47 protein-coding genes, 2 tRNA genes and 2 pseudogenes are annotated in these 51,290 nt (G+C 34.4%); 33 read left to right on the forward strand and 18 right to left on the reverse strand.

Annotated features, from left to right (window positions below; genetic code table 11):
* Positions 1–798 precede the first annotated feature (798 nt).
* From B3P17_RS14165 to B3P17_RS14175, 3 genes and pseudogenes are all read right to left on the reverse strand, one after another.
* Positions 799–981 (reverse strand): hypothetical protein, encoded by a 183-nt coding sequence (locus B3P17_RS14165; protein WP_252639334.1) that lies wholly within the window; start codon positions 979–981, stop codon positions 799–801.
* A 66-nt stretch (positions 982–1,047) separates the two neighbouring features.
* Complete coding sequence (locus B3P17_RS14170; protein ID WP_252639372.1) at positions 1,048–1,266, reverse strand: DNA translocase FtsK; 219 nt, start codon at positions 1,264–1,266, stop codon at positions 1,048–1,050.
* An 18-nt stretch (positions 1,267–1,284) separates the two neighbouring features.
* Positions 1,285–1,659 (reverse strand): annotated as a pseudogene (locus B3P17_RS14175) (DUF4494 domain-containing protein); the annotation flags it as partial.
* Positions 1,660–2,066: 407 nt separating this feature from the next.
* Between B3P17_RS14175 and B3P17_RS14180 the strand changes: the two are divergent.
* The gene (locus B3P17_RS14180) at positions 2,067–2,555 is read left to right on the forward strand and encodes a hypothetical protein (RefSeq protein WP_252639335.1); all 489 of its coding nucleotides are present in this window, start codon (positions 2,067–2,069) and stop codon (positions 2,553–2,555) included.
* A gap of 46 nt (positions 2,556–2,601) precedes the next feature.
* Here the strand turns inward: B3P17_RS14180 and B3P17_RS14185 are convergent, their stop codons facing one another.
* The 3 genes from B3P17_RS14185 to B3P17_RS14195 all read right to left on the reverse strand — a co-directional run bounded on the left by B3P17_RS14185 (position 2,602) and on the right by B3P17_RS14195 (position 3,966).
* Positions 2,602–3,003 (reverse strand): hypothetical protein, encoded by a 402-nt coding sequence (locus B3P17_RS14185; protein ID WP_252639336.1) that lies wholly within the window; start codon positions 3,001–3,003, stop codon positions 2,602–2,604.
* A gap of 337 nt (positions 3,004–3,340) precedes the next feature.
* Positions 3,341–3,514 (reverse strand): hypothetical protein, encoded by a 174-nt coding sequence (locus B3P17_RS14190; protein ID WP_252639337.1) that lies wholly within the window; start codon positions 3,512–3,514, stop codon positions 3,341–3,343.
* Positions 3,515–3,579: 65 nt separating this feature from the next.
* On the reverse strand, positions 3,580–3,966 hold the full coding sequence (locus tag B3P17_RS14195; RefSeq protein WP_252639338.1) for a group III truncated hemoglobin: 387 nt from the start codon (positions 3,964–3,966) through the stop codon (positions 3,580–3,582).
* 376 nt (positions 3,967–4,342) lie between these two features.
* On the opposite strand from B3P17_RS14195, the gene B3P17_RS14200 reads away from it, so the two are divergent.
* The 13 genes from B3P17_RS14200 to B3P17_RS14260 all read left to right on the forward strand — a co-directional run bounded on the left by B3P17_RS14200 (position 4,343) and on the right by B3P17_RS14260 (position 14,199).
* A complete protein-coding gene (locus B3P17_RS14200) occupies positions 4,343–4,603 on the forward strand; it encodes a hypothetical protein (protein WP_252639339.1) in 261 nt (86 codons plus the stop codon).
* Positions 4,570–4,986: a hypothetical protein gene (locus B3P17_RS14205; RefSeq protein ID WP_252639340.1), complete on the forward strand. Its 417-nt coding sequence runs from the start codon at positions 4,570–4,572 to the stop codon at positions 4,984–4,986. The genes B3P17_RS14200 and B3P17_RS14205 overlap by 34 nt, the downstream gene beginning before the upstream one ends.
* Before the next feature lie 6 nt (positions 4,987–4,992).
* Positions 4,993–5,451 (forward strand): hypothetical protein, encoded by a 459-nt coding sequence (locus tag B3P17_RS14210; RefSeq protein ID WP_252639341.1) that lies wholly within the window; start codon positions 4,993–4,995, stop codon positions 5,449–5,451.
* 461 nt (positions 5,452–5,912) lie between these two features.
* Positions 5,913–6,242, forward strand: a complete 330-nt coding sequence (locus tag B3P17_RS14215; RefSeq protein WP_252639342.1) for a hypothetical protein — start codon at positions 5,913–5,915, stop codon at positions 6,240–6,242.
* A 250-nt stretch (positions 6,243–6,492) separates the two neighbouring features.
* On the forward strand, positions 6,493–7,236 hold the full coding sequence (locus B3P17_RS14220) for an MlaE family ABC transporter permease (protein WP_414647343.1): 744 nt from the start codon (positions 6,493–6,495) through the stop codon (positions 7,234–7,236).
* Positions 7,233–8,006 (forward strand): ABC transporter ATP-binding protein, encoded by a 774-nt coding sequence (locus B3P17_RS14225; RefSeq protein WP_135107193.1) that lies wholly within the window; start codon positions 7,233–7,235, stop codon positions 8,004–8,006. Before B3P17_RS14220 ends, B3P17_RS14225 begins: the two co-directional genes overlap by 4 nt.
* A gap of 14 nt (positions 8,007–8,020) precedes the next feature.
* The gene (locus B3P17_RS14230; RefSeq protein WP_252639343.1) at positions 8,021–8,785 is read left to right on the forward strand and encodes an exodeoxyribonuclease III; all 765 of its coding nucleotides are present in this window, start codon (positions 8,021–8,023) and stop codon (positions 8,783–8,785) included.
* A gap of 241 nt (positions 8,786–9,026) precedes the next feature.
* The gene (sufC, locus tag B3P17_RS14235; RefSeq protein WP_252639344.1) at positions 9,027–9,788 is read left to right on the forward strand and encodes a Fe-S cluster assembly ATPase SufC; all 762 of its coding nucleotides are present in this window, start codon (positions 9,027–9,029) and stop codon (positions 9,786–9,788) included.
* A complete protein-coding gene (gene sufD, locus B3P17_RS14240; RefSeq protein ID WP_252639345.1) occupies positions 9,785–11,125 on the forward strand; it encodes a Fe-S cluster assembly protein SufD in 1,341 nt (446 codons plus the stop codon). Before sufC ends, sufD begins: the two co-directional genes overlap by 4 nt.
* Positions 11,126–11,195: 70 nt before the next feature.
* Complete coding sequence (locus B3P17_RS14245) at positions 11,196–12,410, forward strand: aminotransferase class V-fold PLP-dependent enzyme (RefSeq protein ID WP_252639346.1); 1,215 nt, start codon at positions 11,196–11,198, stop codon at positions 12,408–12,410.
* 93 nt (positions 12,411–12,503) lie between these two features.
* On the forward strand, positions 12,504–13,358 hold the full coding sequence (locus B3P17_RS14250; protein ID WP_252639347.1) for an outer membrane protein assembly factor BamD: 855 nt from the start codon (positions 12,504–12,506) through the stop codon (positions 13,356–13,358).
* A gap of 40 nt (positions 13,359–13,398) precedes the next feature.
* On the forward strand, positions 13,399–13,731 hold the full coding sequence (locus B3P17_RS14255; RefSeq protein WP_006844092.1) for a DNA-directed RNA polymerase subunit omega: 333 nt from the start codon (positions 13,399–13,401) through the stop codon (positions 13,729–13,731).
* 6 nt (positions 13,732–13,737) lie between these two features.
* Positions 13,738–14,199 carry a DUF4293 domain-containing protein gene (locus B3P17_RS14260; protein ID WP_252639348.1) on the forward strand — a complete coding sequence of 154 codons (462 nt, stop codon included), beginning with the start codon at positions 13,738–13,740 and terminating at the stop codon, positions 14,197–14,199.
* Between the two features lie 171 nt (positions 14,200–14,370).
* Here the strand turns inward: B3P17_RS14260 and B3P17_RS14265 are convergent, their stop codons facing one another.
* On the reverse strand, positions 14,371–15,027 hold the full coding sequence (locus tag B3P17_RS14265) for a carbonic anhydrase (protein WP_006844090.1): 657 nt from the start codon (positions 15,025–15,027) through the stop codon (positions 14,371–14,373).
* Positions 15,028–15,491: 464 nt separating this feature from the next.
* Between B3P17_RS14265 and B3P17_RS14270 the strand changes: the two genes are divergently transcribed.
* From B3P17_RS14270 to B3P17_RS14320, 11 genes are all read left to right on the forward strand, one after another.
* A complete protein-coding gene (locus B3P17_RS14270) occupies positions 15,492–16,286 on the forward strand; it encodes a hypothetical protein (RefSeq protein ID WP_252639349.1) in 795 nt (264 codons plus the stop codon).
* An 89-nt stretch (positions 16,287–16,375) separates the two neighbouring features.
* The gene (locus B3P17_RS14275; RefSeq protein WP_252639350.1) at positions 16,376–17,668 is read left to right on the forward strand and encodes a M6 family metalloprotease domain-containing protein; all 1,293 of its coding nucleotides are present in this window, start codon (positions 16,376–16,378) and stop codon (positions 17,666–17,668) included.
* Between the two features lie 64 nt (positions 17,669–17,732).
* Positions 17,733–18,806 (forward strand): hypothetical protein, encoded by a 1,074-nt coding sequence (locus B3P17_RS14280; protein ID WP_252639351.1) that lies wholly within the window; start codon positions 17,733–17,735, stop codon positions 18,804–18,806.
* 502 nt (positions 18,807–19,308) lie between these two features.
* Positions 19,309–19,665, forward strand: a complete 357-nt coding sequence (locus B3P17_RS14285) for a LytR/AlgR family response regulator transcription factor (protein ID WP_291105974.1) — start codon at positions 19,309–19,311, stop codon at positions 19,663–19,665.
* 311 nt (positions 19,666–19,976) lie between these two features.
* Positions 19,977–20,843 (forward strand): KAP family NTPase, encoded by an 867-nt coding sequence (locus B3P17_RS14290; RefSeq protein WP_252639353.1) that lies wholly within the window; start codon positions 19,977–19,979, stop codon positions 20,841–20,843.
* A 48-nt stretch (positions 20,844–20,891) separates the two neighbouring features.
* Complete coding sequence (locus B3P17_RS14295) at positions 20,892–21,839, forward strand: hypothetical protein (RefSeq protein ID WP_252639354.1); 948 nt, start codon at positions 20,892–20,894, stop codon at positions 21,837–21,839.
* Between the two features lie 547 nt (positions 21,840–22,386).
* Positions 22,387–23,292 carry a hypothetical protein gene (locus B3P17_RS14300; RefSeq protein ID WP_291105976.1) on the forward strand — a complete coding sequence of 302 codons (906 nt, stop codon included), beginning with the start codon at positions 22,387–22,389 and terminating at the stop codon, positions 23,290–23,292.
* The gene (locus B3P17_RS14305) at positions 23,286–24,788 is read left to right on the forward strand and encodes an Eco57I restriction-modification methylase domain-containing protein (RefSeq protein WP_291105978.1); all 1,503 of its coding nucleotides are present in this window, start codon (positions 23,286–23,288) and stop codon (positions 24,786–24,788) included. Before B3P17_RS14300 ends, B3P17_RS14305 begins: the two co-directional genes overlap by 7 nt.
* A gap of 91 nt (positions 24,789–24,879) precedes the next feature.
* Positions 24,880–26,058, forward strand: coding sequence for a site-specific integrase (locus tag B3P17_RS14310; RefSeq protein ID WP_291105980.1), 1,179 nt, complete (start codon positions 24,880–24,882; stop codon positions 26,056–26,058).
* Between the two features lie 52 nt (positions 26,059–26,110).
* Complete coding sequence (locus B3P17_RS14315) at positions 26,111–27,397, forward strand: tyrosine-type recombinase/integrase (RefSeq protein ID WP_291105982.1); 1,287 nt, start codon at positions 26,111–26,113, stop codon at positions 27,395–27,397.
* 7 nt (positions 27,398–27,404) lie between these two features.
* Positions 27,405–27,665, forward strand: a complete 261-nt coding sequence (locus B3P17_RS14320) for a hypothetical protein (protein WP_291105984.1) — start codon at positions 27,405–27,407, stop codon at positions 27,663–27,665.
* A 3-nt stretch (positions 27,666–27,668) separates the two neighbouring features.
* On the opposite strand, the gene B3P17_RS14325 is transcribed toward B3P17_RS14320, so the two are convergent.
* Positions 27,669–27,911, reverse strand: a complete 243-nt coding sequence (locus B3P17_RS14325; protein ID WP_291105986.1) for a helix-turn-helix domain-containing protein — start codon at positions 27,909–27,911, stop codon at positions 27,669–27,671.
* A gap of 139 nt (positions 27,912–28,050) precedes the next feature.
* Here B3P17_RS14325 and B3P17_RS14330 point away from each other — a divergent pair, with 139 nt between their 5' ends.
* The 4 genes from B3P17_RS14330 (at position 28,051) to B3P17_RS14345 (ending at position 33,052) form a co-directional block, all read left to right on the forward strand.
* On the forward strand, positions 28,051–29,715 hold the full coding sequence (locus B3P17_RS14330; RefSeq protein WP_291105988.1) for a hypothetical protein: 1,665 nt from the start codon (positions 28,051–28,053) through the stop codon (positions 29,713–29,715).
* Between the two features lie 34 nt (positions 29,716–29,749).
* The gene (locus B3P17_RS14335) at positions 29,750–30,829 is read left to right on the forward strand and encodes a phage/plasmid replication domain-containing protein (protein ID WP_291105990.1); all 1,080 of its coding nucleotides are present in this window, start codon (positions 29,750–29,752) and stop codon (positions 30,827–30,829) included.
* Positions 30,830–31,517: 688 nt separating this feature from the next.
* Positions 31,518–32,291, forward strand: a complete 774-nt coding sequence (locus B3P17_RS14340; protein WP_291105992.1) for an abortive infection family protein — start codon at positions 31,518–31,520, stop codon at positions 32,289–32,291.
* A complete protein-coding gene (locus tag B3P17_RS14345; RefSeq protein WP_291105994.1) occupies positions 32,288–33,052 on the forward strand; it encodes an abortive infection family protein in 765 nt (254 codons plus the stop codon). The genes B3P17_RS14340 and B3P17_RS14345 overlap by 4 nt, the downstream gene beginning before the upstream one ends.
* A gap of 113 nt (positions 33,053–33,165) precedes the next feature.
* On the opposite strand, the gene B3P17_RS14350 is transcribed toward B3P17_RS14345, so the two are convergent.
* From B3P17_RS14350 to B3P17_RS14365, 4 genes are all read right to left on the reverse strand, one after another.
* Positions 33,166–33,236 (reverse strand) — tRNA-Cys (locus B3P17_RS14350).
* 111 nt (positions 33,237–33,347) lie between these two features.
* Positions 33,348–33,758, reverse strand: coding sequence for a septal ring lytic transglycosylase RlpA family protein (locus B3P17_RS14355; protein ID WP_252639364.1), 411 nt, complete (start codon positions 33,756–33,758; stop codon positions 33,348–33,350).
* An 11-nt stretch (positions 33,759–33,769) separates the two neighbouring features.
* Positions 33,770–36,733, reverse strand: a complete 2,964-nt coding sequence (locus B3P17_RS14360; RefSeq protein WP_252639365.1) for a PEP/pyruvate-binding domain-containing protein — start codon at positions 36,731–36,733, stop codon at positions 33,770–33,772.
* A 335-nt stretch (positions 36,734–37,068) separates the two neighbouring features.
* Entirely contained in the window at positions 37,069–37,866 is a 798-nt protein-coding gene (locus B3P17_RS14365; protein ID WP_252639366.1) for a hypothetical protein, read from the reverse strand.
* A gap of 297 nt (positions 37,867–38,163) precedes the next feature.
* Between B3P17_RS14365 and B3P17_RS14370 the strand changes: the two genes are divergently transcribed.
* Positions 38,164–39,201: a tyrosine-protein phosphatase gene (locus tag B3P17_RS14370; RefSeq protein WP_252639367.1), complete on the forward strand. Its 1,038-nt coding sequence runs from the start codon at positions 38,164–38,166 to the stop codon at positions 39,199–39,201.
* A 99-nt stretch (positions 39,202–39,300) separates the two neighbouring features.
* Here the strand turns inward: B3P17_RS14370 and B3P17_RS14375 are convergent, their stop codons facing one another.
* The 6 genes and pseudogenes from B3P17_RS14375 to B3P17_RS14400 all read right to left on the reverse strand — a co-directional run bounded on the left by B3P17_RS14375 (position 39,301) and on the right by B3P17_RS14400 (position 49,338).
* Positions 39,301–40,056 carry a hypothetical protein gene (locus B3P17_RS14375; protein ID WP_252639368.1) on the reverse strand — a complete coding sequence of 252 codons (756 nt, stop codon included), beginning with the start codon at positions 40,054–40,056 and terminating at the stop codon, positions 39,301–39,303.
* A gap of 165 nt (positions 40,057–40,221) precedes the next feature.
* Positions 40,222–43,448: pseudogene (gene carB, locus B3P17_RS14380) on the reverse strand (carbamoyl-phosphate synthase (glutamine-hydrolyzing) large subunit).
* Between the two features lie 31 nt (positions 43,449–43,479).
* Positions 43,480–44,550 carry a glutamine-hydrolyzing carbamoyl-phosphate synthase small subunit gene (carA, locus tag B3P17_RS14385; RefSeq protein WP_252639369.1) on the reverse strand — a complete coding sequence of 357 codons (1,071 nt, stop codon included), beginning with the start codon at positions 44,548–44,550 and terminating at the stop codon, positions 43,480–43,482.
* 301 nt (positions 44,551–44,851) lie between these two features.
* On the reverse strand, positions 44,852–46,045 hold the full coding sequence (locus tag B3P17_RS14390; protein WP_252639370.1) for a pyridoxal phosphate-dependent aminotransferase: 1,194 nt from the start codon (positions 46,043–46,045) through the stop codon (positions 44,852–44,854).
* Positions 46,046–46,098: 53 nt separating this feature from the next.
* Positions 46,099–47,316 (reverse strand): bifunctional 3,4-dihydroxy-2-butanone-4-phosphate synthase/GTP cyclohydrolase II, encoded by a 1,218-nt coding sequence (locus tag B3P17_RS14395; RefSeq protein WP_135105898.1) that lies wholly within the window; start codon positions 47,314–47,316, stop codon positions 46,099–46,101.
* Between the two features lie 27 nt (positions 47,317–47,343).
* On the reverse strand, positions 47,344–49,338 hold the full coding sequence (locus B3P17_RS14400) for an LptF/LptG family permease (protein ID WP_412266435.1): 1,995 nt from the start codon (positions 49,336–49,338) through the stop codon (positions 47,344–47,346).
* Between the two features lie 271 nt (positions 49,339–49,609).
* Between B3P17_RS14400 and B3P17_RS14405 the strand changes: the two genes are divergently transcribed.
* The 3 genes from B3P17_RS14405 to B3P17_RS14415 all read left to right on the forward strand — a co-directional run bounded on the left by B3P17_RS14405 (position 49,610) and on the right by B3P17_RS14415 (position 51,214).
* Positions 49,610–49,683: transfer RNA gene (locus tag B3P17_RS14405), tRNA-Met, on the forward strand.
* 300 nt (positions 49,684–49,983) lie between these two features.
* Positions 49,984–50,805, forward strand: coding sequence for a hypothetical protein (locus B3P17_RS14410; protein ID WP_291105999.1), 822 nt, complete (start codon positions 49,984–49,986; stop codon positions 50,803–50,805).
* A gap of 124 nt (positions 50,806–50,929) precedes the next feature.
* Positions 50,930–51,214: a helix-turn-helix domain-containing protein gene (locus tag B3P17_RS14415; RefSeq protein ID WP_135105904.1), complete on the forward strand. Its 285-nt coding sequence runs from the start codon at positions 50,930–50,932 to the stop codon at positions 51,212–51,214.
* The last annotated feature ends 76 nt before the right edge of the window (positions 51,215–51,290 follow it).

Genomic DNA, 51,290 nt, shown 5'->3' on the forward strand with positions numbered 1-51,290 from the left:
CCACAGCCACAGCCACAGCCACAGCCACAGCCACAGCCGCAGCCTCCATATTATTTGAAACGATAGCCAATTAGAATAGATGTTTATGAAAAATTTGATCAATATTATTATTAAAATAGGTGATTATTTTAAATTTCCTATTATTATTCTGGTTATATGCTTATATCTTTTTGAAGATATTTTAAATAATTTTAGATATATTAATATTATTAGATATATAGGATTATTTATTGTTTTATTAGGAATTATTAGTGGAATATTAGAATTCATAAATAATGGAAAGAAAAAAAGTTAAGAATATATTGATGTATTCAGATTATATTATTACATATTTATTCTATATCTACTTATCTATCTATTTATTTATAAGGTTAGATAAAATATCTATATATTTTAATTATATACTGATTTTACTATTAGGTATCCATTTAGGTTATAGATATATGATATGGGTAAGTGAATATTTAAAGAAATAACTTCCTTGCTCGCACAGGTACCAATCTGTGCGTTGCGTATCAATAAAGAAAATCCGTACAGCGATTAAACTGTACGGATTTTTTACCTCGTTCTTTCGTATTTGCAATCTGAAGATTAAAAGTAAAAATGTTTAATTTTCTATAAATAAATCCTGCCGATATACCATTGGCGGGATTATTATTCTATCCTCCTAATTTCAAACTCAATATACTCCTTTCCTTTCTTTACAATTTCGGTTTCCACAATAGCCTTACGGATTAGCTTATCGTTAAAACCGTATTTCTTGCTTAAGATGTCTTGAGTCGGTTTTACCGGGTTGTCCTAATCCGAAAGGGAGTTGCTAAATCCGAATCTGAAATGAATTTCATAAGGAGGTTCGGGTATCTTTATTTTAGGAAGAAGCCAAAGTAAGGTATTCTCGTATTGCTTATATTTTTCTGTCTTATATCGTTTACCTTGCCATACTTCGTTTACTGAGAGAGGCTTCATGTCGATGCGTACCATTTTATATTTAAAATATAAGGACGATCAACAAAAGCTTCTTTCAATTACAAATTCTCTTTGCTTGTTTTAAGTCATACCAACAGCATTATAGATAACCTCTCTTGGTGATGCTCCATTGAAAGAGCCAACAACTCCTTTGCGCTCCAATTCGTCCATTAATCGTTCAGCGCGATTATAACCGATAGAAAATTGTCGTTGCAGCATGGAGGTTGTTGCTGTGTTTTTTTCGATAACTAAGGCTTTGCATTGTTCGAATAATGGATCTTCATATTCATCCTTAAACATATCTGGTTTTTGTATCGGCTTTTCGACTTTTGTACGGTCATAAGGAAATATATCCGTGATTGCTGTCTCTGATAAACTTGCTATTTCATAGTCAGCAAGAGTACCCGACATACCTTTTTCGACAACTTCCAAAGCTTCTTTTAAAGAACTAGCCTGTGCTAACATTGTATCTGCCGTTTTCTTTTCCGAGCCACTTTTCTCGTCCAGAGTAACGAAATATATCTTTGCTTTGAAGTAGCGATCGCCATTCTCATTCAGAAACATTTCCGATAGTCTGGCTCGTTTAATATCGGAGATTGTAAACACACCACTGATATAGGGTCTTATTTCTTCTATTATTCGGGATTCCGCTTCTGTAAAAGAAAGGGTATCAACTAAATATGATTCAGTCACTAGGAAGGCGCTTACAATTAATGTTGTAGGTGCTTTTTTGTTTGTGGAAGGTCTGGTTTTAGGTTGTTGCGTAAGCAAAGTTAAACCGAGAGTTAAACCAGTTTAACCTATGAATATAACAGTTAATGTGATGTTCTATAAATCAAAAACTTTATCAAGTGAGGAGCCTCATATTAGGATGGACTTGAAATGCTCATGATGATACACCAGATATTATGACAATACTAGCTGAATTCTTTGAATCGATAGCTGAAAATATTAAAAGCGATTGAAATGTATCTGGAATATTTAGTTGGTAAGAATGAAGTAGTTTATAAATTGTTAAGGAGTTGTAATTTTTGTTTTTTTATTTCACTTGGATTTTGTCTGTTTATATTTTTAGCTTTTAATCTTTAATTTATATAATTATGAAACCAATATTATTTATGGCAATATCCTTAATATTGTCCTTAGGAGCCTCCTCCTGCAAGAAGCAACAGCCATCCAATCAAATCTCAGAAAGTAAGGACTCAATTACTTCCGCTATTTCTGATAATGCAGTTCAAGAAATTAAAATTTTAGACCCGAATAATATCATCGTGAAAAATGAAGGAAAATATCCTTTAGAGATTAAAATTTTTGAAGACAATTCATTTAATGAAAGGGTGAAGGATATAACCGGCTCTGAATATGATGCTATTATTAAGAATTTTAATGTTGAAACTCCAATAGTATCAGAGAGTGGTATTTATAAATTTTCTGGATGCAAACAACATGATTGCCCTAGTTTTCAAACTATAATTTATTACGATGCTAAAACGGATAACATAAATGTAATTATCAACAAAAATGATAAAGTTTCATCTTTTAGTGAAAAAGGAAAAATTGATATCTCAGAAACACTCAGTAAAAAATAAGATATCAAACAATATTAAAAAATCCGAACAGAATTGCTCGGATTTTTTATTTCGGTTTAATAAAAATAGCATCTCCGTTTGATCTTAGTTCGTATACATAATACTTTCTTTTATAATACCCCTCCCTAATAAATCTTATTTCGATAGCATCTTTTTTTACTTGAATACCGTCAATATTTTCATACTTAAAAATGTCGAGACATATTCCACCCAATAAATATTTACCTTCAATAATATCTAAAGGGATATTATTTTCTAATATATCAATTAAGGTTTGAGAATCTGGAAACTCTTCCTCATTTGAAGCAGCTATTGAATATATCTGTTTAGAGGTATCTATTCCTATTGCAAAAGGATAAAACTCTCCTGCTTCTTTCAAGAAAATAGCTGCTAATTTCTTTATCTCTTCGCAGATTAATTCTTCGTACTTGTCGTTCTGTGATTCCATAGTTAGACTTTTTTTACAAAGAAAATAAAAAACAATTTCATTTATATATTAATAAAGCAAGTTCTTAAACTTAAAATAAAACCAATCTAAATACTTTTATTTCTGTCAAGGACAAAAAGCTAGTGTCTTGTGACGAATAAGAAAGGCAACCGTTATGGTTACCTTTTGTTTTATTACTCCGGAAGTTTTCCTTTCCTGATTAATGATGCTCTATAGCGAAGAATACTTATTGTAGAGAATATTAAGTCTGATTGTATAAATAGATGTTCTTCTGTAAAATTTGAAAAATTAAATTACATTTATCAGAAAAGTAACACCATGTCCCCAAAAGCATGACTTAAAACATTATAATTAGTTTCCAATTTATATTTCTGTTCTCATGCATAGGCATTCTATTTCCTCGAGATATAGACATTGTAACGGTTTCAGCTATTCCCATAGCTCTCCATACTCCACTCTTAGGACATTTATCACCTGTTCGGGCTGTCATACCCAGACGTGGTTTCATCATAATTGTTTTCTATTTAATTTATAAAATGCAAATATAGAGATTATTTTCTATACAATATTTGCATGTTATTTATTTGCCTTGTTGCGTATATACGCTAATTTATCTTGGAATATATCAGCTATCTTATATGCACGGTTTTTGGCCTCATTGGCAATTGGCCCAACGAAAAGACTATCCACAGTCTCTGTGAAAAGGGCTAGCCATCGGTCAAAATGCTCTTTACTTATAGGTAATTGTGCGTGTGGAGGAAATGGGAATCCGGTATATGTCTTCTCTCCTAATAATATTCCTTGCCAGAAGGAGTATAATTTAGCAAGATGTTCCGGCCAATGATTTTGTATTTTGTCATTGAAGATGGGGCCAATCAAATTATCTTTTCTGACCTTTCCATAAAAAATATCAACCATTTTTTTTATGTCTTTAATATCTTCTATATCTTTAGTTGGTGTCATATCTATTTCTCTTTAATAAAAACAAAATGTTTTCATCAAAGATAGGTATTTATTCCAAATTCTATTTTATAAATGTTTTGACGTATTCTTTGAGGGGGGGAGGTAACTATATTTATTAATCTTCAGATTTTGATAATATTTGAATAAGAAGTATTGATCGGAAGGGATTTGTATTCATTCAAAATAGTGAATCTAGACAATATTATCATTGGCCGGATTATTTATCTATAATGATCTTAAGGGAATAAACAGGTTGACAGAAAAATATATAAATAGCTGTTACTTTTATCACCTTTTTCACTAAGTTTGTTATTAGCTATAGAGATAGCCAATCGTTGACGGAGGATATATAGAAGGAGGGGTGTATCATTACTATATGACTGACCACTTGGGTAACAACCGTGTAGTGGTAAATGCCAGTGGAACGGTAACCCAAAGAAACCATTACTATCCCTTCGGAACAGCTTTTGCCGAAAACAGTGTAGATGAACAGAAGAAGCAGCCGTATAGCCTCCTAAACATGTTGAATATAAAAGAGGAGATAATAGATTTTATGTGTTTAGGTATGGAACACCGACTTCGATTTATAATAAAGGTACAAGATTGGGAAATCCTAAAAGTATTAATGAAGCTTTAAGTAAAGAAAGCCCAGCATGGAAAAAAGCCATGGAAAAAGGAGAACCGGTGACCTTATATTTATATACATGCAATTCAGCAACAGAAGGAGATTTTGTTTCAGGTAGCGGAGAAAATGTCCATATAAGAAAGGGTACGAATAATCCCATAGCGAAACAAATATCAAAAGAGTATCCAAATGTTATTGTTGTTGGCTTTGATGGACAATATGTATATGAAGTGGAATCTGGAGAAACAACAGGAGTTTTAAATGAAGATGGGGGCATTGTCATTTATAAGAATGGAAAAGAAATAGCGAAAATACCATATCCTGAAAAGTTTACAAAAGTAGAAAAAGAAAAAATAGAAGAAGAAAAAAAGAAGAAGAAAGAAAAATCAAAATAAAAGTCTATGAAATTGTATTTTATTATTATAACATTATCATTTTTATTAGTTTCATGTAATGAAAAGGAAAAAATATCAGCTTCTGATTTTCCAAAAATGAGTGATAAAGATCATATTGACTTGATAGATAAAGCTATAAATTTAAATGATACAAATGCATATTTAAAGCTGACGCAATATCATGGAATATATGGGAACATGGATGAAATTCTATTTGTTGCTTTAGAGATGGCAAATAAGAATCGTTATTCACAAGCGTATTATGATGTCTACTGGATTTTGACTCACTTTGAGGGTTATAATTGGATTGAAAAATCAGATAGTAAAACTAAATGCTTAGCATTATACTACTTATTGAAATCATATGAATCAAATTTAGAAAATAGTAAATATGATATAGAAAAAATATTTTCAGATACTATTCCTAAGTCAACTTGTTATTTGATAGAAATGTCAAAAGAATAATTTATCGTCCCTTCGGATTTGCTCGAAGATTAATAGTAATCAGTATATTTATTTGATATAAACTAATCCTGCCTATGATAATATAGGCAGGATTATATATCTATACCAGACTTAAAGGGAGAAAAAAGGTGACAGAGAAATATATGCAAAAAGCTGTTACTTTTACATATGCTTCGCTCCTATGACCGTTGGTTGTCACTTTTTTCATTAAGTTTGTTCTTGGCTATAGAGATGCTCAGCCCGAGTGTAAAAGATCAGATCAAGTGATGTCTTCATCATATTGGTATATCATTGTTGGTATAAACTATGCCAAAGATATGTGTTATTTTAATGGGAAAATCCATGTCGGTTCGTAGTAGAATATATTCTATTGAACTGATTCATAGTTCATCTACTTTTTTCTGAAAATTCTTTAGAATCAAAAACTAAATTCATATTTACTTAAAACATTAAATACATATATGAAATTTATATCTTATTTATTTATAATGTGTTTATTTTTGTCTTGTAATATTAGTAGTAGAAAAGAATATACTATAGATGTTATAAATTCAAGTTATGATGGACAAATAATAAAAAAACATATTGATAACTGGAATCATGCGGCTAAGATGATCCAAGTCCATACAATTAATAATGATACTTTAAATATAACAGTAGATTTTTATCCTGATTCATGGAATTTTGTAAATGTGGGTGACTCTATTATAAAAAAATATGGTAAAGGGAGTATCGAAATTAAGAGGAAAACAGGAGGACGAAGAGAATTTTTTTTATATATTCCAAATTAAGAAATATCCTTTTCTTCGTCCCTTCGGATTTGCAATCCGAAGATCAATAATGTAAGGATTTATAATCCACTATAAATCAAATTTGCCAGTGTTATTATTGATAGGCTTGATTTCCTATAACTCATAAGATAAGTGAAAATTTTTCAAAAAATGTTCTCTTAATACATTCCATTCGATTCAAATCTGAGAATTATACAAAAAAATGTATCTTTGTTCATGTTTATAAATCTCTGAAAAAACAAATATGTTTATAATTTCTCTTTTAGATAAACTTGGACACTATGCTCTCCTCATGCAAAAGGTTTGCACAAGACCTCAGAAATGGAGTGTTTTTCTTCGTCAGTATCTTGCCGAAATAAGCAAATTAGGAGTAAACTCTATTTGGATTGTGATAATAATCTCTTTTTTCATCGGTGCTGTTATTGTGGTTCAGATAAAGTTGAATATTGATTCTCCGTTCATGCCACGTTATACGGTCGGTTATGTATCTAGAGAGATTCTTATCTTGGAATTCTCGTCGACGATTATGTGTCTTATCTTGGCAGGAAAGGTCGGATCTAACATCGCATCCGAAATAGGAACGATGCAAGTTACAGAACAAATAGATGCATTGGAAATAATGGGCGTAAATTCTGCCAATTATATCATTTTGCCTAAAGTAATCGCTCTGATGACTTTCATCCCGGTACTTGTAGTTCTTAGTATGTTTTTTGGTGTAATAGGCGGATATGCAGTCTGTATAATAGGGCAAGTGATGCCTGCTGATACCTTTCAGTATGGACTTCAATTCTATTTCAAAGAATTTTATGTATGGTATGCTATTGTTAAAACTATAATATTCGCTTTCATTATGTCAACTGTGGCCTCTTATTATGGCTACTCAGCACGGGGCGGATCGTTGGATGTGGGCAAAGCTAGTACCGATTCGGTAGTTATGGGTAGTATTCTTATTCTTGTTTCAGACTTGCTGATCACACAATTGATGATGTCATGATAGAAGTAAAGAACTTATATAAGTCATTTGATGAACGAGACGTCCTGAAGGATATAAATATTCTTTTCGAAGCAGGGAAAACCAATCTTATTATTGGACGAAGCGGTTCGGGAAAAACGGTTCTTCTTAAAAATCTCGTAGGCTTGATGCGCCCTTCAAGCGGGCAAATATTATATGACGGACGTGATCTTACAAAAATGAGCCTCGGTGAGATGAAAGATTTGCGTCAAGAGATGGGGATGATTTTTCAAGGATCGGCCTTATTTGACTCCATGACTGTTTTCGAAAATGTCAATTTCCCCTTAATGATGTTCTCCTCAATGACCAAAATAGAGCAGGAGAAACGAACTAAATTCTGTCTGGAAAGGGTAAATCTTGGAGATGCAGGTCACCTATATCCATCAGAGATTAGTGGAGGTATGATGAAGCGTTCAGCCATAGCTCGTGCCATAGCTCTCAACCCAAAATATTTGTTTTGCGACGAGCCGAACTCCGGACTTGACCCTCAAACATCTCTCGTTATAGATGATTTGATACATGATATCACAAAAGAGTATGATATTACGACCGTTATCAACACTCACGATATGAACTCGGTAATGGGTATTGGCGAACGAATCAATTTTATCAAAGAGGGTGAACTCGAGTGGCAAGGTTCAAGCAAAGACGTGATATCTTCTACAAATGAAGATTTTAATGATTTTGTTTTTGCCTCCGACTTATTTAAGAAAGTTAAAGCTGCCGAAAACGAAGGTATCAAGTTGACTTAATCCATTTTAATTAAATGAAAGTAATATCATATAATGTAAACGGCATACGTGCCGCTGTAAATAAAGGTCTTTATCAATGGCTTGAACAAGAGTCGCCTGATATTTTATGCTTGCAGGAAATAAAGGCTACGGAAGATCAGATCGATGTATTGACTATTCAATCATTGGGGTATAATTACTATTTTCATCCTGCCGAAAAAAAAGGATATAGCGGAGTTGGTATCTTGACCAAACGTATCCCTGATTTGGTGAAAATAGGAATGGGGATTCCTGAATATGATAGAGAAGGGCGTGTATTGCGTGCCGATTATGGGGATGTCACTGTGATTTGTGTTTATATACCCTCTGGTACAATGGGGGATATTCGTCAGGATATAAAAATGAAATTTTTGGCCGATTTTACACATTTTATAAACAATCTACGTAAAGAAAGACCCGAACTCATTATCTGCGGAGATTATAATATCTGTCATAAACCTATCGATATAAACCACCCTGAACGTCATACCAAAAGCTCCGGCTTTTTACCTGAAGAACGTCAATGGTTTGATGAGTTTATCGATACAGGACTTATTGATACTTTTCGTGTGTATGATCAAAGTCCGGAGAAGTATAGTTGGTGGAGCTATAGGGCAGGAGCCAGAGGTAAAAATTTAGGGTGGCGTATAGATTATCATATTATTACCGAAGAAGCCCGCCCACGACTTAATAATGCTGCAATTCTGAGTGAAATAAACTTTTCTGACCATTGTCCCGTTGTAGTAGAAATGAGTTTCTAGGGACAAAAACCTTACTCATTTGAAATACGGGAACTATTAGTTTGTTAAATAGTTTAATTTATTAGAAAAGAAACATTATAGATTTAATAAATAACTAATAGCCTGTTAAAAACGGGCTATTTTTGTGTTTTATTTACTATTTTTGCATTCGAAAGCCATGGTGGCTTGAACATATATCAGATCTTAGTGTTAAATGGATAGCTGTAACTAAGATTTTTATTTTAAACAACATATAATAATAATGGCAAATTTATTAAACATAAAGAACTTACATGCCAATGTTGAAGGCAAAGAAATATTAAGGGGATTAGATCTTGTTGTAAATGAGGGAGAAATTCATGCAATAATGGGGCCTAATGGTGCCGGAAAAAGTACCCTTGCTTCGGTTTTGGTAGGTAATCCCAATTTTGAGGTGACAGAAGGTGAAGTAAATTTCAGAGAACATGATCTTTTGGAAATGGATCCCGAAGATAGAGCTCGTGAAGGGTTGTTCCTCAGTTTTCAATACCCTGTAGAAATACCGGGAGTAAGTATGACAAACTTTATGCGCGCTTCTTTAAACGAAATCCGTAAGCATAAAGGTGAGGAGCCTATCTCAGCTTCAGACTTTTTGAAAATGATGCGTGAAAAGCGAGAATTAGTTGAACTAGACAAAGACCTTGCGGGACGTTCGGTGAACGAAGGATTTTCGGGAGGAGAGAAAAAACGTAACGAGATTTTCCAAATGGCTATGTTAGAGCCGAAGTTGGCAATACTTGATGAGACAGATTCAGGGCTTGATATCGATGCTTTGCGTATTGTTGCAGCCGGTGTAAACAAGTTGAGGAGCAAGGATAATGCTACAGTGGTTATTACCCACTATCAACGGTTGCTGGACTATATCAAGCCTGACTATGTACACGTATTATACAAAGGACGTATAGTAAAAAGCGCAGGAGCTGAATTGGCTCTGGAATTGGAAGAAAGAGGATACGATTGGATTATTAAAGATTTTGAAGAATGATAGAAAATCAATATATAGACATATTTACCCAGTATAGAGATAAGATTGATACAAAGTCTTTATCAGGGATGAATGGTCTTCGAGATAAAGCACTAAATATTTTTAAAGATCAGGGATTCCCTACCAAGAAAATGGAGGATTATCTCTATCTGGACGTTGCAGCGGAATTTTTACCTGACTTTGCTCTCAACATTAACAGGTTGCCATTCACAGGGAACCCATACGTTGCCTTTAGGTGTGAAATTCCAAATTTGACCACAAATCTTTACTTTGTTCTCAACGATATATTTCATGAAGAACATAAGCCAAAGGTAAATTATCCGAGCGGGGTATTTGTTGGTAGTTTCAAGCATTTTGCAGAAGAAAAGCCCGAGGTGTTTTCTAAATATTATGGGCAGATAGCAGAGATGGATAAAAACGGAATTGTCGCATTCAATACAATGTTTGCTCAAGATGGTTTTGTTATTTATGTACCTAAGGGTGTTGTTGTAGAAGAGCCTATTCAGCTGATTAATATATTGAAGAGCGAATTTAATAGTCTTGTCAATCGCCGTATTCTGATTATAGCCGAGGATGATGCTCAGGTGAAATTACTTATTTGTGATCATACAGTGGATGAGTCTCAGTTTTTAGCAACACAGGTTACCGAAATCTTCGCCGGACGTAATGCTCTTGTCGATTATTACGACTTGGAAGAAAACTCAGATAAAGTTACTCGTTTGACAAATACATTTGTTCATCAGCTCGAAGCATCAAATGTATTGATCAATAATATGACTTTCAATACGGGCGTTAGCCGTAATAACTATAATGTAAAACTATCCGGACAGCATGCTGAAGCTTATGTCTGTGGTATGGTTATAGCGGATAAGCATCAGTATGTAGACAATTTTGCTTTTCTCGATCATCTTGTACCGCACTGCACGAGTACGCAGTTGTTCAAGTATGTGTTGCAAGATGAAGCTACAGGCGCTTTTTGTGGACGTATACGGGTTGAAAAAGATGCACAGAAAACTTTGGCATATCAGTCGAATAATAACTTGTGTATTTCTCCAAATGCTCACATGTATTCTAAGCCACAGTTGGAGATTTATGCCGATGATGTGAAATGCTCACACGGATTAACTACAGGACAGTTAGATGAAGAGGCTTTATTTTATCTTCGCTCTCGTGGTCTATCTAAGGAATCTGCTCGTTTGATGCTAATGCAAGCTTTTGCTGCGGGAGTATTGGAACATGTTCGTATCGATCGCCTGAAAGAAAGACTTCTGGATTTGGTCGAAAAACGTTTCAAGGGAGAATCTGCTCGTTGCGGAAATTGTGCAGTATGTAAATGATAAATGAAACATAGTTTTTGGTTGCAGAATGTCATTGTACTGCTAACTGCTGACTATTGACAGTAAAAAAATGAATATAGAAGAAATAAGATCAGATTTTCCTATTCTATCTACTACGGTTTATGGTAAACCTCTTATTTATCTGGATAATGGGGCTACTACCGAAAAACCAAAATGTGTGGTAGAGGAAATGACTAAAATATATTACACCACGAACGCTAATGTGCATCGTGGTGTACATTATTTAAGCCAGCAAGCTACAGATCTGGCTGAAGAATCGAGAGTGGTGGTGCAACAATTCATCAACTCTAAACATAGCCACGAGATTATTTTTACAAGAGGCACTACAGAGTCGATAAATCTTGTTGCTCATAGTTTTTGCCGCCAATTTTGCAATGAGGGTGACGAAATTATTATTTCGGCAATGGAACATCATGCCAATATTGTATCGTGGCAATTGCAAGAGCCAATACGAGGAATCAAGCTTAAAGTAATTCCTATCAACGATAAGGGGGAATTGATGTTGGACGAAATGGAGAAACTTATTTCACCAAAAACACGTCTGATATCGGTTACACATGTCTCTAATGTATTGGGCACTGTAAATCCTGTTGATCAAATAACAGAAATTGCTCACAAACATAATATTCCTGTGCTGATAGATGCAGCTCAGTCGGTTCAGCATATGGCGCTGGATGTACAAAAGCTGGACTGTGATTTTCTTGTTTTCTCAGGACATAAGGTTTATGGCCCGAATGGAGTAGGTGTCTTGTATGGTAAAGAAAAATGGCTCAATCAGATGCCGCCTTATCAGGGTGGGGGTGAAATGATAAAAACGGTTTCCTTTAAAGGGACTACATTCAACGAGTTACCATTTAAATTTGAGGCCGGAACCCCTGATTATCCGGGTGTGATAGCGTTGGCCACAGCATTGAAATACATAAAAAATATTGGGCTTGACTCAATAAAAGCATACGAAGATGAGTTATTAAGATATTGTACTGATGAATTACTGAAAATAGAAGGTTTGCGAATATATGGAACTTCGGATAAGAAAAGTAGCGTAATCTCGTTTTTGGTAGATAATATTCATCATTATGATATGGGAATGCTTTTAGATAAAATGGGAATAGCCGTTCGTACAGGTCATCACTGCGCTCAACCTCTTATGGATGAGTTGGGTGTGGACGGTACAGTGAGAGCATCATTGGCATTCTACAATACAAAAGAAGAGATTGATCAGTTGGTAATGGGAGTGAAAAAGGTTGCTTCGATGTTTCGCTAAACTGATCGTGAATCTCAAAAAAATATAATTGTAAAAGTTTATTTTTAAATTATAAAAGCTTTGTGTAAATTTGCAAACTAATTTTTGAGTAGAATGAAGATACGAATCCTGTGTACCTTATTATTAGCAATGCTGCTTGCATCATGCGGCGAATATAATAAAATATTGAAAAGCCGTGATGCCGAGTTAAAGTATGAATATGCTAAGAAATACTTCGATCAAAAGAAATATGGAAGAACAATCACCTTGCTAGATGAGATTTTATCTGCATATACAGGGTCTTCCAAAGAGCAGGAAATATTGTATCTGTTGGCCCAGTCCTATTTCTATGATAAAGATTATACAACAGCTACTCAATATTATACCCGATATTATAATAAATTTCCGAAGGGCGAATTTACCGAGTTGGCACGATTTAACTCTGCTTACGGATTGTATCTCGATTCTCCGGATGCCAGGTTAGACCAAACAAGTACCTATAAAGGAATTCAGGAATTTCAAAACTTTTTGGAATATTTTCCTCAAAGCGAAAAGGCTCCCGAAGCTCAGGATCTGATGTTTAAACTTCAAGAGAAGTTAGCATACAAAGAGTTTCTTGCCGCACGCTTATATTACAACTTGGGACTTTATAATAGAGAAAATTATTATGAATCTTGCGTAGTAACTGCACGTGAGGCTCTAAAATCTTATCCTTTTTCTGAATTTACAGAAGAATTCCAGATTTTGATTGTTAGAGCGAGATTTGAACAAGCCGTTTACAGTGTTGAAGAAAAGAAGCCTGTACGTTACAGGGATTTAATGGACGAACACTTCAATTATAAAAACATGTTTCCTAATGGTAAGTACACTAAAGAAAGTGAACGTTACTATCGTGCAGCGTTAAAAGCATTAGGTCAGGAAGTAGATGATGCAACAAACGAAGCTGTTCAACAAGAGCTGAAGAAATAAATAATCGAAAAAAACAATATAATTATATTTTAAAATCATTATGGATTATAGAAAAACAAATGCAGCAAGCAATACGATTACCAGAGATATGATGTCTTTGTCTGAAGACACCGGTAATGTATATGAAACTGTTAGAATTATCGCTAAGCGTTCTAACCAGATTTCTGTTGAAATGAAACAGGATTTGGATAAGAAACTACAGGAATTTGCTTCATATAACGATAATCTGGAAGAAGTTTTCGAAAACAGAGAACAAATAGAAATCTCTCGTTACTACGAAAAACTACCAAAGCCAACGCTTATCGCTGCACAGGAATATACAGAAGGTAAACTTTATTACAGAAATCCTAGTAAGGATAAAGATAATTTCTAATATAGAATGATACAGCGTATACAGTCGATTTTTCTCCTTCTTACAACGATATTGATGGGGGCTACTTTTGTGATTCCATCGCTTGAAATAACGAGTGAAGGTCTTAAATTTTCAAGTATATTGTTTAATTCTTTGGGAATATTTGACAACTCAATATCTTATCATGCTTGGGGAGCGGCTATCTTTTGTGCTCTATCCGCGATCGTAGCTTTTCTAAATATATTTCTGTATAATAAAAGAAAGTTACAAATAAAATTGGGATTATTTACGGCTTTGTTGATAGCTATATATTATGTGACTGCCGCGTTTTATGTAAATGCATTCTTAGATAAGATTACTTCAGGATATTCCTTAAATATTCAACTTGGAATTATTTTCCCTGTATTAGCACTGATCTTTGATTTACTTGCTGTTTCACGTATAAAGAAAGACGAAAAGCTTGTGAAATCTTTAGACCGCATACGATAAGCTGTCACATTAATTTGAAGTAAGCATACATATTCGTTTTTGATATTATTTAATATCAATTGCGGATATAAGTAATATAAGAGACATTTACACCCTTTTTCCTAAAAGCCCCTTAAAGGATATTTAAATAGGAAAAAGGGTGTAATGATATTATAAATGAAGTGAAATTCTTCAATCTTCAGTATTGCCTGTAATATCATAAATCTCTTTAATCTTATCAAGCTCGCCGTCCATATCGAAGTAAAGATCATGGAGTTGGGCATCCTTGATATCAAATACCCATCCGGCAACCTTAGGATATCCTTTTTCGTAATAAGACTTTTGAACTTCGCCCATTTTGATTATGTTGCGGCATTGTTCATATGTATTAAGTTCTACAAGTCGCCTATGTCTGGCTCCGATATCATTAATAGCAGCCAGTTCCTCTTTATGTAGATGGTAGACGTCTCGTATACTTCGCAGCCAAGGGTTAAGTATCCCATAGTCCGACTTTTTCATTGCCGCTTCTATCCCTCCACAACCATAGTGACCACAAACAATAATAAATTTAACTTTCAGGTATTCGACTCCGTAGTTGATAACGGAAAGAGCACTTAGGTCAGTGGCTATAACCATGTTTGCGATATTACGATGGATAAAAACCTCTCCTGGCTTTAATCCCATAACCTGATTGGGGTGTACCCTGCTATCAGAACATCCGATATATAGAAAATCAGGATGTTGGTCAGCTGCTAATAACTTAAATAATCCGGGATTGTCTATCTTATTTTTTTCTATCCATTTGTTATTAGCCTCAAATATTCGATTATATTTTTCTTGATCAGACATGTATTCTTTTTTAGTTTGTACCCAAAGATAATATTTATTATTTTAAAGTTGTTCAAAGATATTCGAAGAGCTACAGAGTAGGGAATGTTTATAATACCCTTTAATTATACTTCGGTATGATTCGCATAGCCAAAGTCGATAGAGTTTAATCTATGTAAATCTCATAAATTCCGAAACTTTTAAATCTAAACATTGTTGCAGTGTTCTACACTATAACTCATTTTTTATTCATGCCTATTATCTATCCGTTTATTAGGTAAATCCGTTATTCATCAATATTATTTTTCATTTGGATAAAAGCTACTATACGTTTGTGGTATAATAAATACAGATACTGACAAATTTAATCCTTAATAGGATAGGAGATTATAGTATAAAGAACTGATGATTAGAAACTAAAACAATGATATGCTTCGGCATATTTATAAGTCCTTATTTATTACTAATTTAAAATCTGAAGAATTATGTCAATAATCAAAGATGCAATCAAAAGTTTTGATGCCACGGATGCAAAATTCGAAGAGCAGAAAGAAGCTGTAAAAGCTTTGGAACAGTTGGGAAGTGCGAAAGCCGATATTTTTATCAGGGATATTGAGAAAAGCCTATTGACTGCCGGTGAAGAAAAAAGTAACAAGACGGTACCTATCACATATATGGTAGGGAGTAAAAAAGAAGTTCGTGCGTTTTCGTCGAGTGAAGCTGGAAATATAGGCAATGTAGTTACTTCCAGCCTCACCGCATTTCTGAGTGGTGATAAGCAGAATATAATCAATGGGATTGGTAATCTAGCCAGCAGTGCTCTTAATATTTTTTTAGGGGAGGGAGAAGCGTCGTCAGATACGATCGAAATGTATTATGTAGCTACTGATGGATTATCTCCGGTAAGGGTCGATATGAAGGCTTGGTATCAAGGTGTAATGGCTAAATCCATTACAACAAGAATGGAACGTGTAGTTGCCGTAGTAGCTACTAAATCTGTAATTGATGTTAATCGCATCGATCTAGGCACTTTCCTTTATCTGTACCAAGGACAATTTGATGCCAGTAAAATGACGATGAAAGAATTATCAGCGGCAATCGAAGCTGCCGCCGATGTTTACAATACGTTTGTAGAACGCTCTGTGAAAAAAGGAACTCTCAGCCAACAAAGAGCAAATACGCCTGAGGACGATAAGGAAGCTTATTTGCAAACATTAGGTAAACCAACCAAGGCTGAAGATATCCCAATCAAATTTGAGGATAATAGACCAACCAATTAACCTCAAAGAAGGAATAAATCGGCGAATCCTCTTTTATCTTTTTTATAGAAAGAAAAAGATAGAAGAGGATTTATAAAAACAATTCTATTATGTTTAAAATTTACAGTCTTTTCATTGCTTTATTGATGTCCATTGGATTGGCTCATGAAATACCAGTCTGTTATGATGATAGTATATATCCTGTAACATCTCTGAAAGCACAGAAGATAAATTCAATAGGCGAATTTCACGGATTAGTTATACTTGTCGAATTTTCTGATACTCATTTTACTATACCCGCACCTAAGGATAGTTTTAGCTCTCTGTTAAATGCTGAAGGTTATAATTATCAGGGAGCTAAAGGGAGTGTAAGAGATTATTTTATTACTAATTCAGACAGCCTGTTTTTTCCCAATTTTAATGTTATAGGACCTATTCGGTTACCAAAACCGATGGCATATTATGGTCAAAACGGTGATAATCAAGAAGAAATTCGTGCGGCAGAAATGGTAATTGAAGCTTGTAAACGAGCTTCAACCGAGATTGATTTTTCTAAATACGACAGTAACAATGATGCTCTGGTAGATATGGTATATATATTTTTTGCTTCGTATTGTGAGAATGAAAATCCAAACAAGAGGGAATATATATGGGCACATGCCGGAAATATTGTAGATTCATGTTTGACTATATCCAATAAAACTATAGGACGCTATGCATGTTCATCCGAGTACATCGGAAAGGATCATGATCCAGATCCTCTAATGGCCACTATTGGTACTTTTTGTCATGAATTTAGCCATGTACTTGGGCTACCCGATTTTTATAACACATCGTCAGGTAGTGGTCTCACTTTAGGAAGTATGAGTATTATGGATAGAGGTAACTATCTCGATAAGGGGCGTTGTCCTGCGGGATATTCGGCTTTTGAAAGAGAATATGTGCAATGGATGAATATTCCTGTTCTTGAACCGATTGATACGATTGTTTCTATAAAGTTAAATCCGGTAAGCTCTTACTCGTCCGCAACACGCATATTATGTGCTTTTAAGATCGCAATACCTGATACGAAAGAATATTTTTATTTTGAGAATCGTCAGGCTGAAGGATGGGATCGATATTTACCTGGAACAGGACTATTGATTTATCATGTAGATATGTCCGATGAAGATGCGTGGGATATGAATATGGTTAATACGAAGTCTTCCCATCCCTATTATCAACTGATACGTTCAGGGTTCTATTCTATGATAGATTACACATGTATTCCTTTTCCAGGACAAGATAATAAGACAATGTTTTTGCCTCCCCTTATATGGGATGGGAGAAACGCAGATTTTGAATTGCAAGATATTAAAGAAGAAGAAAATTGTATAGAGTTGAACCTTATTTGGAAGAAGTAAGATATATAAGAATCAGAAAAGCCAAGTAATATTAAAGAATTATTAATCATTAAAAGTTAAGCTTATGTCAATTCGTCCATTAACTAAAACGACAGCTGATGCCTTATGTACAATAATTACAATAGGCTTCATTGAAGATCAAGCACAAATTAGAAATGTAGATGAGGGTCTATGTACAGATTTCGAGTATGAATTGAGTGGAAATCAACAGCAGCAACAGGAGGTTATACGAGAACATGAAGAATTCCGTCAGTTAATATTAAGAGATGCTGGAGTTAATGTAAAATTTATTCCAACGGTTCCAGCTCGTAATCAGCCTTATATTTTAGCAAAACCACTCAATCAGGATCAAATACATGATACGACCATTATTGATGCATATGATCAAACAGAAGGATTTTGGAACGCTATGGAGGCCGATGCAAGTATAACTAAACCTCGTGGTGCATACATCGGCGGATTTATACGTACCGGTGGCTTTAATATAATAGGACCTTCCATGCTCTCTATTTACAGACCGTCGTACAGAATGAATGTCACCGATGATGTTTATCAAGAATATGACGGGATCGCAGTAGAAGTTATGAATGCTTCGAACAGCGTTGCTAGAGCACAAAGAGCGCAGCCAGCTAATATTATTTATGTTCCGAGCGAGCTAACACCTCGGGGAGGGATGCAGAGAGATCATCTTTTTGGTTGTGTTCATGGCATGATACAAGCAATGCTATCATATCCAAATCTTGAAAATGAACAAGCCCATATCGAGTATTCTCTGGGACCGGGAACAACAAAGGTGGCTTCATGTATACCATGTAGTATCTTTATGAGTGCAAATGGAATGCCGGCCACAGCTACTCATTTGGGACGAGGTGACTTTTGGAATTTTCCTCAGGACGTAAATCTAAATGATGATATGCGAGTAAGATGGCGTAGGAAAATTTCGACATACTTCTTTAGGGGGTATAAAGCTCTTGGGGAAAGAATGAACTCTAATCCAAATTTGCAAATTTTCAGAAATGTTGAAGATCATGGGCTAGGTGGGGACCCTTTTAATGAGGAAACGCTATCTCAGCTTTATCTCGAAGCTTTGACTTTTCCTGATAAATTTACAACAAAAATCATTAATACATTACGATAATATTTTTATAATAGAGTCTTAAGGGGTATAATTTATTTTGAGACTAATAATAATGTAATGTGAACATGTGGCATCGGTTGTAATAGAAGTAGCCCTCATGTCAAATTATTGACTCTTACTTCAAATACAACCGGTGTTTATCTATTTATCTATAGAATTATCACTCTACATTTCTTAACTTTCTTTTCTTATAGACTGTTTTTGAGAAATTTATATTTCTTTATGTTTTTAATTAACAAATGACCCCAAAAAATTGTTCTAATACTTATATTTTGTTTCGATTCTATCCAGATTTGCGTAAGTATCCATCCATGTTAATACAGTCAAAAATGATTTTTCATCTGTTTTAGATGTGTAGAATATAGTAATCAGAGAGTGTTTCTATATAATGAAACAGTGTTCTAATTGGCTGATTATGGGATAATCATTTGTAAGGATCTTTTTTGAGATCCTTTTTAAATGGTCAATATCGCTCTATTTCTTAATATAACTAATATTGATTATGAGAAATATTGACAATGAAGTTTTNNGAGTTTTATATATTATTCCTGCTTTGTTTGTACGTACTGGTAAAACTGTGAAGTATATACCTTTCGACCAGATTCTTTATCTGAAAGCCGAAGGCAGTTACACAACCGTTGTCTTTTGCAATCAAACTAAAGAACACTTATCCTCCCTAACATTAGGACAGATAGAACAAAAAATGAAATGTCCTTTTATTCCCAGAGTTCACCGTTCGTATATGGTTAACCTTAAGCAAGTAACAGGCTTGGTCGGCAATGCGATGAAGGTAGGTAAAGAAATAATTCCTATTGGCAGAAGTTATAGACACATTTTGGAAAGCTTTATTATTATATAGGTATTTCATTACGAACAAGGGAGAAAAAAGAGAGCTATAAACATATACAATGCGACCATAATATTCATCAATAGTACTATGGACTATAGTTATAAGTTCCTCCTGTAAATCTTCCTTAGAAGTAAAGATTTTATCCATTCCTTAGCGAAATATATAATTTGCAATATTCTTAGTTATTCATATTTCACCTGTAGCCAATACTCCTTCTATCATAATAATAAATATCTTGTTTTCACAAAAATAACATTTAATGAGCCAATAAATATATCTTTGGAGTATAATTTAGGAATAAGTTTTAGACATTAAAGTATATGCAAAGATTAGATTTAATAGTAGACCAATATTTAGAGTTTGAGACAGATTATGCTCTGTTAATGACAGGTGCATGGGGAACAGGCAAGACCCATTACTTCAATCAGACAATTAAACCCATAATTGAAAATAAAGGTACATTAAAGGATAAAAGTAAGAAATACAAACTTATAATAATTTCTTTATTTGGGTTGAAATCTATAGGCGAGATACAGACACAAATTCTATTATCTTCATATTCTTTATTCAAGAATCCGAAATCGAGAGCTGCAACTACTCTTTTGGGGACTTTTGCCAAAGGACTACTAAATTTCACAGGTGTCAATGCTGAGAGTATAGATACTAGTATTTGGGCGGAAGCTCTAAATCAGATTAAAGGATTTGAAAACTTAGTGATATGTTTTGATGATATTGAACGGAAAAGTCCAGAGTTAGAAATATCTCAATTTATTGGTTTTGTGAATCTTCTAATTGAGAATCATGGGACGAAAATAATTTTGATAGCAAACGAAAGTAAAATAGATAATTTTGATGATAGCAAAGAAAAAGTAATTGGCAACACAATTGAATATACTCCCGACTATGAAGATATTTTTGATAATATTATAAAAAGCATTTTTGCAAGAAACACAGCATATACAGAATTCCTTTCTTACCAAAAAGAACTTATTTTGGATATTTTCAATAAAACGACTAAAAATCTCAGAACTCTTAAATATGGATTAAATCAGTTTCTAAATATCTATTCTGAGATAGAATCCTTGTGTAATAGAGAAGAAAAACTTTTTAGGAATAGTAAGGATGAAATTTTAAAAGAGACTTTAAAATTCATATTGATAATATCAGAGGAATATCGTACAGGATAAATTTCCTTCTCAGAGAAAAAAGAATTAGATAATCTAGATTCTTATACTATGATGATGGCAAGGGAATTATATAATATGGGAAAAAAAGTAGAAGAAACAGAAGAACCAACATACTTGAGGTTAATCCATGATAAATATTACTCATTTAGTAATAATTATAAATACTTCGATTCAATTTATTCCTTTGTAACAGGAGGAGAAGCTTTTGATATTCTCAAATTAAGAAATGAGATTATAAATATATTTCGTATTAATGAAGAAGGATTAACTTTACTTCAATATGGAATCTTGAATTTGTTATCTTGGGATAAAGTTTACAAACTAGAAAATATAGAATACAAGTCGTTAACATCAAGGATGTTAGATTATGCGAACAGAGGGGGATATCAGAATCTAAGTGAATATGCAACAGTCTTTTATTATGCTCTTCGATTTAATAATATTTTCAGTTATTCTCCAGATACTTTGGTTCAGAAATTGAAAGTAGGAATTAAGAAAGCTAAAATAAAATCAGTAGATTTATCTATAAAATACCATCCTAGTAATTTTAAAAACATTAAAGAGGATGATATCTATAGGGAGCAGAAAGAAAATCTTTTCCAATTTATTCTAGACGAGAATAGAAAGCTTGAGTTGAGTTCAAAAAAAGATGAGACGAAACAATTAGAAGAAGAATGTAGAACTGATATCTCTTCATTTTGTCAAAAATTTTATTCTGAATATAGCATAAAAATACTGGAAGAATTCAGTCCTCATATTTTTTATTCAGCATACATTAAATCAAACAATGATTCTAAGCATCAAGTTTATATATTCATGGAGAGAGCATTTAATAGAGAGCCGTATTATTTATCTGATATAAAGGTTTTCTTGATAGGTTTAAAAGAGTTATTTGATAAAGGAAGGAAGCAGCACGTAAAAAAAACGCTTAGCGGACACTATTATTATGCAACAAAGAAACTCATTGAAGATAAACTTAAAGAAATAGAAAAATAAAAAAATGCGACGCATCAGATTGGGGTGTGTGCAGAATCCATTTATGGGGTGTACCCCCCTTTTTTGCCTCTAGTCCCCAAAAATGTAACTCTCTGATTGAGCTTATACAAGTGTAGAACATTAAACGCCGTGCGAATACTGTGCAAGTTTCAAAATTAGATTTAAAACAAAAACGCTAATCAATTTATTAAGAAAAGATTAGCGTTTATTCGAGTCGAAACTCTGAGGTTCCTGGCGAACGACCTATATGGTTGACAATCTGACTCTTGCATTTTTATATACTCAATTTTAGAGTCTTAATAATTCATAGGAAATCCAGTAAAATAAATGCTTTACTCTATATTGAATAATTGCGACCCTTTTTGCGACCCCCTATTTTTTGAAAACTTTTAATTTAATATGAAATAAATTTTGCCTTTAACAATATGCCAACTATTTTAGCTCATGCGAATTTGAAAAGCACTGGTTGATAACTCAGTTTCTTTTCATGGCATTCCATTGGATTTTAATTGATACATTTGCAATATCAATTAAAAATCGTTCAAAAATGGAAATAACTAAAGAAATTCGCACCTCAAAAAATGATGTTATACAATATTTTCGAGATGAGTTAGAAACTTTCATGGAGGAATTAGAAGGAGAAAACGATTATAAAAATAAAGCAAAAATACTCAATAGAGAGCTTTATAAAAGTCGGGAAGGACTTATAAAGGAAATAGAAGAAAAAGCATTGGAAGAGGAATGGTCAAATATAGAACTATTGGAATGTATTTTAATGGTTACTTATTGTAATTATGTGGTCATGCTTGAGGCAAGGAATTCTGTTTGGTCGTACGAGTATATGACATTTTCAAGGCGTATTGGTGAGCTATGGGAGCCTTTTTGTAAACTAACTTTCAAATATCCAATTAATGAGTTGGAGCTTTTTACGCCTCCTACTTTTCAAGAAATAAAAAATAAAATGCTTCCAGAATTGACAGATAAAATAAATAACCTTCCAATATCTGATGAAGACAAAGAGCAACTACTCAACTTTTATTCCGCTTTATGGGAAATGGTTAGTTGTGGAGAAATTCAGATGAATTTGGATTTACATTTCAAAATTGGAGATGAAAAGTTTGTTGTTGATTTTAAGAGTGGTTTTGGTTCAAATGAAAAAGGGAATACTAATAGATTATTATTAGTTGCTAAAATATTTCATGGTTTAAATGACAATTATAATCCTTTAATTTTTGTACGCTCTACCGAAAATAACAACTACTTTAATACATTAAAGAATAGTGGCTTATGGAGTGCTTTTTCTGGTGCAGACACTTATAATGAAATACAACGATATACTGGATATAATATTAAACAATGGATAGAAAATAATATTTCTTGGGAAGACGATTTATCCCCTGAATTTGTAAATCATTTAAGAACGAATAATTTGCTTCAATACTTAACATGGTAGAAGAAAAAAGAAAATATCAAGCTTATTACACTAACTCATCATCAATAGTAAGTTATATGGTTAACTTACTGGAACTATCTGGCTCTGAGAGAATATTAGAGCCTTGTGCGGGAGATGGAATTTTCTTAGATAAATTAATAAAAGATGTACCTAAAGCTTCAATTGATGCTTTAGAACTAAATGGACAATCTTTTAATAATTTGAAGTCTAAATACAACGACTATATTAATTTGAATATAAAAGAAACGGACTTTCTATATGATGAAGATTTAGATTTCTATTCTTCTATGGGAGGTATATATGATGCAGTAATAGCAAATCCACCTTATGGCGCATGGAGAAATACAGAGGAAAGAAAGAGCTTAAAAAAGAAATTCAACGGATTCTATTCAAAAGAAAGTTATACCTTATTTTTAGCTCATAGCATAAATTTATTGAAAGATGGCGGACGACTCTCATTTATTATGCCTGATACTTGGCTAACAGTACATATGCATAAATTAATACGAAAGAATGTTTTGACAAGTTGTTTGATTCATGAGATTTCATTATTTCCGTCTTCATTCTTTCCTGGTGTCAATTTTGGATATGCAAATCTAATGATTATATCTCTGGAGAAATCTTCAAAAAGAGAAATATGTTTAAATAATGAATTTTGCATTTATAGTGGTTTTAAATCAGTTGAAGAATTAGGAAACAATAAATTGGAACACGTTAAGCAGATTGTTTTAACTCAAAATGAAGTTCTAAAAAATGCTGATTATTCATTTGTCATTAATACAAATCAAAAAGTCCTTCATTGTATTAAAAGTAATGAGATAAAAATAGGAGATATATGTAATTGTGTTACAGGATTTTATTCAGGAAATGACAAATCATTTCTAAAAGTGATAAGTAAAGATATTAAAAACGGCAAGCGATACGATTTAGTTGATGTTGATAACGTTGAGTATAATTGTTCTGTAAACGATTTAGAGGGATTAAATACAAATAAATTGTATGTGCCAATTGTAAAAGGAGGAAATACCAAATACTGGAAATCGGATATCTGGTTTATGTCTTGGACAAAAGAAAATGTTGAACATTATAAGAAATGTAAAAAAGCACGATACCAAAATTCCAATTTTTATTTTAAAAAAGGAATAGGTATTCCAATGGTAAGTTCTTCGTCAATATCCGCAGTATTACTCGAAAATAGATTATTTGATCAGTCAATCGTTGGTGTATTTCCGACTAATGAACAATTCTTATATTATTTATTAGCCTTTTTCAATTCACCTACATGCAATATTTTAATTAGGACAATAAATTCAACGACTAATAACTCGTCAAATTATATAAAGAAGATTCCTTTTGTAGAACCATCCGAGGCTCAATTAAAAGAAATTTCCTTGAATGTAAAATCAATACTTCAAAATGTTGTTAAAAATGGAAAATTTCAAAAAGAAATTGAAGACTCTAACAATTCCATAATTCATAATATCTATGGATTTTAGAAATAAGAAAGAAAATATTCATTTTTAAATTTTGCCGTCTCCAAACTGCCAACTAACTTAGTTCATGCGAGTTAATGAGCTACTTTAGAAAATGGCAGAATATTCGATTATAAGTTGTATCAGAAATGACAAGCCGATAAAAAGAAACGGCAAATACCCAATATATCTTCGTATTCGGGTTGGAATCAAGGAAACCAAAGTTTCAGCGAAATTAGATGTCCGAAAAGAGCAGTGGGATGCGAAAAAGAAAACTCCAAAAGATAAGGCATTGCTAATCCTCTTAAATCGAAAGATAACGGAATTAGAGCTTTATATAAATAGAATCCTTGTAGAGGGGCAGGAATTGACCATAGATGTGGTAAAAGAGTTCTATTCAGGTAAGAAAAAAGTAAAACCCGAAAACGGCTCTTTGTATGACTACTATCTTGAATTTGTAGAACGCAAACGCAAAGAAGGTCTTAACCCAGAGACTATCCGAGTGTATATGACAACCTATAATGTTCTGAAAGAATTCAAAGAAAATATACGGATTTCAGATATATCCTTGCCTTTTATTGAAAAGTTCGATGACCATATGCGAGAAGTAAACGGAAATTCGGCAGGTGGACGTAATCCAAAGCATAAGAATTTGAGAACCGTTATTTTGGATATGCAAAAACGTAATCTTTCAGTTGATAATCCTTATAAATGGTTCAAGATACCGAGTTCCGAAGCAAAAGAGATTTATTTGGATAAAACGGAGCTTAATACTTTGGTAGAATATACCGAACAATTTGATAAAAGCTCGAAAGAATATCAAATTTTGAAGATGTATCAGTTTTCTTGCTTCTGCGGGTTGCGGTTCTCCGATGCTATGACTTTGACTTGGAAAGATATAGATTTTGAGAATAGCATTATCCGCAAGACGATGATAAAAACTAAAACTGATGTTATTACTCCTTTGTTTCCAATGGCTCGTGATATATTAATGGAATGGTCAAAAAACGGAACTTTATTGAATAGTGACTCAAAAATATTCTATAATTATGCAGAGCCGACTGTAAACCAAACGCTCCGTAAGCACGCAAAACTTGCAGGAATCAATAAGCATATTACCTACCATTCCTCACGCCATACGTTTGCGACCCTTCTTGTAGTCGATGGAGTAGATATTTACAAAATTTCAAAATATTTGGGGCATAAATCTGTAAATATGACCCAACGATATTTGAAATATGATTTATCAATAGCAAGAGAATCGGCAAGAGGAATTCATACGTTTTCGTCATAGTTATCAATGAATTGCCTGAATATATTTATCTTCGCATAAAAATCGTATTGCTATGAGCGTATATGTCCCCAAACCGACCTTATTCCTTAAAGTTGATAAGAAGAAGGAAGGGAAAAATGGAGAGAAAACTCTATATGTCAGATTTCAACGAATAGACGACAAGGACGTTAAGTTTTCTTTTGGAAAAAGAGGAAAGACTTTCAGATTTTCAGATGCAGAATGGGATAATGAAAAAAAATTACCCTATGACATAGAATTAGCTATAATTATTGAGAATGAGTTCAATCGAATAAAGAAAGAGGTAAATAAGGCTCTTATCAATGAAGAAGAAATAACGGTTGATTTACTCAGAAAAATTGTCGAAAACGAAAATGTTGATAAATCAAGAAATGCCTCCTTCTACGATTACTTTGATAAATACATTGAATTCCGAGAAAGGAGTAATGCAATGTCAAAAGAAACATTCAAAGGCTATAGGACAACTTTTCGGTCGCTAAAGTCTTTTCGAGAAGAAATTAAAATAAGAGATATAAACGCAAAACTCATTAACGCTTTTGATAATTTCCTAATAAAAAGAGGCAATGAATCAGAGAGAGGAGACGTTAAAGGAAGTCGATATAATAGGCTAAAGCATATTAGAGCGGTCATAAACTATATTGAGCAAAGGCAAGGAGTGAAAATAGAGAATCCTTTTCGGAGTGGTGACGTTGTAATACCCAAACTTGAAGCAAATGGAACTTTCTTGAATTTTGACGAACTGGATAGAATGTATAAACTTATTCGCAAAATAAAGATTGGTACACCTGAATACCGAGTTTTGATAATGTATTTATTTTCTTGTTTTACAGGTTTCCGAATTAGTGATGTAGTGGACATTAAATGGAAAAATATTGATTTCGATAAAAATACTTTTGTTAAAGAAGCAATAAAGAATAGAGCAAGAAAAAAAAGAAAATTAGCTGTTCCTGTATTTGAGTTAGCTGGGAAAATATTGGAGTTAGCAACGGAGAATGATATTAATAATGTTGAGCCTGAAAATAGTATCTTTTTGGAAGTCAAAGGAGATATAAACGAGATATTGAGAAAATTAGCAGAACAAATCGGAATTGAAAAATATCTGACCTATCATTCTTCCCGAAGGACATTTGCCACGCTTGCAATTCTTCAAGGTCTTGATTTACAAATACTAAAAGAGTATATGGGGCATGGTAGCACAAGAACTACGGAAGAATATTATACTCTATGGGATTCCGCTTCCGCAGCGTATGCAGCCAATCAACTCCCATTGTTTCAGATAAAAGACGTTATCAAGGAAAAGAAAGCAAAAAAGAAAAAATAATAATACTATGCAAACTGAATTTAATTCTATGGGGTTTCTTGCTATTGTCATTATCATAGCAGTCATTGTAAACGCCTTGATATTGCTTTATTATGTTTACGAAATGGCTTGTAAAAATGGGAGAAGTGCTTTCTATTGGGTCATTTTCTCTTTTTGTTTAACTCCTATAATCAGTATAATATTGCTTTCCTGTATTGGGGAAACCGAAGAGAAAAGAAGGGAAAGATTGCTGAAAGATGAAGAATACCTGAGATTAATGCTAAAATAACCCTTAGCCTAAATTGCTAAAGAACTCCTCCAGCGTCATATTATGAGCATCTACCACCTTTAGAAGAGTTTTCATTGTGATGTTTGCTCCGTTTTCAATTCGGGAGTATTGAACACGGTCAAAGCCTTTCTCGTTGGCAAAATCTTCGGCACTAAGATTTGTATTCGCCTTCCGCAAAGCACGAACACGATTGCCTATTTGAGATAAACGGCTATCTTCTGGTATTTGAATTTTCTTCTTAATCATATATTTTACACGAAATTACGGCTAACTCCGCATCTATGTAACCGCATAAATAACGTTTGCATATATGCGGTTTTATTGTTGATTATTGCTATATTTGTCCAATTTTGAAATTTGTATCTAATTGAACAATAGCAATAAAATGAAAAATAATCCTTTTGAAGAACTAAGTATCTCAATTAAGCCCAAAGCCTTATTTCAGACTTATTCTCATGAAGCAAACCAAGTCGAAGTAGACAAGAGAATAGAGATTCTTGCAAGAATCATATATGCAGGCTATAATATCAAAGAGATTGTAGATAATTATTTGCAAGGCAAGGATGCTCTGAATGATAAGGTGCGGAAGAATGAAATAATAGATACTTTCAACCTATATACTCGTGTAATCTTAGATAAATTGACTGAGAAAGGCACTTATTCGCCCAAAATTGAAAATCTGATAAAAACCTTCTACGATGAAGAAAACGAGCCAAAGAAACTGCAAGATACTATAAGTGCTTTTGCTATTGCAATAAAAGAACGATTCACTATCAGAGGTTTATTGATTACTTATTTTGAAAACTCCCAAGACTATTTATCTCTAAGCTCTGCAATAGGCATTGATTTGGGAAAAGATATAAGTAAACAATTACAAGAAAAAGACGAAAAAGAGAACTCGCAACCGCTATGGAAATATGCAGAGCTATATTCTTGGTTCAAAGAAGTTCTGATACCCGATATTCGGAATAATAATATCAGATATTGGCTTCCTTCTCTGCAAATGCCGGCAACGCAAATCGCAAATGTATTTATAAAGAAATATCTTCCTATAGAAGACCACGAATCACTAAAAGCAAATGCAGAGCTTAGAAAAGAACGGCTATATGAATTTGCGGAAAAGATTATCCAAGTTCTTTGGCTGAATGAACATCTTTTTGAGGAGCCTATCTATTTGGTTCGTTGTAACTATACCAATAAATCAGCTTCCGAATTGGAATATTTGTATGAGAATAATATTGTTTCTATTTGTATTCAAGAAGAAGAAACGATAGACCAAAAGTATTTTGATGATTTGATAAATGGCAATAATCCACCGTATAATAACAAACTACCCTATATTCAACGTTTTGTTAATCTTGCAAATTTAGTTAAAGAGCAAGATGTCATTGTTATAGCTTCTTATCTTGAAAAGAATCCGAAAATAGGACTGATAAAGAAAGGAGCAGAGATATTTTGTCGAGAAGGAAATGGATTTAAGTTGTTTTGTCTAAAGATGAAAAGCGTTTATTGTACTCCGAATTGGGGAGAGCAATTTGATAGCATTGATTTAAGGACTTATCCTATTCTAAAGAGTATAATACCGCAACAAGTAACCATTAGTGCTGTAAACCAGAGAAAAAATGCTATCTACGGCATTTACTACGGAGCTAAATATCCGTTAGATTTATCTTTAATGACTGATTCAGCTATTGAGGTAATGTGTACTGAGTGGCTACGTTCTCGATTCGCAAACGAAAAGTATCGAATTTATTATCAGATAATAAGAACTGGTGGAAACTTTGCCGATATTGATGTATTAGGAGCAAATAATCAAAATAAGATTATTGCCGCTCAAGTATCAAATACTTCTGATATAAATTTGGTTAGCAAGAAAATAGATAAATTAAAATCGTTTAGTTCTGACGAAAAGATAATGTTCTCAAACGTAAATCGCCCCGACCTTAAAAAAATAGATGATTGCCGAAATATATTTATTGGAGATGTTTGGGATGATTTCTATTCAGATTCCTATTATAAAGTGATGCTTGAGAGGTTGGTAGCTCTATAAATTTGTATCTTTGGGCTGATAATCCGAAGATAGTATGATAGATAATATAAAAATCATTTTGAGGAATTTTTCGGGAGATTTGAATAAGAAATGCCGAAAAGTCAAACCTCGACAACTTATAAAGAATCCAGATAATAAAAAGTATGATTATGATAATTTCCGACTATATAACAATAGTGGTTCGGAGAAGCATTATCTAAAAGTTAGTCATAATAAAAATACTAAAACTGTTACCTTGACGGGTAGCCTTCGTAAAAGGAGTTATAATAGAGTGACTCTATTAGATATGCCGCAAAGCAAGTTTATTCAGACTTTGAAAGGCATTGCAAATGACTTAAATATTCCTTTTGAAGAATTGAAACAAGCAAAATTTACGCAATGTGAAGTAGGGGCAAATATCAGAACCCGAATTCAGGCTATTGATATTTTGCCTATGATTGTCGATTACGCTCATTATAAAAGAATTGATGACTATATCGAAAAAGGCACGCTTTATTTTAATGGATCTGACAGGCTTCTCAAACTTTATGTAAAAGATGATGAAATTGCGGCTCATACGTTTTCAGAGGAAAAAAGAATCCTAAAAAAGAAGTCATTCGATAAATTAAAAATGAAAGGAATCCATCACTTGCGAATAGAGTTTACATTAAAAACTCATAGAGCTTTTAAAAATAGTGGAATGGATCATATCAAAACGATAGGAGATTTGATAAACTACTATTCTGAATTATATATTTTTTGGACAAAAGAGATTAGTCGTATTATTGTTTATAATAGTTTGAAATTTAATGAAGCAGAACTAACCGAAAAAGAAAAAGAAATTGCATTTGGTTTGGAGGGCTTAGGTTTCTTTGATTTTGTAGATTCTTATCAAGAGTTATGCATATCAAGAACTTCAACTTATGATAGTGCAAAAAATGCAAAGAGTGCCGCTTTCACTTCTATTTGTGAGATTTTGGATAAATATTATGACAAAAAAAATTATAACAAATTCAACCTAAGAGTAGATGTAGCAAAATACCTAATCAGAAAAAGTAAGCAGATTAACCTTGATTTACCCATATTAATACGAAATTTATGGGGTATTTCTCTACTTAATAAGCAGAAGAAGTAAGTACATAGACAATAAAGAAGAGTATTATATACTTTGACGCAAAATTTTCAATTCCTCGACTTCGCAGTTCCAAAATATTAATTTGTCATATTGCAATTAATAAAGAATCACTGACAGAGATAAATCGAAATACGATTGAGAATGTACTGTTGTCCCAAGTTTATAAGCTATTCGTTTGCGCATCGCTGTTATTTACGACTAAACGCAACGAAATAACTAAGAACCGCAGAGAATCGCAAAGATAAGTTTCTATAATCGGAGTTGAATAACAAACCCCTACCCAGATAATATAAAACTCTTGTGGTAATCGAATCGCAAAGGCTTATAGATTGAGGGTACAGTATATTGTTTGCTCTTCGTTGATCTTTTTATAATGGAATCGACGATAGGTATACCTAAATGGAAAATAAGCTTTGTAAGGCTTTTATTTTATTGGGTGGTGGATATATTTCTAAGGCTGAGTGAAACGAAGCCTCAGGCAAAGGGTTGAAAACTTTTGAGCCAATTTCTTCACCCCAATCTTTTTAATGCTTAATTTTAGACTTTATTCGTCTGTACCTATTCGGGCTTCGCTTTTAGTAAATAAATGCTGTAAATCGGAAATAAAGATGGAATACAAAGCAATACATAACTTAAAACCAAACTCTTGTTAAAATAAGATTTATCTTTGTTGTTAAACTCTGAAAATATGAAGGATAAGGATATTGAAAAACTAAGAAAAATACTCGTAAGTAAAGGTCGTACTGATATTGCCGATTTACTTATGCATTCACGGTCTGTTCTTAATGAATCATCTACTTTTGGAAGTAGATCGTTTTCTTATCTCAGTACATTTGATATATATTCTCCTGTTTCAAAGAATGAAGAATTGTTACTCCTTAATGGATTAGATGAAAACCTTATTTACAAATCTGTTCGACAAATATATCCTTTAAAAGATGAGGCTCCTGAAATTACAAAAATCAATTATTACGTTGATTTTGAATTAGATGAAGTTGGTTTAGTTAAGTCAGAATCGTTGGATAGTATTTCTTTTGATTATATAAAAGAGCAGATAAGTAAATGCGAGAATAAAATACGGGAGCAAGATTATGAAGGAGCAGTTACTAATGCCAGAAACTTGATAGAATCAATGTGTTTATATATTATAGAATCTCTCTCTAATGAAGAATATACTTATGATGGTAATCTTATAAAATTGCATAAAAAGGTCTCGAATATTCTTAACCTAAATCCAAGCAATCATTCTGATGAAAATTTGAAGCAAATTTTATCTGGTTTGATAAGTCAAATAAGTGGCATATCTGGATTAAGGAATAACTCCAGCGATGCTCATGGAGGTTCTCCAAGTCAGAAAAAATATAAAATAGATGATAGACATGCTGTTCTCGCCGTTAATAGTGCGAAAACGATATGTGAGTATTTGTATAATACCTACGAAAAGCAAAAAGGGAATTTATGAAAGATATATCTCCTAAATATCAAATGACTCTTATTAAAAATATAGAATCTGCAATCTGGTCTGAATACAAATCTTATAAAGATGTAAAGTTTTATATTGAAAAATGGTATAAATGGGATTATAATAATTGGGAGAATTTTCCTATTGTATTAAAAGAATCTAAGGATATTGATTTAGTTTCAACTTTGCATGGAATTGATGGAGAAACACTATTAAGAATAGCAATTGATTTAGGGGTGGAAACCCCTGATTTTATACCTTCTATCCCTGTTTTTAGGAACGAGATTAAATCCAACTATCCTACAGCGAGTCGTACATTTGAAGATGCATTTAAGCAAATTGAAGAGCATCCCGATATTGCTATCGGTTTGGTTAATTCTGCATTAGAAAGTATCGTAAAAGAGATATTAAAAGATGAAAGGGTTAAAATTTCTCTGAAAGGAAGCGAAACTTTATACTCTTTAGTCGGAGAAGTTTTAAAATTCTTTCAATTATACCCAAACTCTGATATTCCAAAAGAAATTAAAACTATTGGTAGTTCTTTGTTGTCAATAAGTAAAGGCGTTGAAGAATTAAGAAGTAGCAAGACCAAGTTTCATGGAAAAACTGATAGTGATTACATTATCAATGATTCTATATATGCTTATTTCGTTGTTAATACAGTCACTACCGTTGGATTATTTTTGAAGAATTACTTTGAAAAGAAATTTTCTCCTCCAATCACTGTAGTAGATGACGGAATTGACGACCTTCCTTTCTAATAATCTATCAATCTGCCACTTATAAAATAATCATTTGCCGCCCCTATTTGCGACCCCTAAAAATAAGAAAGCCCCGAAACTGTTTATTATCAGTCGTTTCGGAGCTTTGCTTGAGGTTCCTGGCGGATTCGAACCGCCGTAGACGGTTTTGCAGACCGGTGCCTAACCACTCGGCCAAGGAACCATTTTTGGTTAGCGACTGCAAAGATATAATATTTTATTCAAGATACAAGATTTTTTGTGCGATTAATGACAAATTCTACCTCCAGATATACTAAATGTCTAACACTCAGTATCACTCTACAAGCGGATTTTTTATCAAAGCGATGCTATCCGGCTTAATGGTATCTTGAGTCGGTTTAATATATTCCGACACCTCTACTTTCATCAAACCATGATGTACCATATCGAGCTCTTTCGCTGCAGCATATGATAAATCTATTATGCATTTCTTCCTAAAAGGCCCTCGGTCGATAACCTTGACAATTATTTCTTTATCATTCTTTAAACTCTTTACTTTCAATAGAGAGCCAAAAGGGTAAGTCCGATGAGCACAAACCATGCTGTCTTTTTTGTATATTTCGCCACTGGCTGTCTTCCTGTTATTAAATTTCTTGCCATAATAAGTTGCAAGCCCTACATTTTGAGCCTTCAGCCCAATAGCAACAAAAGATAGAAGTAAGATTATCCCAATTATTATTCTCATAAACAATTAATTTATATTTGTTCGGGTTTCAGTACGGTTCCAATGTTCTTTTTTCCATTTATCTTTATAACCATCGGATTTAGAAACTGAACATGTCGTATATAATCAGTTTCGAAGACCGCAGGTTGTTTATTCAGATAATCTTCATCAAACAATCCATCTTTAGATGTGAACGGATTGATAGAGAAATATCCAACGCCAAAAGATGTCAGGTTCTGAAAGAAATGAGTGCCCTGACTTGGCTCTATTTTATAGTTATCCAAGGTAAGCTCAACCAACACCTGAGCATTCGATATTTGAGGCCATTTAACCGGAATACCTAGCCAAGAATCACTGCTTCCCCATCTTCCGGGACCTACCAATATGTAATTTTTTTCTTTTTCTAAAAATTCAGCATTCAATCTATCAATTTCTGTCGCTATTTTTGTGTTATTAGCTGCATTGAAATTCTTTGTTTTCACGTAGATAATATCATGTACATCACTTATAACTCCATGTCCTAGAGCGTTATTCGAGTGTAATATTTCATCTTCCGGTTTTATCCGAGACAAATCTTCAATCTGCAATTCTTTATTTTGTACTATTGGTCTTATTTGCAACAGATAAAATATCCCTTCTCCTTTTTCTTTCAGATCTACTGCAAATTCTATTTCTACAGCACGTCCCATTTCCGATTGTCCAATTTTTAAAACTTGCTGTAGAATTTCAGCAAGAGGGAAAACATTATGCTGTAAAATGTTTGCAAACGATATTATCTTTCGACCACTATCATAATATCCATCATATATAACCTGATCAACAGGGTCGTACGTCGATGATATATATTTTATAGAGCCATCTTTTTCTGCATCTTTTATATTTAGCTTCAAAAGGTTAAAACCATCATTCGTTGTAAATTCCTTTTGAATATTCTTTGTGTCCAAAGCATAAAAAAAGCGTTGAGTATCTCTTAAGGCCAAATCTACGGAACTCAGCTGTACAATATTGTGTGGATGTGCCGGTGAGAAACGCAGATTCGAACCTCCTTCTACAATGTATTTACCCAAACCTAATACAATGTTGGCTATACCTTCTTCGGGTCGTTCGTTCCCTATAGGGTAAAAATTCAATGACCGTGCCACACCGGATATGGTCGGATAGAAATGATCTTCGTAATTAGTCCCTACAGCCTCTTGTATAACTATTGCCATTTTTTCCTGATCTATCAGGTTCTGTGTTGCAGTCATATAAGTTTTACTGTCTTTGTAAAAAACAGAAGCATACACTGCTTTTATTGCCTTACTAAGCAATCCGAGTGTATCATACTTGTCTTTCATCAAAGGAATCATGTAAGTCGAATATACTCCCGCAAAAGGCTGATAGTGCGAGTCTTCAAGCAGACTGGAAGAGCGTACGGCAATTGGAGCGTCTATTGCATCCAGAAAGACCATGAAATCTTCGATAAGGCGATCCGGTAAGCCCGCTCGAAAGAAACATCTTAATATTTCATCATCCGACTTGTCTGATAATGCTATTGGATACAGGTCGTTGGTCTCCATGAACTCATCAAAGATGTCGGTGCATAATACTACTGTACGAGGAATCTTGACCGAAATCTTGTTATCCTCATTTAACTCTAAGTGTTCCTTTATTATATTATCAATAAAAGCAATACTACGTCCTTTGCCGCCTATAGAGCCGTCACCCATTCGGGCAAAGTTAGAAAATTCATCGAAGCGATCTTTGTCGAATGTGGCAACTATTCCCGAGTTCTTTACCTTTCGATATTTTATTATCATATCGTATATAATCTGACGAGCCTCTTCCATACTGCTAAAATCTGTAACCGCAATACGCTTTAGCCACTCAGCCAAAGGGAACATGGCTCTGGAATAGAAGAAACGGGAAAAATGATCGTGTGAAAGGTGGTACTCTATCGATGCATCCGGAATATTGAATATATTCTTCTGCATATCCTTCAGGTTTCGTATTCGCATAATCTCATTTCCGGTCTCAGGATCTATTATAATAAAATCTCCAAATCCGAAATTGTTGACCACCTGCTTTTTCAAATCCCGAGGAAAACTCTTTGAATTCTTATCAATAAAACTACAGCCTAACTCATCAGCATAAGCTTTGTTCTTAACTTCTGATGAGGTGAAAACTACCGGAGCAAATCGCCGTTGCTTCCGCATCCATTTTACAAAATTGTAGCCCGCTAACTTATCCTTTGTCCCGCCATGAGCATAACTCATATCGGTAATAACGCCTAAGATGTTGTTATAGTATTTCTTATAGATGTCAACAGCTTCTTCGAAGGTACGAGCCAGCATAATTTTAGGGCGTCCACGCATACGCAACATTTGCTGGTGTTCGTTCAAAGCCTCTTTCGAGAATTCTTTTGATGCCTCCATTACAATTTTGAACAGAGTGGGTAAGGCTGAAGAGTAAAACCGTACAGAATCTTCGATGAGGAGTATAACTTGTACACCTACACTCTCTGTGTCATGTTCTACATTCATACTATCTTCTATTAGCTTGATTATAGCCAATAAGAGATCGGGGTTGCCAAGCCAGCTAAACACGTAATCAACACCCGATAAGTCTTCCGACGATAGTCTTTTTGATACCTCTTTAGAGAAAGGCGTAAGCACAATGAATGGTGTTTCAGGATATAATTCTTTTATATGCTTTGCTGTAGAGAATATATCCGTATCATCCATGTTTGGCATCTGAATGATCAGTTCATAATGATTTTCACTTATTTTCCGTATGGCCTCATCTTCTGAATATACCTGAGTAAAACGAGGCGGATAGTTTAGATTAAGTGATGTATATTCATTAAATATCTGTTCATCAATACGCCCATCATCCTCCAACATAAACGAATCGTATTTCGTTGCTATCAACAAGACATTGAAAATACGTTTAGTCATCAGATTGGCAAAAGATGTATCCTTGAATCGGAAAGCTTTTATATCGGGTAATTTCTCCATGTCATGGTTTTATCAATTAAGAGAACAAATATAATCAAGCAGCGCTTACTTTTTAGCGGTTTGCTTCAAAAGTTTACAATTCCGAGGTATATCTTCACAAAAGGTGACAATTGTTGTTTTTTTTAAGTGTCTCATATCTAGTACGTACTGGCGAAAAGGTGACAAAAGTGACACTTTTGATATTGTTTGATACCTTTTGAGTTTTTTATTAAATCTTCTCTTTATTATTTTTGAGCTCTTTCGCAATTCAATAATCCGGAGGTATATATATAAGATAAAAACGCCAACCAGAAGTTGACGTTTTATGAATACTGAAATAGTTTTTGTATTGTGTGTTATGCCGGAGCATTTTGTTTATTAGCCTTTTGTGCATCTGCAAGTATCTGACGTCTTTCTTTTCTGAAATTTTCACGCAAATCAGATAGCTTTTGTTTTTGGGCAGCCGGAGCAATGCGGCTCATTTCTATAGCTTTTTTTTCTTTAATGTAGTTTTCTTTTAAAGCATTTAATTTTTCTACACTGGCATTATCTAATTTCATGCCTTTTCTACTTCCATAAGTAAAAGTTTTGTCCTTTGAGAAATCTTTTCTGATATCTCTTAGTTTGCTTTGTTGCTCAGGGGTATAGATTTTATTCAAATCGTCACGATGTTGTATCGCTAGTTCTTTCGATTTGCTTCTGTAGTTTTCATTTATTGCTCTTATTTGTTGCTTTTGTTCATTCGTAAGGTTGAGGCCCTTCAAGTCCTTTTTGTATTGTATTGCTAATTCTCTTTGCCTGTCGTGCCTTTTACCTCTCATACTCATTTCCTTCTCCCTTTTGCTTTGCAGTTCTTTCAGCTTTGTTTGTTGTTCAGGAGTCAGAATGTTGTTTATAGCATCACGGTGTTCTCTTCTTAGTTCTTTAATTTTAGTCCTTCTATCTTCTTTCGAAATATTTGAATTACTTCTCAAATCCGATATTTTTGCTCTGAATTCATTATTAGCAGAATCCACTTTTTGTTGCTGTTCGGAAGTTAAGTTTAATTCCTGCGGTAAAGAAAATCCCCGTTTACTACGCCTTCCTTCTTGTGCACTAACTATTGTTAGCGAAGTAAAAGCCAATATAGCTAATGATAAAAATAATCTTTTCATGACCTTTCGATTTTTAATTGTTTCATGATACTTAGATGTATATAACTTCTTGAGGTTTAATATGAAATATTATTTTAACTTTTTATTATATGTTTAGTAATGATTAATTTCTTCTTTCTTATTAGTTCTACAGAGCTATTCCCAAGGGTTTCGTGCTATGTAATTCCAGCTTGTGATCAGTGTGATATATAATATAATTTAACAATCAGTTAATAATGTGAAAACAATAATTATGCCTAACGGTATTTTGATTAACTTGCATAAAATAGATAAGATAAATCGATAAACTGATATTTTATGACTTGGGATAGATTTGCGATTGCATCGAATGAAGAAAGAGGAGAGTTAGATAGTATTCAATATTTGGAGTCGGGCATAACAAAATATACATCAATAATTAGAGATAAAATATCAAAATCAGCATCATTGAAAATTGATTTTTCTGAAGAATGGTCATTGTTTGCCGGAACTTCGATTGAAGAAATTGATTATACGCAACCAATAGCAAAAGGACAGGGGAGAGGTGTTTTTCCCTTGACTATATCAGACCCAAGAAGATACTACTTTGTGTTAGCTACTGCCAACGAAAAAGTTATATTATCTGAACAGCACTTGCCAATGGCAGGAGGATACAATTTTAGAGATTTAGGCGGTTACAAAACACAAGACGGTCGTCGTGTGAAATGGGGTAAAATATTTCGCTCAGATGATCTTCATGATCTGAATGATGTAGACTTGGCTTATCTGGCTTCTATTCCTTTGGTTTCTATCGTAGATTTCAGGTCTGAAAAAGAAATGATGCAAGCTCCGGATAAAAATCCGGTTTCGGTAAAACAGAACTATCCCTTGTGTATAAGTCCCGGAAATCTTATGGCTGTAGCAACTTCTAAAGATGATTTGTATAAACTTTCAGTAGATGAAGCGGACACCCTGATGAAAGGAATGAATACTCTTTTGGTTACAGATCCGTTATGTATAAGCAGATACCGAGAGTTATTCAGATTGCTTCAAAATGAAGAAAATGTTCCTCTTATGTTTCATTGCTCTGCCGGGAAAGACCGTACAGGTATGGCGGCAGCTCTTGTATTATCGTCTTTGGGCGTAGATGAAGAAACTATATTGGACGACTATTTGCTTTCTAATTTCTACTTAGCAGATAAATATGCCGAATATAAAAATGCCTCTCCTGCATTGAAGTCTTTATTTGAAGTCAAACCTGAATTTTTGAAATCAGGCTTGGATACGATTAAAAAAGAATACGGTACAATAAATACATTTTTGAAGAATATTCTGAATGTGGATATTGAAAAAATGCGTAAGCTGTATTTATCTTGATAAAAAGACGCTGGTGTAAAAGTCGATGTAGTCGGAGATGTTTCACTCCGTTGAACATGATGAGAATATTGAAATTACATTTAACTCACATCTTTCTCTCTAAATAGCTTTGTATTTGAATTCTTTGGCTAATACTCCATCATAGTATTGTTTGATAGGATAGTTTTCGGCATCATACTCGTATGTAATATCCTTGGTGTCAGTTCCAAACCTCGAGTCTAGTGTAGTAGCCTCAATAGCATTGTTGTGACCTAAAAAGTCGCTACACCATTTCATATTATTCATATGTAGTGTCCAAAACCAGAGGGGTAAACCTTCTATGCTGGAAAAGATAGACTTGTTCGTATCAAAAGAGTAATCAACCACTATATCTTCTTTACCCGAAATTGAGTGAACTGAATATTTTATAAGATTATTGTGATTGTCGTACGAAAATGCTTCCCATAAATTTCCATCTTCAAATGTTGTTTTACTCAATCTATCTGAGTTATCTGTATAAATCTTATTATATTCTGTTATTTTACGGAGCTGTTTACCGCTGCTTTTAACTTCTTCGGTTATGTAGTCGTTATTATCATACATAAATTTTGAATTGTTAATAGCTTCTCCTCTATCTCTGTTTATAAGGCATTCGGCTAGTTTCCCATTTTTGTCATATTTTAGAGTGAATTCCCTAAAAATAATCGGCCCTTTTTCTTCGATATATATTAATTGATTTTTTGAATTATATTTCAGGCTAACAACTTCTTTCGATTGTATAGAATTTATCTCTATAATCAACTTTTTTGTTTGGGCATCGATGCTAAAATTCAGACAAAGTAAACTAAAGAGAACAAGGGCAAGAGTTTTTTTCATATATGTCAGATTCTAAAAAATAATATATTATGAACGGTAGTTTTAAAAGTTTAGTATTGGTTGTAAAACATTTATTTGTGTGATGATTCCTTTGAATGAAAAGACCAAAAAGAAATAGCCTGATTTTATAGTCAGGCTATTCTAATATTTGTCAATTCAGATCAATTAATCATATTCATTCCAAGCTTTAATTTCAAGCTCATCTACATTCATCTTACAGAATGCCTGTATAAAAGCTGATGCAAGGCGCGAGTTGGTAAGCAATGGTACATTAAAGTCTATCGCTGCACGACGGATTTTATAACCATTGTCGAGCTCACTGGTTGTAAAATTCTTAGGAATATTTACGACAAGGTCGATCTGCTTGTTGTGTATCATTTCCAATGCATTTGGCTGTTGATTGTCATTTGGCCAAAATACCTGAGTTGCAGGGATTCCGTTTTCTACAAGGAATCGTTGAGAACCTCCGGTTGCATATAACTCATATCCTTTTTGGTGTAGAAGTTTTGCTGCTTGGAGTAACTCTACTTTCGATTTAGCCGGGCCGGTTGAGAACAATACGGTCTTTTTCGGAATCTTGTAACCTACAGACAGCATTGATTTAAGCATCGCATCGTAGAAGTTATCACCGATACAACCTACTTCTCCGGTCGAAGCCATATCCACTCCTAATACAGGGTCGGCTTTTTGCAGACGTGAGAAAGAGAACTGAGATGCTTTGATTCCCACATAGTCAAGATCGAAATCATTCTTATTGGGTTTCTCTACTTTTTTGCCAAGCATCACCTGAGTAGCCAGTTCGATAAAGTTTATTTTCAAAACTTTAGAAACAAAAGGGAAGGAGCGGGATGCTCGCAGGTTACACTCGATTACTTTAATCTCGTTATCCTTCGCTAAGAACTGCATGTTGAAAGGTCCTGATATCTGTAACTCTTCAGCTACTTTGCGGGCAACTTTCTTTATGCGTCTTACTGTTTCTATATATAGGCGTTGAGCAGGGAATTGTATTGTCGCATCTCCCGAGTGAACTCCTGCAAACTCTACGTGTTCTGAGATTGCGTACATTATGATTTCACCTTTGTTGGCTACAGCGTCTATCTCTATTTCCTTTGCATTTTCAACAAATTCGCTCACTACTACCGGATGTTTCTTTGAAACTTCGGCGGCTAGTCCTAAGAAGTTTTCCAACTCCTGATCTTTAGAGCATACATTCATCGCTGCACCTGACAGTACGTATGATGGACGGATCAGCACAGGGTATCCAACTTCGTCTACAAAGCCTTTGATGTCTTGCAGAGATGTTAGTTCTTTCCAGCGAGGTTGATCTACACCTATGCGGTCGAGCATACTCGAGAACTTGTGGCGGTCTTCTGCATTATCAATGCTTTTAGCTGTAGTTCCCAGTATGTTAACCTTAGCTGCGTCAAGGCGCATTGCAAGGTTGTTCGGTATCTGTCCACCCACCGAAAGTATTACTCCATGAGGATTTTCGAGTTCGATGATATCCATTACACGTTCAAATGTGAGTTCATCGAAGTATAGGCGGTCGCACATGTCATAGTCTGTAGAGACCGTTTCGGGGTTATAGTTGATCATTACCGATCGATAGCCCTCTTTACGGATACTTTGCAAGGCATTCACCGAGCACCAGTCAAACTCAACCGAAGAACCGATGCGGTATGCACCTGAGCCCAGAACTATCACCGATTTGTGGTCTCCTAAGTATTTCACATCGTTTTCTCTACCATTGTATGTGATATACAGGTAGTTTGTTTGAGCAGGATACTCTGCTGCCAATGTGTCTATTTGTTTTACACAAGGTACTATTCCGTTCTCTTTACGTATACGGCGCACATCGTGCTGAACTCTTTCTACAAGAGTTGGTTCTTTACATACAATCTTCGCTATCTGGAAATCAGAGAATCCCATTTTCTTAGATGTATGTAGTAAGTCTAAAGGAAGAGACTGTACATCGTCATATTTTTCAAGTTCTTTAGAACATTGATATATGTATTTCAGTTTTTGTAAGAACCAATTATCGATTTTAGTCAGGTCATGGATTTGATCTACTGTATATCCTCTCTTGAAGGCTTCTTCGATGCAGAATATACGTTTGTCTGTTGGGTTTTTGAGTGACTCATCCAGATCATCCACTTCCAGAGGCTTGTTAGCCGCAAATCCGTGCATGCCGATATTGATCATGCGAAGACCTTTCTGTATCGCTTCTTCGAATGTACGTCCTATTGCCATTATCTCACCTACAGACTTCATACTAGAGCCAATCTCTCTAGATACTCCATGGAATTTACCTAAGTCCCAGCGAGGTATTTTTACCACAATGTAGTCGAGTGCAGGTTCGAAGAATGCACAAGTAGATTTTGTTACAGAGTTTTTCAATTCGAACAATCCATATCCCAGACCTAACTTTGCCGCAACANNGCAACAAAAGCCAGCGGATAACCTGTAGCTTTAGATGCAAGAGCAGAAGAACGGCTCAGACGTGCATTTACTTCGATTACTCTGTAATCTTCCGATTCTGTATCGAAGGCAAATTGTACGTTACATTCTCCAACGATGCCTATATGTTTTACGATGCGGATGGATAGTTCACGAAGCTTGTGAAACTCATCGTTCGTTAATGTTTGCGATGGTGCTACAACAATACTTTCTCCTGTATGTATTCCGAGCGGGTCGAAGTTTTCCATATTACAAACAGTCATACAGTTGCCGTACTTGTCACGAACCACTTCGTATTCGATCTCTTTCCAACCCTTGAGCGATTTCTCAACAAGAATCTGAGAAGAGTAGGAGAAGGCCTTTTCTGCAAGAGCCCGTAACTCTTGTTCATTGTCACAGAAACCTGAACCTAGTCCGCCTAAGGCATAAGCTGCACGGATGATAATTGGGTAACCTAAGTCTTTAGCTGCCTTTACTGCATCTTCAATTGTGCCAACGGCGTGGCTCTTGATGGTTTTTACATCTATCTGATCTAGTTTCTTTACAAACAATTCACGGTCTTCAGTATCCATGATGGCCTGTACAGGCGTTCCGAGAACTCGTAAATTGTATTTTTCAAGAATTCCTTCCTGAAAAAGCTGTACTCCACAGTTGAGTGCTGTTTGTCCTCCAAAAGCTAACAGGATTCCATCCGGTTTTTCTTTTTTGATAACTTTCTCAACAAAGTATGGAGTAATAGGCAAGAAATATATTTTGTCAGCACTCCCTTCTGAAGTTTGTACTGTTGCAATATTAGGGTTGATAAGTACAGTTTCAATTCCTTCCTCTTTCAATGCTTTCAGAGCTTGCGAACCGGAGTAGTCGAACTCTCCGGCTTCTCCAATTTTTAATGCACCCGAACCAAGGACTAATACTTTTTTTACGTCTATATTTATATCCATTTAAGCTGCTTTTTTATATAGTGGATTATAATTTTTCAATAAATAAATCGAAAATAAAGGCTGTATCTGTTGGGCCGCTACATGCTTCTGGGTGAAACTGTGCCGAAAAGAATGGTTTAGTCTTATGCTTGATACCTTCGTTTGTTCCATCATTCAGATTGATAAATAAAGGCTCCCATTCTGCACTTAATGACGCATTCGCTACCGCATAGCCATGGTTTTGTGAAGTGATGAAGCATTGAGTCGAGTCAACCATCTTTACGGGCTGATTATGACTGCGATGTCCATATTTCAATTTATATATGGTTGCTCCGCCAGCTTTAGAAAGTAGCTGGTTGCCCATACATATTCCGCAGATCGGTTTGCTTCCTTCCATTGCCTTACGAATATTCTTTACAGTTTCTTCACAAAAATCAGGGTTGCCGGGACCATTTGAGATAAACAATCCATCCCATTCCAACTGATTGAAGTCATAATCCCAAGGCACGCGTATTACTGTTACGTTTCTCTTTAGTAAGCTGCGTATGATATTATGCTTAACACCGCAGTCTACTAGAACTACCTTCTTCTCTCCGTTGCCGTATGTCAACACTTCTTTGCAACTTGCAATTGCAACCTGGTTTTCGATATTCGGATCATAAAACTCAATTTCGTTTGCACCTTTGAAAACGATTTTTCCTTTCATCGAACCTTTTTCGCGGAGTATCTTTGTCAGCTCACGCGTATCAATGCCATAAATACCCGGTACGTCGTGCTCTTTTAACCAGTCTCCCAGACTTTTTTTAGCATTCCAGTGAGAGTATTCGTGCGAGTAATCTGAGACGATGAGTCCGCTTACTTGTACTTTTTCTGATTCGTAAAAATCGGAAATTCCGTTGGTAAGTGTATCGTCGGGAACTCCGTAGTTACCAACAAGAGGAAATGTGACAACTAGTATCTGACCTAAATAAGAAGGGTCGGTAAGGCTTTCTGTATAGCCTACCATTGCAGTGCTAAATACAACTTCTCCGGCTTTTGCGGTTTCAGAGCCGAATGACTTTCCTTCGAAAATTGTTCCGTCATCAAGAATTAGTTGAACTGGTTTGTCTAAATGCATCGTTTGTTTATATAAATATGTGGTTAAATAAGCTATTTACAAAGATAAAAAAAAAGGAACGGGATATCTGTCATATCTGTTCCTTTTATTATAATAGTAAATATTGTATCTTTTTCTTTCTCATTATTTCAAATATTCTAAATATCTCAAGCGAATATCTGAGGTACAAAGTTAAGTATAAAAAATGAGATAAAGTGTCTTTTTGAAATTATAATTTTTCTTTTTTCATAAACTTGATCTATTTTAAATAAAAAAGTGGAGATAAATTACTTATCTCCACTTCTTAGCTATATAAATTGATTTATTTTAATTTAGCCAGCGTCTCTTTAACTCGTTTCATTGCTTCAATGATATTTTCATCAGATGTTGCATATGAGAAACGGATATAATTTGCCGCTTCGAAAGCAAGTCCGCCAACACATGCCACATGTCCTTCTTCTAAAAGGAACATGGCAAGATCGGCCGATGTTTTGATCGATCTTCCGTTGTATGATTTGCCAAGGTAATAGCTGCACTCAGGGAACAAATAGAAAGCTCCTTCGGGTTTGTTTACTTTAAAACCTTCTATTTCGGAAGCTAGTTTTACGATCAGGTCACGGCGACGTACAAAAGCCTGTCGCATATCTTCTACACACTGCTGTCCGCCTAGATATGCTGCCTCTGCTGCTTTCTGAGCAATAGAAGATGCTCCCGAAGTGTATTGACCTTGTAGCTTATTGCAAGCTGCTGCAATCCACTGTGGGGCTGCCATCCAGCCTAAGCGCCAACCTGTCATGGCATACGCTTTAGATACTCCGTTTATAATTACGACTCTTTCCCTGATGTTTTCAAACTGGGCAATGCTTTCGTGTTTACCTGTATAGTTTATATGTTCATATATCTCATCGGAGATTATGATTATATTAGGGTGTTTAGCCAATACATCAGCCAGACCTTTCAATTCTGCTTTGCTGTAGATACTTCCTGTAGGATTAGAAGGGGAGCATAGTATTATAGCTCTTGTTTTGGGAGTAATTGCAGCTTCTAACTCAGCCGGAGTTATTTTAAAGTTTTGCTCTATACCTGTATGTATAACAATACTCTTACCTTCGGCAAGTTTTACCATTTCTATGTAGCTTACCCAGCATGGAGCAGGTATAATGACTTCGTCATCCGGATTAACAACACTTAGTACAGCATTGCAAACTGCTTGTTTGGCTCCGTTCGAACAAATAATTTGTTCAGGCTTATAACTCAATCCGTTTTCTGTCTCCAGCTTCTTACTTATTGCTTGTCGCAACGAAAGATATCCGGGAACAGGAGAATAAAATGAAAAATTATCATCAATAGCCTTTTTTGCAGCCGCCTTTATATGATCCGGTGTATAAAAATCAGGCTCTCCAACACTTAGGTTGATCACATTGATTCCTTGAGCCTTCAATTCGTTGCTCTTTTGCGACATTGCTAAAGTTTCTGATACAGAAAGGTTCGCTATGCGTGCTGATACTTGTGTCATTTTCTATCGATTTTGATTATATGATATTCTTATTTCTATAATTACATAATAGATTAATCTACATTATGTAAGTCATGGCCCATACGTTCTTTTTTAGTATGCATATAAAACTCATTATACTGGTTAGGAGTAACTTCGATCGGTACATTCTCTACAACAGTAAGCCCAAAGGATTCCAAACCTTTTCTTTTTACAGGATTATTTGTAAGTAAGCGCATTTTACATACATTCAGGTCGCGAAGAATTGCAGCCCCAACGCCATAATCGCGCTCATCGGCACGATATCCCAAGTGTAGGTTTGCATCTACTGTATCGTAACCTTCTTCCTGTAATTTGTATGCTTCCATTTTTGCCATCAGGCCAATGCCACGACCTTCCTGATTGAGGTAGATGACAACCCCTTTTCCTTCTTTTTGTATCATCTCCATCGATTTGTGAAGTTGCTCGCCACATTCGCAGCGTTTCGATCCAAAAATATCGCCAGTCATACAAGACGAGTGTACACGAACGAGTATCGGTTCATCTTTATCCCATGTCCCTTTTATAATGGCTACATGTTCTAATCCTGTTGCTTTTTGTTTGAAAGGAATTAGTTCAAAATCTCCATATGCAGTTGGCATTTTTACTTTAGCTCCTCTTTCTATAAGAGATTCTCTTCCGAGCCTGTATCGTATCAGGTCAGCAACAGATATAAGTTTGAGATTGTATTCATCTGCCATTTTTCTCAGTTCAGGCAGACGAGCCATTTCACCATCTTCTTTTTTTATTTCAATCAATACTCCGGCAGGATATAGTCCGGCTAAACGTGCCAGGTCTACAGCTGCTTCGGTATGTCCAATACGGCTTAGTACACCTTTGTCTTTAGCTCGTAATGGGAATATATGTCCCGGACGACCAAAGTCTTCCGGTTTGGTTTCTTTTTTTGTTAGAGCCAATATTGTTTGTGCCCTGTCGTATGCAGATATCCCTGTTGTAACACCATTTTTCAATAGGTCGATTGATACAGTGAAGGGAGTAGAATGCATAGAGGTATTGTTGGTCACCATCATTGGTAAATCTAGTTCGTCACAGCGTTCTGATGTCAGCGGAGCGCAAATCAAACCTCTGGCATGTGTCTCCATGAAGTTTATCTTTTCCGGAGTAATTGCTTCTGCTGCAATTATTAAATCGCCTTCGTTTTCACGATCTTCATCGTCTACTACAATAACGAAATTACCTTTTTTAATTTCGTCAATTGCTTCTTCTACTGTGTCCAGTTTAATCTTATCCATTATTATATTATTTCCAGTCTGTTTTTGTCATTTAATTTTTATCATCTCACGTTCTATATTTTTCTTTAAATAAGGATAAAATCCCCAGATAAATATAAAAGAACCAACAATGATGCCAAACATATTTTTTCTTGTCTTTTTGTCAATAGATCTGTAGAAGTCGAAGTAACAAATGAATGATTTTATGAAAAATACAGCATACGCTACTACTATCAAAGACGACATGATAAAGCTAAGCTTTATTATCACTGACAATATAGAGAATAGTATAATAACCAAATAAATAAGCATGGCTATTTTTGCATTTTTCATAAATGCATTAAATATACTTTGAGATTCTACATAGTTTATCTTTTTTACTTTCACATCAAAGAAGCTGGCACCCTTATCTTTCAATATGCTTAATACGAGTTGTAAGGTGTCTTCGTCGTAACTATACTCTTTATGATTCTTCGCTATATCCTTCAGGTTCTCAATACTCATCTCTTGGATATACGCAATCTGATCGGGATTTGCATTGAGTGATGCAAGATCGGGAACAGTATTAATGTCAACCGATTGCTCTGTTTCATATATTGTCTTTTTCTTTAAGCCCAATATTTTTCGGAAGAAGTTTCCATAAGCTTCGGGGTTGAATAGAGCAGAGTCGTTCATCGCCTTATATGTGAGGAATACGCCTAATGGGAAAAGGGCAAATGAGCTTAGCCACATACCTTGCCAAACTTCCCAAACTCCATCGCGTGCCATTTTGTACCCGATGTTATCGATAATATAATAAACGATAAATAGAAGTACAGAGACAACTACCGGCATACCTAATCCTCCTTTTCGTATAATAGCCCCCAATGGTGCTCCGATAAAGAAGAAGATGAGACAGGCAAAAGATAATACGAATTTACGATGCCATTCAACTTTATGCATACGTATATTCTTTTGCATGTTTATTTTCTGCGTGGTCTCCATGATGTTGAACCTGCTGCTTTCGGCTTCGTTTGCAGCAAAACCTACATATCTTGATATTTCATCATTGCTATATGTATTTAGCAATGAGTCAAAATCTATTGTATTTATAGATTTTTTCTTCAAAGGTTCAATTGCTTGTTCCTTATTCGGTAATGCCGTTTCTTCTGTTTCCACCTTTTTGTATGCATCAGAATTGCGATACGTTAAATAGGTGTTTTTCCCTATCACCTTTCTGTCATGTACGTTCACACTGTCAAGTCTGGAACTTAGAGAGTCTATGGAACTCCCTAATTGAAAAATATTTTTTGATATTTGTGTTCCTTCCAGATTAGATTCGTCCATTCTATCAAATCCACTATTGAATGGAATGACTATTTTCTTTTCTTTAAAATTCTCTCTACTATATGGAACAAACTGATTGTTTTGACGTGTTTCGTTAAGTCCGGATTGTGAAAAGTTCGCGAATCGCTGTCCCGAATATAAGTTCAACAAAAGAAAATCTTTGTTGGACGATATGCTCATAAGGGCGGAGTCGCAAACGAATACCGACATATTATCAAACCCCTCGGATGTATCATAGATCATTACATCTTTCAGCATACGGGTTTCTTTTTCTTTTTTCTTTACGTAAAGGCTGTAATTTGTTATTCCACTATAAAATGATCCTTCAGGAATATCCAACTCCGGAGATTTTTGCCGTATGGATATCATTAATGAGCGGAGTTTTACCTGAATGCGTGGCATAGCTTCGTTTTGGAAGAAGAAGGCTCCCACAGCTACACACGAAATGAATATAATCAGAGGCTTCATCGTTTTTAAGAGTGAAACCCCGGATGCCTTTATTGCTAATAGTTCCAGTCGTTCACCCAAATTTCCAAAAGCCATAAGAGAGGCTAGCAACAAAGAGAGTGGGAGGGCAAGAGGGATAAGGTTGAGGATTGCATACATGAAAAGTTCGGCAAGCACTACGTTGTCAAGTCCTTTGCCGACAAGGTCTTCTACAAATTTCCATAGAAATTGCATCAAGACAATAAACAAACATATCCCGAAAGTCATCATGAAGACGGGGAAAAATGTCTGAAGAATGAATGTGTATAACCTCTTTATCCTTAGCATTAACAATTGACTAAATCAGGTACAAAAGTAGTAAAAAGAAGAATGTAAAGAGTAATATTGGAGTGAAAGATATTATTCTTAAATTTTATTAGGTAATTAGGCTTTGTATATGAGCTATTTCCGATATTATTATTAAATATTTTTGCAAATTTCGGCTGTGAGTATTGTTTTATAAGAAATAAACTTCTATTTTTGCACCCGCTAACAAGATGATGGCGGGATAGCTCAGATGGTTAGAGCGCATGATTCATAATCATGAGGTCCGGGGTTCAAGTCCCCGTCCCGCTACTTGAAAATGAGAGATTTACAAAATATTGTAAGTCTCTTTTATTTTTGATGTACATACTATGTACATACTACTTTCCCCTATAAATCAGCAACTAAGAGAAAGAAAAACAAAGATGAAAAATAAGTCTTATTAGTTCTGATAATCGGAAAGATATAAATAAAACTGATAATTATTTATGTGCAGCAGGCAAATGTATATCTTATATACATACAAAATTGAGAAAAACGCAGTAAAATAAGCTTATCTTTTTGCTCTTCGTCATCTTTTATTTAGCTTTGAAATAATTAAATCAAAGCTATATGAACAAACTAGCTTATATTAAATATTCCCAAAAAGAAGCCAATCAAAAGATATGGAGTTCTTTGATGAATAAATATGAGTTATTGAAAAAGAAAAACACATTCTTAGCCCACCTTTGGTTTCCATTAGCGTGTATTCTCTTTGGCTTTGTAGCTATATTGAGTTGGATTAGTTTTCTTACGTTACTATTCAAAGATATTCAGTTTACTCCTCATTATATGAGAACTGTGATTGAATATAATAATATGAGCAAAGAAGAGGAAAAAGAATATCTTGACCAGCAGTTTTCGGTGTATAAGAATCGAGTATCTTATGGGAATCTATCCACAGAAAAACAAAGTCAAATAAATACAACATTCGATTTACTATTTAAAGTGAATACTAATAAGTTTGATAAAGTACCTGAACCGGAATTACAAGCACTACAACCTGAAATCATAATAAAAGACTTTAAATCTACCCTTAATGAAAAACAGATAGAAATTCTTGTAGAATGTATCAATAAAATAAAGGTATTAGATACTGTAATGACTATTGATATTGTACAGCAAATCCTATCCTGTACAACAAAACAGCCATTGAGGATTGCCAGTAAGAAAAACAAACTCCTTATCTATCTATTTAACGAATTAAATAAACGCTGTTATATAACAAGCAGTTGGCAAGCTGTATGTGCCCAAAATAAGATATTCCTTACATCCGAAAAAGGAGTATTTCTAAATCAGGATAATATCTCCAGTACTGTTAGTACAAACCAAGATTACCCGCCAAAAGATTCTCATATCATAGACAAGTATATCAAAGAACTGCAAGAACATTGAGAATACATTGAGACTTTTACCCTCTCAAACATAACTCCTTAAATATCAATTTACATTTGCCCTTGTCGACAAAAAACAGGGGTATGCGCAACCCCATTTATTAATGTTATAAATTCATATTGCTATGAATGAAAATTTAGAAATGAGGGTTTCCGCATTAGAGAAACATTTGTATGCTCTTAAAAAGATATTGTCTTTTGAAGAAGCAAGTAAGTTCCTTAACTTATCTAAGAGTTATTTATATCAACTCACATCAAAGGGTGTAATTCCGCATTATAAACCACAAGGTAAGATGATCTACTTTGAAAAAGAGCTATTGGAAGATTGGTTAAGGCAAAATCCTATCCGGACAAAACAAGAGTTGCAAAACGAAGCTGCTAATCGGATTATCTCATCCAAGAAGAAATAACTCTTTTTCGCTTGTCGGGAGGAGTGGTCTCCCCCCTTGCCGCTGGGCGATCCCCGACCGATGAGTTGTTGGTGTT

Origin of the sequence: Dysgonomonas sp. UBA7630 (assembly GCF_002483985.1) — a bacterium.
Lineage (GTDB): Bacteria > Bacteroidota > Bacteroidia > Bacteroidales > Dysgonomonadaceae > Dysgonomonas.

Coding starts and splice junctions, on each gene's coding strand:
- B3P17_RS14165 (WP_252639334.1), bottom strand. CDS start 981: ATGGTACGCATCGACATGAAGCCTCTCTCAGTAAACGAAGTATGGCAA.
- B3P17_RS14170 (WP_252639372.1), bottom strand. CDS start 1,266: ATGTTTAAGGATGAATATGAAGATCCATTATTCGAACAATGCAAAGCC.
- B3P17_RS14180 (WP_252639335.1), top strand. CDS start 2,067: ATGAAACCAATATTATTTATGGCAATATCCTTAATATTGTCCTTAGGA.
- B3P17_RS14185 (WP_252639336.1), bottom strand. CDS start 3,003: ATGGAATCACAGAACGACAAGTACGAAGAATTAATCTGCGAAGAGATA.
- B3P17_RS14190 (WP_252639337.1), bottom strand. CDS start 3,514: ATGATGAAACCACGTCTGGGTATGACAGCCCGAACAGGTGATAAATGT.
- B3P17_RS14195 (WP_252639338.1), bottom strand. CDS start 3,966: ATGACACCAACTAAAGATATAGAAGATATTAAAGACATAAAAAAAATG.
- B3P17_RS14200 (WP_252639339.1), top strand. CDS start 4,343: ATGACTGACCACTTGGGTAACAACCGTGTAGTGGTAAATGCCAGTGGA.
- B3P17_RS14210 (WP_252639341.1), top strand. CDS start 4,993: ATGAAATTGTATTTTATTATTATAACATTATCATTTTTATTAGTTTCA.
- B3P17_RS14215 (WP_252639342.1), top strand. CDS start 5,913: ATGAAATTTATATCTTATTTATTTATAATGTGTTTATTTTTGTCTTGT.
- B3P17_RS14225 (WP_135107193.1), top strand. CDS start 7,233: ATGATAGAAGTAAAGAACTTATATAAGTCATTTGATGAACGAGACGTC.
- B3P17_RS14230 (WP_252639343.1), top strand. CDS start 8,021: ATGAAAGTAATATCATATAATGTAAACGGCATACGTGCCGCTGTAAAT.
- sufC (WP_252639344.1), top strand. CDS start 9,027: ATGGCAAATTTATTAAACATAAAGAACTTACATGCCAATGTTGAAGGC.
- sufD (WP_252639345.1), top strand. CDS start 9,785: ATGATAGAAAATCAATATATAGACATATTTACCCAGTATAGAGATAAG.
- B3P17_RS14245 (WP_252639346.1), top strand. CDS start 11,196: ATGAATATAGAAGAAATAAGATCAGATTTTCCTATTCTATCTACTACG.
- B3P17_RS14250 (WP_252639347.1), top strand. CDS start 12,504: ATGAAGATACGAATCCTGTGTACCTTATTATTAGCAATGCTGCTTGCA.
- B3P17_RS14255 (WP_006844092.1), top strand. CDS start 13,399: ATGGATTATAGAAAAACAAATGCAGCAAGCAATACGATTACCAGAGAT.
- B3P17_RS14260 (WP_252639348.1), top strand. CDS start 13,738: ATGATACAGCGTATACAGTCGATTTTTCTCCTTCTTACAACGATATTG.
- B3P17_RS14265 (WP_006844090.1), bottom strand. CDS start 15,027: ATGTCTGATCAAGAAAAATATAATCGAATATTTGAGGCTAATAACAAA.
- B3P17_RS14270 (WP_252639349.1), top strand. CDS start 15,492: ATGTCAATAATCAAAGATGCAATCAAAAGTTTTGATGCCACGGATGCA.
- B3P17_RS14275 (WP_252639350.1), top strand. CDS start 16,376: ATGTTTAAAATTTACAGTCTTTTCATTGCTTTATTGATGTCCATTGGA.
- B3P17_RS14280 (WP_252639351.1), top strand. CDS start 17,733: ATGTCAATTCGTCCATTAACTAAAACGACAGCTGATGCCTTATGTACA.
- B3P17_RS14290 (WP_252639353.1), top strand. CDS start 19,977: ATGCAAAGATTAGATTTAATAGTAGACCAATATTTAGAGTTTGAGACA.
- B3P17_RS14295 (WP_252639354.1), top strand. CDS start 20,892: ATGATGATGGCAAGGGAATTATATAATATGGGAAAAAAAGTAGAAGAA.
- B3P17_RS14300 (WP_291105976.1), top strand. CDS start 22,387: ATGGAAATAACTAAAGAAATTCGCACCTCAAAAAATGATGTTATACAA.
- B3P17_RS14305 (WP_291105978.1), top strand. CDS start 23,286: ATGGTAGAAGAAAAAAGAAAATATCAAGCTTATTACACTAACTCATCA.
- B3P17_RS14310 (WP_291105980.1), top strand. CDS start 24,880: ATGGCAGAATATTCGATTATAAGTTGTATCAGAAATGACAAGCCGATA.
- B3P17_RS14315 (WP_291105982.1), top strand. CDS start 26,111: ATGAGCGTATATGTCCCCAAACCGACCTTATTCCTTAAAGTTGATAAG.
- B3P17_RS14320 (WP_291105984.1), top strand. CDS start 27,405: ATGCAAACTGAATTTAATTCTATGGGGTTTCTTGCTATTGTCATTATC.
- B3P17_RS14325 (WP_291105986.1), bottom strand. CDS start 27,911: ATGATTAAGAAGAAAATTCAAATACCAGAAGATAGCCGTTTATCTCAA.
- B3P17_RS14330 (WP_291105988.1), top strand. CDS start 28,051: ATGAAAAATAATCCTTTTGAAGAACTAAGTATCTCAATTAAGCCCAAA.
- B3P17_RS14335 (WP_291105990.1), top strand. CDS start 29,750: ATGATAGATAATATAAAAATCATTTTGAGGAATTTTTCGGGAGATTTG.
- B3P17_RS14340 (WP_291105992.1), top strand. CDS start 31,518: ATGAAGGATAAGGATATTGAAAAACTAAGAAAAATACTCGTAAGTAAA.
- B3P17_RS14345 (WP_291105994.1), top strand. CDS start 32,288: ATGAAAGATATATCTCCTAAATATCAAATGACTCTTATTAAAAATATA.
- B3P17_RS14355 (WP_252639364.1), bottom strand. CDS start 33,758: ATGAGAATAATAATTGGGATAATCTTACTTCTATCTTTTGTTGCTATT.
- B3P17_RS14360 (WP_252639365.1), bottom strand. CDS start 36,733: ATGGAGAAATTACCCGATATAAAAGCTTTCCGATTCAAGGATACATCT.
- B3P17_RS14365 (WP_252639366.1), bottom strand. CDS start 37,866: ATGAAAAGATTATTTTTATCATTAGCTATATTGGCTTTTACTTCGCTA.
- B3P17_RS14370 (WP_252639367.1), top strand. CDS start 38,164: ATGACTTGGGATAGATTTGCGATTGCATCGAATGAAGAAAGAGGAGAG.
- B3P17_RS14375 (WP_252639368.1), bottom strand. CDS start 40,056: ATGAAAAAAACTCTTGCCCTTGTTCTCTTTAGTTTACTTTGTCTGAAT.
- carA (WP_252639369.1), bottom strand. CDS start 44,550: ATGCATTTAGACAAACCAGTTCAACTAATTCTTGATGACGGAACAATT.
- B3P17_RS14390 (WP_252639370.1), bottom strand. CDS start 46,045: ATGACACAAGTATCAGCACGCATAGCGAACCTTTCTGTATCAGAAACT.
- B3P17_RS14395 (WP_135105898.1), bottom strand. CDS start 47,316: ATGGATAAGATTAAACTGGACACAGTAGAAGAAGCAATTGACGAAATT.
- B3P17_RS14400 (WP_412266435.1), bottom strand. CDS start 49,338: ATGATGACTTTCGGGATATGTTTGTTTATTGTCTTGATGCAATTTCTA.
- B3P17_RS14410 (WP_291105999.1), top strand. CDS start 49,984: ATGAACAAACTAGCTTATATTAAATATTCCCAAAAAGAAGCCAATCAA.
- B3P17_RS14415 (WP_135105904.1), top strand. CDS start 50,930: ATGAATGAAAATTTAGAAATGAGGGTTTCCGCATTAGAGAAACATTTG.